Origin of the sequence: Algimonas arctica (genome assembly GCF_014652695.1) — a bacterium.
GTDB classification, from domain to species: domain Bacteria; phylum Pseudomonadota; class Alphaproteobacteria; order Caulobacterales; family Maricaulaceae; genus Litorimonas; species Litorimonas arctica.
The window spans coordinates 1-57289 of record NZ_BMZH01000003.1; the positions used below are offsets into that span (position 1 = coordinate 1).

Below are 57289 nucleotides of genomic sequence, written 5' to 3' on the forward strand. Positions count from 1 at the left end.
GTCGTTACTGCCGGAGCCGTCCAAATAGACGTTTGAGCCGAGGATGACGAGTTGTCCCTCTCCCGCAATCGCGGTCGGCGCGAGATTGTCGCTGCTGACGCTCACACTGTCCGCGTCGCTGTCTAAACCGCCTTCATCTGTCACAATAAGCGCGATGTCATAGGTGCCGGCCAGATCAGCGGTAAAGCTCGGCGTGGCGGTCATAGCGTCCGTTAGTGTTGTGGTGCTGCCTGCGGGCTGCGAAGCGAAACTCCAGCTATAGCCAAGATCTACAGACTCAGTGTTGTCATCAAAAGAGGCGCTTCCGTCGAGGCTTACTGTATCCCCCGCGCGGATGGCTTGGTCTAAGCCAGCGGCCGCAGTTGGCTTTTCATTGGAAGCGTCAGGTTTGAACGCGATGTCTCGGGGACGGGGGGCAACGGGAATAACCTCGATAACGGTGTTCGTCGCCGTATCGATTACAGAAACTGTTGCTGTAAATATGCTGCTAACATAGGCCAGACTGCCATCCGGAGTAAATTTGAGGCCAAATGGGCTATGTGTTGGTATGGTCGCCGTGATGGTGTTGGTCGCGATATCAATCACTTTGATATCAAGGGTGTTCCCCCCCATGACGTAGGCGAAAGCGCCGTCTGCGGTGATCTCGATGTCACGCGACGTGCCCCCAACCGGAATGGTCGTAACAACGACGTTGGTCGCAGTGTCGATCACTGTGACAAAGTTCGTAACAAAGTTGGTTACATAAGCGAAGTTACCATCCGGCGTGATGGTGACGTGTCTTGGCCTGCCTGCAACAGTGATTGTGTCAACAACAGTTTTCGTCGCGGTATCGATAACTGAGATACTAGAGTTCTCATTGGCGACATAAGCAAAACCTCCATCTGGCGTGAATTCGACGCCAAAGGGTTGTGATCCCACTGAAATGGTGGCCGCGACAGAGCTGGTTGCCGTCTCGATAACCGAAACTGTGCTCGAGCCGTAGTTTGTGACATAGGCAAATTCATCATCCGGTGTGAACTCAATATCAGAGGGGCGTTGGCCTACAAAAATTGAGCCACCAACGGTATCTGTCGCTCCGTCAATAATAATGACCCGATGGGAAAATTGGTCTGTGACATAGGCGAGGCTACCATCTTGGGTGAAATCGATAGAAACAAGATTGTTATTGCCCACGCCGCCTATAGTCTTAACGATTGTGTTGGTCTCAGTGTCGATGACGGTAATGCTATTGGAGGTTTCTTGAACGACATAGGCCAACGGATCAGCCTGCGCGGCCATGGGGAGCATCAATGCGGCCCCGACGGTTACGTAGAGAATTTTCTTAAAATTACGAACCCCATACGCGTTTGCTCGGCGGTGATTTACTGTCAATTTCGTCATAGAGGCCCCTAAAATTCATAAATGTGACGCATGCGGTTAGGAAACCAGCCTGCGTCAAAGGCCAGTCGCAAATAATAAGTTTGGAAAAATATAAAATGGCGTGTCCGCAGCATACGTTATCGCACGCGGAAGACATGTTTCACTTTAAACAGAAGCGTGGCCCCTAACGCCCTATTGCAGCTATGTCGTGCATTGGGTTTTTATTTTTTGATCCGCACTGCAATGAACGGCAACCCTATTTATTTTAAGTTAAATTTAAAATCTCCGATTGTCAAAATTATTAGCTATCGACGGTCGTGACTTATGTTTACTCGCTTAAGATGGGAATATTAACAGGGTTGAAAATACAAATTTTAGGTGGCAATAATTGCAGCGCAATAATGTGGCAGAGCAGAATGCCAAACGCCGCCTCCCCGAAACCTTAACGTAAGCCGCCTAACACTCACCCCGCCAAAATATCGCTGATGATGCGCTGGGCGATGGGGTGGTACCCCGGTTTGGCTTTGACGAAGACGCGATTGGCCATCTCGGCTAGGCCATTGTCGTTCAGCGCGCCGTAGAGGCGGTAGATAAATTTACCCCGCCCCACGGTCATGAGGAACTCTTCCAACGCGGGCATGGCGGGGGCGTAGCCGCCTTTGATGGCCTGCATATACCATGCGAACGCTGTCTCCGCATTCTGTGTCCCTGTCAGGCTAAACGCGTCATCGAGCGCTTTATACTGCTCTTGCGTCAAATCCGGTAGACCGTTGAGAAAATGCAGCCATTCATGCGTTGACCACTCCTGCGTCGGCAGCTCAGCCGCCGTCATGTCGCCGCCCGACCAGCGCGCAGAGGCGGCCGCGACTTTATCAAACGCATCGGACTGCGGTATGCGGATCGTAGCAGGAATACCCTGACCATAGACCCATTCTTGAATTTCGGCGTCCGTCACGGCGTCCGGGTTTTGCGCGCGTAAATTGGCGTCCATAAAGCCGAGGAAATCCTCTGTCGTGATACTGTCGAACGCATAGGCGTTGAAATAAGATTTCAGGAACGGATCAAACGCGGCGCGGCCAAAACGGTCTTCGAGGAAATTGAGGAAGAACTGCCCCTTCACATAGGTAACTTGGGAAAACGCCTCATCCGGATGGGTTAAATCATCCGTGAATTTCAACTGCGTCAGGCTCGGTCGGTCTGCGTCTGCAACATCGCGTTTTAGGTCTTCTAGGCCCAGCGCTTGTTCCATCACGGCCCGGTCCTCGCCGTATAGCGCTTCCATAACGCGGTTTTCGACATAGCTGGTGAAGCCTTCATTCAACCACGCGTCGCGCCAACTGGCGTTGGTCACAAGGTTGCCGGACCAGCTATGGGCCAGCTCATGCGCGACAACATTGGTGAGGGATTTATCGCCCGCGATGAGGGTCGGTGTCATGAAGGAGAGGCGCGGGTTTTCCATGCCGCCAAACGGGAAGCTGGGCGGCAGCACGATCAGGTCATAGCGGCCCCACCGATAAGGACCGTAAAGCGCGGTATTGGCGGCTTCCATCATCGGCGTTTCCGCAAACTCTTCGGCCGAGGCGTCCAAGATATAGTCCTCGGCATAGACGCCGATCGTGTCATTGATGGCTTTAAATTTAATGTCGCCAACCGCAATCGCGATGAGATAGCTCGGGATCGGTTGCGGCATGGAGAACGTCCAATTGCCATCCGCGTCTTGTCCGTCTTGTGACGCGCTCATCAGCGGGAGAAGGCCGTCAGGCACGCGCAAGGACGCGTCATAGGTCATGCGCACGGCGGGCGTGTCTTGGACGGGCAGCATGGTGCGGGCATTAATCGCTTGGGCTTGGGAGAAGAGATAGGGCTTTTCCTTGCCCGCCGTCTGCGCCGGGGTGAGCCATTGTAACCCTTCCGCAGTCGGGCTGGTCTCATAGGTAATGCGAAGCTGGTTCGCGTCCGTGCCGATGGCAATGTTCATGGCCGATCCTAAGACGGGATCAGCGGCCGCCAAAGTATAATCAGCCGGCACCCAACCATCATTGGTTTCAAGCGCGACGGCTTTGATCAACAGGTCTTTGGTATCGAGCGTTAGTGTCTGCGCATCCGGATTGAGGCGCTCAAAGCGCAAAGTGACATCGCCGTCGAGAACCTTGCGGTCAAAATTAACGTCCAAATTCAGCGCCGCATGTTTGACGACAACCTCTTGGTAATTGGCATAGGTGAACTGGTCAGCGGTGAAGAACCGCTCGGAGGGCACGACCGTCTGCACGGCGCTGACGTTTATTGGCGACGTCGAAGACGTGTCGGGGGAGCAGGCCGCGAGCGTGACGCTGGCCGCCGTGATAAGGGCGAAAGTGATGAGGCGCGTATTCGACATGCTGTGACTCCGTTATTCTGGCTTTACCTAATGCTTTTGCTCACCGCTTCCAAGTCTTGTTGGCCCCGTGCGGCTGAATTGAACTAATGTGACGCATGGGGCGTTATTGTGGCACATGAAGCGCAGAATAGTGCGAAAGAGAGTTTTTATGACGGATACCAAACATTATCAAAAAGTCCTCACGGACCGCCGCGCCTATCTTTTGGGGAAAACCGAAAGCATCGAAGATCAGTTTGAGCACTCTGGCGATGAGCCCTTTGATGGCGATGCCGGGGAAGTTCGCAATTTAGATGTCCTGGATGATCTGGACGAAATGGCGCAAAGCGAAATTCGCGCCATTGATGCCGCCCTCGACCGGATTAAGGCGAGCAGCTTTGGTAAGTGCGTCACCTGCGGCGATCCCATTGATGTCGACAGGCTCGAAACGCTGCCGCACACGCCCTTTTGTAAGGATCATGCGCCCTAATCCCGCATTCGCCGACCACACATCTCTGACGCGCGAGGCCCTTATGGGATGAGAGCGCTCTTGAGGGGCAGACACGGTCCGCCCCTCACCGAACGATGTGCGCCTGAACGCCTGAAAATTGATCACATATCCGCGCTACACATCCGCGCCCATCGCCCGTAAACAGCGGGCAATGAAAAACGACTCTGCACAACCGATTGATAATTTCAAACGCTCGCTCGCGTCCGCGACGAAAGCCATTGCCGCGCGGGAAGACCTAGAGGTTTCCTACGGCGGGGACGTCGCGGGGCTGGTGCGGGATCAAGTCATGCTGCCGAGCTTGCCGCCGAAACCAAAGCCTGAGCAAATCGCCAAGGTGCGCGGTGATGCTGATGCGCTCGCCTTGAAAATCGCGCTGCACGATGCCGAAATCCACAGTGCGAACCAGCCTAAATCCGGTGCGGCACGAGCCGTGTTCGAAGCGCTAGAGCAAGCGCGCGTGGAAACCTTAGGCGGGCGACATTTATCCGGTCTGGCCGATAATTTGACCGCTGCTTTGTCGGCGCGGGCTAAACGGCGCGGCTTTGATAAGCCCGATATCGCCAAGGACGACACCAGCTTTGCCGAAGCTATTGGGCTTTTTGCGCGTGAACGTCTAAGCGGACGGCCTCTGCCGGAGACAACCAACGGCATTATGAGCGCGTGGCGCGACGAGATTAATGAACGCAGCCAAGGCCGGATCAAATCCTTGCTCGACCTGATCCATGATCAGGATGCGTTTGGCCGTCACGTCAATGATTTCATCGCCGACCTGACGCTAGACCGCGACAATGCCGATCCGGAACAAGAGGACGATCAAGACGAAGAGAGCCAACAAGAGGACCAAGATCAACAAGAAGATCAATCTGCTGACTCGCCCAATGAAGACCAACAAGGCCAGACCGAAGTCTCGGACGCGGACGCGCTCGATGACGACGCCGACGACGCCCAAGACATTGTCGACGCAGAAAATATTGACGGCGAGAGCGATGATAGCGAGCAATCGCCCGATGCGCCGTCGCAACGGCCACAGCCACGCAACAGCCCGGACCCCTACCGCGTCTACACGACAAAGCATGATGAGGTGGTGAAAGCCGAAGACCTCTGCCCGCCCGAAGAACTCGAGCGACTCCGCGGTTATCTCGACCAGCATATGGCGGGCTTGTCCTCGGTCATTTCGCGGCTCGCCAACCGCTTGCAACGCCGCCTTCAAGCGCAACAACAGCGCAGTTGGACCTTCGATTTGGAAGAAGGCATGCTCGATACAGCCCGGCTGTCGCGCGTCATTATTGATCCTCTGTCGAGCCTGACTTTCAAGGAAGAGAAAGAAACCGACTTCCGCGATACAATCGTCTCAATCCTAATTGATAATAGCGGATCGATGCGCGGCCGCCCGATCATGGTCGCCGCTGTTTGCGCCGATATTATGGCGCGCACACTGGAGCGTTGCGGCGTGAAGGCTGAAATCCTCGGCTTCACGACGAAAGCGTGGAAGGGCGGAAAATCATTCCAAGACTGGATGGCGGCGGGCAAACCGTCGCAACCGGGACGGCTCAATGATCTGCGCCATATCATCTATAAATCCGCCGACATGCCGTGGCGTCGCGCTAAGCGGAACTTGGGCCTGATGATGCGCGAAGGCTTGCTCAAAGAAAATATCGATGGAGAAGCGCTCGATTGGGCTTACCGCCGCCTGATGGCGCGGCCAGAACAGCGCCGTATCCTCATGGTCATTTCCGATGGCGCCCCCGTCGATGACGCGACCCAAAGCCAGAACAAAACCGGCCTGCTCGAAACGCATTTGCGCGAAATGATCGATACACTCGAAAATCGCTCCGACGTCGAGCTTGTCGCCATCGGCATCGGCCACGACGTCACCCGCTGGTATTCCAAAGCCGTCACCATCATGGACGTCGAACAGCTCGGCGGAGCAATGACAGAGAAGCTGGCGGAGTTGTTTGATAAAGGGCGTCGTTAAAAGCGATAACGAACGTGCCGTGAAAAGTGTGAGCCGGGCGAAGCCGAGAACCCTTAATTAGTAACCTCGTATACAAACCCCGTCTTGCTGGGCCTTCTTATTTTGAGCCCGCAGAAGTTTGTGCCAAGCTTCGCGCATGAAACTGTTCCTCAAAATCGTCGGCGGGATTTTTGCCGTTCTTGCGCTCATCATCTTCGGGTTCTGGCTGTCGGCGAAGATTTCCAATCGGCCGGGACCAGACGCGGCCCCTTTGACAGAACTGTCCTCACCCGCCTTGCAAACTGCGATTGAGGGCATTGCCGCGGAGCGCAAGCTCGTCGGCATCGCGGCCAAGGTGATGATCGGTGACACCGTCGTCGCACAGGCCGAGACAGGCTACCGGACCAAAGACCAGACCGATCCGTTATTGGCGTCTGATCTGTTTCACGTCGGATCGATCGGCAAATCCATGAGCGCGACCGCCATTGCGACATTGGTCGAAGATGGGGTGATGCGCTGGGACGATACACTCGGCCAAGGGCTGCCCGATATAGCGATGGACGGGGGGTGGCGCGATGTGACGTTGCAACAATTGCTCACCCACACGGCGAGCATCCCGCGCGCGCCGATTTCGGCCATGCTTAAGTCTGTGAGCGAGACCGTCCAGTTACACGCCCTGCGGCGCGAAATAGCGGCCTTATTGCTCACCGCTCCGCCCACGACAGAACCGGGCACAGCGTTTTCTTATTCCAATGAAGGCTTCATGCTGGCCTCCGTCATGGCGGAGGACGCCACGGGCGAGCGCTGGGAAGATATTATCCGCTCCCGTGTGGCTGAGCCGCTCAGCCTCTCGACCCTCGGGTTCGGCGCGCCAAATGGCGATACGCCGCAATCTGTCCCGTGGGGACACCGGAAAATTGGCGCCTTTAAAATCGCAATGAGCCCTGCCGGGAACCCCGACAATCCGCCGTGGATGGCGGCGGCAGGCACGATGCATATGAGCTTGGATGACCTGCTAACGTATGGCCGCGCTCATTTGGCGGCGGGCCGCGGTGAGACGGCTCTGCTATCGCCAGAGACCTATGCGCGACTACACACGCCCGTCCTGAATGATTACGCTTATGGTTGGGTCGTCCAAGCGCGTGATTTTGGATCCGGCGCGGAGCCCGTGATTTGGCATAATGGCTCGAATACCATGTGGTATGCGGTGCTGGTGCTCCTCCCAGACCACGACGCGACCCTTGTCATTGCGACGAATGATGGCAGCGGATTAAGTCAGACGCAGCAAGCCTTTGACGATCTGGCCGCGCAAATTGCGAAAGCCATTGTTGCGGCGGAATAAACGGACCGTATATCTTTGCGATCACCCATAAAAAAAGCCGGCCCCTATTAAACGACAGGGGCCGGCTTTTTCGTAATCGTTAGAGGGTTGGCCTAGAAGGTCGGCATATTGCCTGTCGCCGCCCAAGGGATGAAGAACGCAATGGCGACGGACACAGCCAGTCCGAACATCAGACGACCCGCATCGCGCGTAACATCGCGCAACGCTTCCGCTCTCTCGCGCAAGCCACCAATATAGGCGATGGACAGTTCACGACCCGCGATCAGACCCAAGAAGACCCATGTCGTGCTCATTGGAATATCGTTCATTTCTTTGAAGACGAATAAGATGATCCCGAACATGATGTCGACGAGGACACCCACGCGCGGGTCTTGCGTCCCTGTCTTGGAATTGACGATTTCCTGAATACGACCGCCGCGACGGAAGAAAATATATCCAATGAGGATGACAGAAAGCGTCCCGCCGAGGATCGTGATGCCCGGTGACACCATCGTGACGCCATCAATATTGCTCCGCGGGAGGAAGACGAAAATGTTGGCCAAATCTTGCATCAACCACTGGAACCAGAGGAAGCCCGTCGTGACCCATTTGAACGCATACCAGAAGTCGGCCGGGGGTTTATCTTGCGTATTCTGAACCCAGCGAGAGAAACTTCGGGCAATCGCGGCATAGACGATAATCCCAACCCCAAAGGCGACGGCATAACCGAGCGCTGATTTAATCAACATCTTGCCGAGAACGCCTTCCGTTGCGGCCCCGCCTGTCAATGCAAACATGGTCAAAACGAGGAAGGTCGTGGAGACAGGCACGGTCATGCCCGTCAAGGCGATCAAGGCGATGGGCGGAATGATATGGTACCACTGAATCCCCCCCTCTGGGTACGGGATTGTATTCAGACGGCCAAAGGCGACATCGCCATTTTGGTTGAAATAGCCATAGGTCAGCACAACCACAAAGATGCCGGCAACATAGAGCCACAGCACCCACCACGCGCGGTGTTGATTGGACCGAAGGAAAGTTCCTAAGGTTTGGATCGCATCATTTGCGATGACAGAATAGGCCGCCAGGGCGAACCCAATGACGCCCAAGAACTCAATACCGGACATGTCTGACCTTCCAGGATATTCCGTTGCAGCTTAGTAAAGTCCGGGAATCCGAAGGTCTCTAACTGCTTTAACACGGTTCAGTTACACAATTGCGACCGCCTTCGCCAAGTGACAGTTTTGCGACGTGATCAGTTCCCCATGAGTTTGCAGCGTCTTGAAAAGCGCGGCCGTGTGGAAGAGCAACGGCCTCGTCAAAAAAATCGTTTATTTTGCCGCTGTTACCGGCTCGCTCTGCATTTGGATGTAACGCTCGATTCCGATTTGCTTGATCAGGTCGAACTGCGTTTCAAGGAAGTCGACGTGACCTTCTTCATCCACTAAAATCCGTTGCAGCAGGTCCCGCGTCCCATAATCCCGGACAGATTCGCAATAATGGATGGCGTCACGATACAGGGGAATCGCGATTTCTTCGACTTTCATGTCGCATTCAAGGATTTCTTGAACATCTTCGCCAATGTGAAGTTTGCCGAGGTCCTGCAGGTTCGGCAGCCCACCCAAAAAGAGAATACGCTCGATGATTTCATCCGCGTGGTTCATCTCTTCGATGGACTCTTCATATTCCTTCTTGGCCAAGAGCGTGACGCCCCAATCCCGAAGCATACGAGAATGCAGGAAATATTGATTAATGGCGGTCAGTTCGGCCTTAAGAGCACGGTTAAGCCAGACGATAACTTCGGGATTTTTTAACATAGACGTCACTTAGGACTGACCCTTCGGGTCTGTCAAAGGCAATCACGGCACCCGATTTTCATTCGCAGAGAAAACAGCCCGATATCGTCAACATCCTCGCAAACGAGACGCAAAGACAATAATATCAGGGAATTAGCGCTATTCTGCCGCGTCGAGCATCGGACGCGTTTGGCGCCAACTGCGCAAATGCTGCTCTATATCCGTCCGGCATTGACCACAGCGAAAACGGCTGCCGCAGGCCCGTTGAACACACGCCGCCGTTTCCGCCCCTTTGGCGGCTGCGGCTTCGACAGCCTTCGTGTTGATATTGTTGCAGATGCAATGGATCACAGGTTTTCAATACGCGATTGAGAACGAGTGTCAATCACTTTGCGAATGAATTGCAGGATTATGTGCAATCTGTAATTCATTCGCCTAAAGGACGCAAATTCGTTAGCAGCCCATATGACCCGACCCACCCTTGAATTTTGTTTCGATTTGACCTCACTCTGGAGCTATCTCGGCTTTGAAAGTCTGATGGATATGAAGTCCAGACTGGACTTTGACATCGTCTGGCATCCTGTTCTGGTCGGCGCTGTTTGGAACGCCAATAATCAAGGCGCCTATGCGCGGCGCGTTGATATCATGTCAGATCCCCGCAGAGCGCAAATGGCCCTACGAGAGGTTGGGGAATGGGCAAAATTACGGAATGCGGATATTCGCGGCATGCATCCCAATCACCCGGTGAATGCGGCGCGGCTCATGCGGACAAGTGCGACCGCCCTAGAGCAGGGAAAAATTATCCCTTTCGCGCGCGCCGCCTTCCAAGCCTATTGGCGGGACTTCGCCGATGTCTCGCAAGCCGAGATCGTTCTTAACATCGCGGCGCAGGCGGGCCTCGATATATCGGACCTATCTGACAAGATGGATAGCGACGTCCAACGCGTCCAATTAAAACAGGATACGCAGGACTTAATCGACCGTGGTGGCGTCGGAACGCCGACGTTTTTTATCGGCGATGATATGTATTTTGGACAAGACCGTTTGCCCCTCATTGAGGCGCGTTTAAAAGCGATGGGCGCTTTGCCCACCGCCGATTGATCCGTTAGCGCGGGGGCATGCGCGCACCGGCGTCCGTGCGAATATACTCACCATTGATATAGCCATGTTCGCACATGAAGCGGACCACCTCGCCGAACTCTTCGGGCTGGCCAAAGCGGTTCGGGAATTGAACATGCGCGCGCAGGTTCTCTTTCACTTCGGGATTCATCTGCTGATAAATCGGCGTTTCATAAAATCCCGGCAGAATCGTGTTCACGCGAATACCTTCGCGCGCTAAGTCCCGTGCCATCGGCAACGCCATCGACAAAATACCGCCCTTTGACGCGGCGTAAGCCACCTGCCCGATTTGACCATCTTGGGCCGCAACTGACGCCGTATTGATCACAACACCGCGTTCGCCGTCTGGCTGTGTCGGGTCGAGCGTCATCATACCGGCGGCGGATTTTGACGCGCAGAGGAAGCTGCCAATCAAATTAATATTGATGATGCGAATGAAGGCTTCAGGGTCATGCGCGGAAATTTCGCCTGTATCGCGTTTGCGCGAGGCGGTTTTGATCCCGCCGCCGATCCCGGCACAATTGACCATGATCCGCTCTTGGCCGATTTCGGCCCGGACAGCGGCAAAACCTGCATCAACGGAGGCGTTGTCGGAAACGTTCACTTTGGCAAAGACGCCGCCAATGTCTTTGGCAACCGACTGCCCGCGATCTTCATTCATATCAAAGATGCCAACCTTGACCCCGTGAGACGCCAACATGCGCGCTGTGCCTTCTCCGAGGCCCGATGCCCCGCCTGTAACAATGGCAGAGAGGGTAGAATTGAGTTTCATGGTAGGCTCCAAAAGAAAACTGAGGGCTAAGTCTATTTACGTGAGACGGCATCCGCAACACCGGACAAGGCGGCCGCGAAAACAGGGGCTGAGAAGGTTTCTAGGTCGTCGATCCCCTCGCCAATACCAATAAAATGGATCGGCAATTTATACTTGTCTGACAGCGCGACGAGCACGCCCCCTTTGGCAGTCCCGTCCAGTTTGGTCATAATCAGGCCGGACACATTCGCCGTCTGCTTAAAGGCTTCGACTTGTAATAGCGCGTTCTGACCAACCGTCGCATCCAGCACCAACACGCTATGATGCGGCGCGGAGGGGTCGGTTTTTTCGATCACGCGGATAATTTTGGCCAGTTCGTCCATCAATTCGGTCCGATTCTGCAACCGTCCCGCCGTGTCGATCATCAAGATGTCGTAATCCTCGTCCCGCGCGCGGTTCATTGCGTCATAGACGAGCGAGGCCGCGTCCGCCCCCGGCTTACCGGACATCACGGGTGCGCCTGCGCGTTCGCCCCAGACCGTAAGTTGTTCAACTGCCGCCGCGCGGAACGTGTCCGCCGCACAAATCAGGACCTTCTGACCTTGATCACCAAATCGCTTCGCAATTTTACCCAATGTCGTGGTCTTGCCAGAGCCGTTGACGCCAACAAATAAAATCACCTGCGGTCGCGCTAAGCCAAGCACAAAGGGCGTTTCCAACGGCGTCATAATGTCGGAAATTGTCTCCGCCAGCGCGACTTTAATCTCCAAATCTGTCACAGTTTTGTCGAACTTGTCCGCCGCCAAATTGGCACAAACTTTGGTCGCAACATCTGTGCCGAGGTCGGCCATAATCAGGATGTCTTCGAGGTCCTCCAGCGCAGCCGTATCGAGCGTGCGCTGATTAAAGGTCGCCGCCATCTGGTCGGACATGCGTGTCGTCGACCGGCGCAGACCTTTTGTGATGCGGTCCAAAAACCCACCATCCGCGGTGACATCAATTTCTGGTTCTGGTGTGGGTTGCTCTTTCGCTTTCTGAGCCGCGCGTTCTGCCGCGATTCGCGTGCGTTCCGCAGTTTCAGCTTGTTCCCGTGCTTTGCGGTCCGCGGCACGTGCGGCCCGACGTTCGGCTTCCTCCGCTTCGCGAGCCAGCCGTTCGGCTTGCGCCGTCAGACGCGCCTCTTCGGCCTGATTGGCCGCCTCTGCAGCGTCGGCGAGGCGTCGGTCTTCCGCCGCGCGGGCGGCCTCAGCCTGACGCGCGGCGTCAACCCGCGCCTGCTCCGCGCGTTCTTCGGCGGCGATACGGCTCAGCTCTGCGGCCTCAGCGTCCGATTCTGCTGTCGCGATTTTGGTGTCGCGTTCAGCTTTTAGTTTCTCGGCCGCGTCAGCACGGACTTTTTGTTCGGTCGCTTGGCGTTCGGCTTCCGCTAAATCTCTGGCCGCGCGCGCGTCTGCTTTTTGCGGCGCGTCTGCGATCCGCGCGGTCTCAGCCTCGCGGTCAGCCGCCGCCTCCGCCGCACGCCGCGCTTTTTCCTCAACCAGCTGTTTGGCGCGTTCAACGTCACGCGCCGCTTGGATTTCAGCCTGGCGTTTATCCTCCGCGTCCAGCGCCGCTTGTTCGTCGGCTGTGAGCGCTTTGACGCCCCCATCTTGCACCCGCGCAGACGCCAAAGCGGCGGCATTAATCGCCGCCATGCGCGCGGCCATTTGGTCGTCAATGAGTTGTTGCTGTGCAGCATGCTCAGCGGCTTCAGCCGCCAGCGTCTCATCTTTGGACCGGAATCCGAGCTTAGAGAGAAAACCGCGCTTTTTCTTCTCAGCCATGAAGGCTCCCGATCAAATGGTCGTCGCGCGCCTCTATCACAGTCACTTTTCCAAGCGAACCCGCAGGCGGTGGATTATTAACACGGATAAGGCTGAAATCAGGCAATCGACCCTGCCCGGTTTCTTCAAATAACGCCACATCCACATCGCCCACGCGAGACCGTAAATGCGCCGCTTTCGCGACGGTTCCCGCCTCGCGCAAAGTTTTGGCGCGCGCTTTGACAATATTGCCATCAACCGGCGGGATTTTCGCCGCAGGCGTGCCTGCACGCGCCGAATAAGGAAATACGTGCAGCCACGGAATACCGACGTCGGACACAATACGCAGGCTATTGTCGAACATGGCGTCATCTTCTGTCGGAAAACCCGCGATGATATCCGCGCCAAAGGTAATCTCTGGACGGCGCGTTTGCAGCGCGTGACACAGATCAATCACTTGTTGGCGCGAGTGACGGCGCTTCATCCGTTTGAGAATCATATCATCCCCGCTTTGCAACGACAGATGTAGATAGGGCGTCATGCGCGGTTCCGTGACAATCTGCTCAAACAGAATCGGGTCGACTTCCGCCGGATCAATTGAGGACAAGCGTAAACGGTCCAGTTCCGGCACGAGCTTCAACACCCGCCGGACCAAGTCACCCAGCGGTGGTGTCCCCGGTAAGTCCCCGCCCCAACTGGACAAATCAACGCCTGTCAGAACGACCTCGCGGTATCCCTGCCGCACGAGGTTGCGCACATGGCTGACGACCTCACCCGCAGGCACAGAGCGCGCATTCCCGCGCCCATAAGGAATGATGCAGAAGGTGCAGCGATGGTCACAGCCATTTTGTACTTGCAGAAACGCCCGCGTGCGCGATTGCGCTTTGTCCGGAGAATTCTCAGAGCCCATAAATTGCGGTGCATTTTCACGGACCGTCATAATATCGTTGACGCGAATGCGCTCACTCTGATCCAGAAACGCGCCCGGCAGCATTTTATCATGATTTCCCAGAACTTGATCAACTTCGTCCATGGCCGCAAAAGCCGTCGGATCAATCTGCGCCGCACAGCCTGTCACAATAATGGTCGCGTCGGGGCGGTCGCGGCGGGCTTTGCGAACCCGGCGGCGGCTCTCTGCAACCGCGTCATTCGTCACCGCACAGGTGTTGATAATCACCGCATTGGTCAGCCCGTCATCACGCGCAAGCGCAACCATCGCATCGCTTTCGGACGCATTCAGGCGACAGCCTAGTGTTATGACATCGACATCTTGGGTCACGACGGGTCATGTGGTGCGGCGCGGCGTTTTTCGCAAGCGATCCCGACAGGTGCCCCGACAAGGACGAAGAGGTAAGGCAAAATAGTTTTCGTCCCGCTGCATCCAATAACGTCCCTCGTGACGTCTGCTTGAGTATAACCGTCTGAAAAAGGAGACACACATGGAAGAAGTCCTCGTCCCGATTGCCTTATTCGCGATCATCCCCGTCATCGTTTGGGCCGTTGCAGCCTATCGCTTTAAATCCCACGCGGCCACGATCGGCTTGTTAGAGACCGTCGCTAGCAAGGGCGAACCGATCACCGTCGAATTGGTCAAAACGCTCGGCGTGCGGCGCAAACCGAAACATGCCGATTTGCGCTTAGGGCTCATCCTGATTGCCATTGCCGTCGCAACGGCGATTTTCGGTACAGTCGTACCGGAAGAAGAAGCAACGCGCATTTTCTTCGGCTTTGCCTCCTTCCCCTTCCTGGTAGGATCTGTCTTCCTCGTGCTGTGGTTCACAGTCTCGCGTCAGTCCGAAGACTAGACCTGTCACAGGTCGACACATTTGACCCGATTGTCCGCGCCCATCAGGGCGCGGTCAGAACTTTCCTGCGCCGACTGTGTCGGAATAGTGCCCTCGCTGACGAGCTGGCGCAGGAGACTTTTCTCAAAGCATTTCGGGTGGCCCATAAGCTCCCTGATGTTGACAATATTCGCGGGTGGTTGTTGCGCATCGCCTATCGCCGCTTTCTCGATCATCACCGCCGCGAAACACGCCGGCGGGACCTCGGCGACACGCACGCCCTGCCCCCTGACGCACCGACGTCGCACCACGGCACGCGCCTCGACATTGAGCGCGCGATGAACACACTCCCGCCAGAGCGCCGCGCCTGCGCCATGCTCTGCTTGGCGCTCGGCCACAGCCATGCGGACGCCGCCCATATTACCGGTCTGCCGCTCGGTACCGTTAAGTCGCATGTATCGCGCGCCAAAACTGCGCTACAAGACGCTCTCCGCGCCTATGAAGGATCAACCCCATGACAGATAAAGACCTGACATCCTTACTCGCCGACTATGCGGCACCAACAGACGATCAAGGGTTTTCAGACGTCCTACTGGCGCGCTTAAAGACGGAAGAAAACGCCGCCCTGTTCGACCTCGATAGTTTGGCCAAGCAACCTTTGCCGCTGTGGCGTGGATGGTTGATGGCAGGCCTGATCGGCTTGCTCTGTGGTCTGATCTGGACCCGTCTCGGCGTGAGCTTGCCAGACATGACGGTAGAAACGTCTCTGCTCACGGCGCTGACGTCAGGATGGGCGGCTTACGGGTTGGCCGGTCTATGCATCGCGGTCTGTTTACTGCTCATCGAAACGGAAGCCTTCTAGGCGAGTAATCGACACAAACATGTAGCGTCCCCGTCACACGCCGGACACCAAACCACACTAGCGGCGCCTTATATGCCGCATTACCGTTCCATTTTTATTTCCGACCTCCATCTGGGTTCCAAGGGCTGTCAGGCGGAGGCGCTTTGTGTGTTCATGAAAGACCACACATCAGAGCAGCTCTATCTGGTCGGGGACATTATTGATGGCTGGCGGTTGCGCAAAAAATGGTTCTGGCCGCAATCCCACACCAATGTCGTGCGCCGTATTCTCACGGCCGCCAAGCGCGGCACGGACGTGACCTATATCATCGGCAATCATGATGAGTTCCTGCGCGGCTTTATGAAGTTCCGGCTGATGTTTGGGGATATTACCGTCAAGAACCGCGCCGTTCATGCAGGCCGCGATGGGAAACGCTATCTTGTTGTCCACGGCGACATGTTTGACGGGCTGATGCGCGCGGACCGCAAATGGATCATGCACCTCGGCGATAGTGCTTACAATGGCCTGCTATGGGTGAATACGAAGCTGAACGGGGCAAGACGTCGCCTAGGTCTGGATTATTGGTCGCTCTCCAAAGCGCTGAAATCGCGAACGAAACGCGCCATGAACTTCATTCACAGCTTTGAGGGCCATGTCGCCAACTACTGCGCCCGCAAAGGTTTTGACGGCGCGATTTGCGGCCATATCCACGTCGCAGAACAGCGGGACATTGACGGCATCGCCTATAAAAACACCGGCGATTGGGTCGAGAGCTGCACCGCGTTGATTGAGCATTTCGATGGTCGCTGGGAAATTCTCCACTTCGCGCCGCACGCGGCGGTGATCGCGGATCGTCTATTACATGGGGACGTGAACGAACCCAACACATTGGAACTAATTCCGGCCGGGTAGGGCTTCACTCTTTTTGTTTCTCTGCTAATCAGGGCCCATGAGCTTTGGCACCCACTCCTACGTTTCTGATCCGCGCAATACGGATGTTCTCTTTAATGTGAACGGCGCGCTTGTTCCGCGTGAGAAAGCGGTTGTGAACATTTTCGATAGCGGTTTTATGCTGGGCGACGGTGTGTGGGAAGGTCTGCGCGTACATAATGGCAAGGTGGCATTCCTCGATGACCACATGGATCGTCTTGCCGAAGGATTAGCCGCTTTGAAAATCGACCTTGGCATCAGCCGAGACGCGCTCGTCGCGCGAATTGATGACACGCTTAAAACTAATGACATGACGGACCATGTCCATATTCGCTTGATGGTCACGCGCGGTTTGCGCTCAACACCTTATCAGGACCCACGCGTCATCATTTCGCCCGCCACCATCGTCATTGCTGCGGAATATAAGCAACCCGATCCAGCGACGGCGGAACGCCCGCTGAACCTACAAAGTGTCGCGACGCGCCGGGGTCGACCCGATGTGCAAGATCCGGGACTTAACAGTCATTCCAAGATCAATTGCATTACCGCCTGCATTCAGGGAATCGAAGCTGGGGCCGACGAAGCTATCATGCTCGATCCGCAAGGGTTCGTCGCAACCTGTAATTCGACCCATTTCTTTATCGTGCGCAAAGGCGAAGTTTGGACCTCGACGGGCGACTACTGTCTCGACGGAATCACGCGTGCCCGCGTGGTCGACCTGTGTCGGGCCAATGATATTCCGGTCTTCCAGCGCAACTTCACGCTGCGCCATTGCTATGCGGCGGACGAGGCCTTCACCACGGGGACGTTTGCCGGATTAGCCCCTGTCGGAACGATTGACGGACGACAAATCGGCGACGGCACACGCGGGCCGATGGTGGCGCGCTTGCAACAGCTCTATCTCGCCTTGATCGATACAGACACGAAGTGACGGGTAAGCTCACAACGCTATCCTTGCCTGCGCTTCTCACTTTACATGTCAAAATCATGGAAGAGCTTCGCGAGCGCGCCGTCATCCGCTCTGCTAATAATCCGACGGGTGATTTGGCTGAATTTTTATTCTGCAAAGCTTTCAATTGGGTCCAAGCGCCCAATTCGATGAAAAGCTACGATGCCACGGATACAAAGGGATATCGCTACCAGATCAAAGGAAGACGAGTTCATAGAAGAAACGCTTCACGCCAATTATCAGCCATCCGAGATTTTGATGGGGAGGGTTTCGACTGGTTAACGGTGGTACTATTCGATGACGATTACAATATATTGCGAGCAGCCCTCGTCCCTAGAAATGTCGTGGCGGTCCGTGGAGTACACGTCAAACATACGAACAGCCTAAAATTCATGATGACGGATTCCGTCTGGGCTAACCCCGGGGTCCAAGATGTCACAATCAACCTAAAAAAAGCGCTTGCCTAATGTCTAAGATACTCTGCCTGTGGTCCGGGCCGCGCAATATTTCGACGGCGATGATGCGGAGTTTTGGGTCGCAGTCGGATATCACCTGCTGGGATGAGCCGTTTTTCGCGGCTTATTTAGATCAAACGGGGCTCGCGCATCCGGGACGCGCCGAGACGCTCGCGGCCTGTGAAACCGATCCGGAGCGCATTGTTGAGCGTATCCTCGCGCCTGTCGGGACGCGCTACCATTTTCAAAAACATATGGCGCATCATATGATTGCCGGAATGCCAATGGCGTGGACGGCGCAGGCGCGCCACGTTTTATTGCTGCGTCACCCGGCGCGCGTAATTGCGTCCTATGCCAGAGGGCGTCCTGAATTCACCGCTAATGATCTCGGCTATGCGCGACTTCGGACACTGCATACGGAGCTGTCCGACATCACAGGTCGGGCCCCGCTGGTTATGGATAGCGACGATATTCTCGCCCGCCCCCGTGTGGCCCTACGGACCATCTGTGAGGATGGATATAATATTCCGTTCAGCCGGACGATGCTCAAATGGCACGACGGCCCCCGCCCTGAAGACGGCCCGTGGGGACCCTATTGGTACGATAGCGTATATAAGTCATTTGGCTTCGCCGATGCGCCCGGGGCCTTGCCGGATGTTGCGCCGGAACATGCGGAAACCTTCGCGGCGTGCTTAGAGGATTATCAAGTCTTAAGACGTCTCTAAGTCTTGCCCGCATGGGCCGGCACCCGCGCGCGCAGAGAGTCAACACGGGCCTTATCCCGATCCAATTGACGCATTGCAGTTCGAAGCATTTTGGCGAGTTTAGGCTTTAAATGATCGCGGGCGGCCTCTTCCGGAACACCCTTTACGCGCATAAACAAAGCGAGAGCGAAAATCATATCCGCTTCGGGCAAATACCCGGCCCCACCGACCTGCCAGCCCTGAACACCCGTCCCACTAAAGCCCGCAAAACTGAAACGCGTATTGGCAAGGAAAATTCCGTAGCCAAGATAAATCGCCGTCAAATCAGTGAAAAGTTCATGAAGCGCCATATCGCCCGGCCAAGGCGCATAGGCCCGATAGAAAACTGAATGCGACAGCTCATGCGCAAATGTCGCGACAAAATCCAGCGGCGTTTGGGTCGCGTCATAGTGAATGACTTCGCGGAAATCGGCGTCACCGTCCGCTTCAACTTGGTAGGTTGCCGCAGGCGCCGCCACTGTGGGGTGCGTCAGAGCAAGGCCGCCCAAGCTTTGACTTTTGATCGGGTCTGCCGCGACTAAATCAAAGGTCGCCGGATCAAGCCCGCATTGGCGACAAACGATTTCGAAGAGATGAACGCCTAAATCACCTTGCGCTTTGGGGAAGTGCTCAGGAATAGGTTGCCATAACGCCCCGTCTGGCAAACCCGGACCGGACGAGAAATTATCGATTAGCCATTCAAATTGTTCAAACTGCCAGTCGGCAATATCGGTATCGACCAACTTACGGCCAAACATCGTTATTTCTTTTTGCGACCGTAAAGTTCGAGCCGATGGTCGACGAGTTCATAGCCGAGCTTCTCAGCGATTCGGTGCTGAAGCGCTTCGATTTCGTCATCGACAAATTCGATCACTTCGCCCGAATGCACATCAATTAAGTGGTCATGATGCTCCGCATCCGCTGTCTCGTAGCGCGCGCGACCGTCCCGAAAATCATGCATTTCGATGATGCCGGAGTCCGCAAAGAGGCGCACAGTCCGGTAAACAGTGGCTAAACTGATCTTTGGGTCAATCCGAGACGCGCGCGCGTAAAGCTCTTCGGCGTCGGGGTGGTCTTCCGCGTTTGACAAGACTTTCGCGATCACGCGCCGTTGTTCTGTCAGGCGCAACCCGCGCTCGACACATTTCTTTTCAACCCAGGTTTCAGTATTTGGCATGGACTCACTCTAGCCGCGTTAAAGCGTGGCGTCCAGCGGCGGCGGGCGCTCAGTTTTTAAATTTAGTGAGTAGGTAATCGTCGAAGCAGAGACGCAAAACCTTGAAAATATCACTAAGAGGGATTTGCGGTGTCGGCTTCGAATGCAAATAAATCACGCCTATCCTGATCTGATGCCGATAGCTTCGCATAACTCAAGGCGAGGCTTATGTCGCACCACTGAATATCTGATAAAGTCTCCGAAAAATTGGGTGATTGCATGTCGACCTCTGCCGTGTCAGCCCATGCAACAAATACGTCCCCAGCAATTCCTTTGCCGCGAACCACATCACCGCTGGCCCCAACGACAGACGGCGTTTCAATGACGCGCACCATCATCGCCCCTTCTGTCTCGGCATAACTCTGTGGCAGATAAGGGCTCAGATCACCAATGGGCTCCCCCATTGCCATTTTCCGACATAAATTAGGTTTCGTCCGTTTAAAATGTTCGAACATCTCGATCGCAATATCAGCATATTCACGCTGAAGGCTCGCAGGCGCAACAATCGTTTTGTTGGTTAAAATGACGCCTAGGCGGTTTCGCGTCCGATCTGTGATTTCATTGATCGTGAAATTTCCACTTTGAAAATCGTCTTTCAAACCCGTTTCCAATATCAGGGCGGACGCCGGGTCTCTGTCGATCAAAACACGGTAAAAAGGCACTTCGTCAGCCAAGTCAGACAATGAAAACGCGTCTATATTCATTTTTACCGGAAGACGGTCATTGATTTGCGACGCCACACCGATGCCAATGACGGTTGCGACTGCCACTATGGCGGACCGGAACTGAGGCCGCCCAAGCCAATTCGCCAGCAGAACACCGCTACCCGCAAAAGCTCCGCCACAAACGGCTGCAATTAAAATAGCAGTCCAATTCATAAAGTTTATGTGGCAATTAAAAGTAGCAAAGACAATATATTTATAACTCTAACGAGTAAGTAATCGCCGCGATCCGACCCTGCGGCCGCGCATAGTAACCGGGGCGGCGGCCGATGGGGACAAACCCCAAGCGTTTGTAAAGCGTGCGCGCAGACACATTATCTTCCGCCACCTCGAGGAAGATGTTGCGCAATCCGGCGACACGGAATTGCGCCTCCGCGGTGCGCAACACTCGCCCGGCCAAACCCTGTCCGCGTTTACGAGGATCGGTGGCAACTGTGAGGATTTCCGCGTCAATGTCCGAACGGCGCAGGATCGCAAAGCTCATTAATGGCGCGCCAATCCCTAAGCAGAGATCACGGGCAACATGCACAGTCATGTCGAGCGCGGGCCACGGTTTATCAAAACAGGCGGCGTGAATGACGGCCATCACCTCAGCATCGTCTGGCGTGAGGAGACGGGGTGTCACGCGGGTTGCGCGGGCGGCGTGATACCGCCGGGGAGCTTCGCGTCGGGCGCGCGGGCGTAGAGGGGATTGGCGGGATAGCTTGTCAAATGATCAGCAGGCATCGTTGCAACAGCTTTTGCAATCACACGGACATCAACAGACAAAGCCTCCAGAACATCAAACTGATACGGTTCGGCGTCTTTTCTCATGTCCTCACGCGTTCCCGTTTTAGGCTCGCCCTTAATAAGTGGGCCCGCGCCAGAATAAGTACCGAACATGATCTGACCTCGCTTCACATCGGTCCAAACCATCGCATGTGCAGGAGAAAGATCGCTGGACAGATAAGTCGCGGCAAGCGCGTCGATACCGACTACGGGCGTTCGGCGCGGCAGCGCAAATCCTTTGGCAAAAGAGAGCGCGACCCGCAGTCCGGTAAAGCTGCCCGGACCCGTACACACGGCAATCCGGTCAATATCCTCCGGCGTTACACCGGCCTCGCGCAGCACCTCCACAACCATCGGCGCCAGCCGTTCGGCATGACCGCGCCCAATTGGCTCTGAGAGGTAGGCCAACACGGTCTCGTCGCGCACGACGCAAGCGGAGCAATCCGCACCGGTCGTATCAAGGCCGAGGACGACCATAGGTTTTTAGGCGACCGCCTGTTCGACGCTGTTCACTTCGGGCACATAATGTTTGAGCAGGTTTTCGATCCCGTGCTTGAGGGTCATGGTCGAGGACGGGCAACCCGCACAGGCCCCGCGCATTTCTAAAAATACGGTGCCGTCCTTATCATCAAAATGACGGAAGACGATGTCGCCGCCATCTTGCGCCACGGCCGGACGAACCCGCAGTTCAATCAATTCTTTGATCTGCTCGACGATTTCCGCCGTCTCGCCTTCATAGACTCGCTCATCAACCTCGCCCGCTTGCAACTGTTCGAGCAGCGGTGTGCCGCCAGCGACAAAGAAATCCATGATCGCGCCGAGCACGGCGGGTCGCAGGTGCTTCCACTGCGCGTCATCCGATTTGGTCACGGAAATAAAATCGCTACCAAACATCAAGCGCGTCAAATCCGGGATCATGAACAACATCTCGGCCAAGGGCGCACCTGACACGTCTGCCCCGCGTGTAAACTCAACGGGCGTTGCCCCCGGCCCAGCGACATCGCGGCCCGGAAGGAATTTCAAGGTCGCCGGATTTGGCGTATCTTCGGTTTGAATAAACATGATCTCTATGTGGCGGTCTAAAGCCCAAGTCGCAAGTGGCTGACGGAGAGTTGATAGGAGCCAAATACAGGCGGCGCATTGACCGTGCCGCCGCATTCGGCATGGTGAACAGATGAGCTTCCCCCGTCTCATCACCTTCGCACTCCTCACGTCGAGCCTTCTGGTCGGCTGCGCCAGCACGGCTACGCGCCTGCCCAATATTAGCGAACGTGCTCTGCGCGCCGAATCGATTGTGCAAGAGAACACAGCGCTTGCCACGCAAACCGACTATTCGGCGCGATTACTCAGGGTTGGGCGGCAAATCTTGCACGCCAATGCAGGGCTCTGCCCCAAGACCCGCCGCGACATCGGGGTGGTAATTCACACGGAAGAAAATTATCCGCGTGAATTGCGCATCGCCGCCCGCAGGGAACTCGGAGCAACGGATACGCCAAGTGTCTTTCTTGTGGCCCCGAATAGTCCGGCCGCCCGCGCTGGGATTAAATCGGGCGATGTTTTTCTCATCGACGGTAACCCTGTCGGACCCGACAGTTTGCAAGAGGCTCTTGAGGCCCCAACAGTCCCGCTGACGATCCAACGCGCCGCGCGCGAAATGACGCTGAGCGTCACGCCGAACACAATCTGTCGATCGCGCCTACGCTTACGTCCAAGCTCCGCCATCAATGCCTTTGCCAATGGCCGCAATATCACGGTCACGACGGGCATGATGGACTTTACGGAGAGTGATGACGAACTCGCCCTAATTTTGGGGCATGAACTGGCCCATAATACAATGGGTCATATACGGAAAGTTGTTGGCAATCTGATCCTATCAGGATTTGCAACGCGCTACACCCGACCGTTTGAATTAGAATCCGATTATGTCGGGCTTTATTACATGGTGCGCGCCGGGTTTAATCCGGACGATGTGGAAGCGTTCTGGCGTCGCCTCGCCGACGTCGATCCGCGGTCAGTCAATCGCGCAAAAACCCATCCGACATTCCCAGCCCGCTATCTTCGTATCGCCGCAGCCCGTGAGGAAGTTCTCGCCAAGCAAGCCGCGGGCGAACCGCTCGTCCCAAATTATAAAGATGATGCGGATGAGTAGGCGCTGGCCTTGTTTTGTGGGACTTTGCGCCCTTATCCTCGCCGCCTGCTCGGACGCGGCGGCCGATCCAGATATGGCGGTCTCAATCCCAGAGACGACGCCGGCAATGGATCGCTACGCAGAATTCGCCGTTGTCGTTGCCCGACATCAAGCCATGTCAGAGCGGGTCGCCCGGATCAGCCGCCGATTACGTGTCGCCAATTCGCCGCTCTGCGATGTGACGCGCCATGATGTCGGCCTCTTGACCCATCAGCTCGATGATTATCCCCCCAGCCTGCGCGCACTCGCATTGCATTTCATGGCGCTCGACGAAGACGGTCGTTTCATCCGCTCCGTCGTGCCGGGCTCCCCGGCTGACCGAGCCAGACTGCGCGCCGGAGAAGAAATCGTCTCCGGCTGGCCCTTTCAAGCCGATCAACCCTTGATGGTCGATAACGGAGACGGCGCGGTTCCCATTCGCTTACAATCCGACCTCGCCTGTGTTGCACCAGCCTTTGTGATCAACTCAGATCGCCTCAACGCCTCAACCGATGGGCGCGAGATTGAACTCTCCTCGGCGCTGGTTGAGCAGGTCGGCGATGATGCGGCGCTCGCCCTCATCATCGCGCATGAAATGGCACATGTTCTGCGTGGCCATCATCAGTATGGCTTACATTGGAATGCTGAGCTGCAAGCAGATGCGGATGCGCTGACCCTAATGCGCAATGCGGACTATGACATCGATGGTACAGTCGCTGCCTGGGAAATGGGCGTCGACGCCCATCGCGATAGCCAAGCTATGAGCGCAACCCATCCGCCGCTCGAAATTCGTCTGAGAAATCTGGAAGGGGCGTTAGCGACGCTCAATAATGGCCCCGCGGGATTCAGACCACTGTCCGACGCTTCGCGCGAGCGGGACGCCTCCGGCGATTAGCCGCGTTCGCGGATCGGCAGTGTGACGGTAATTTCTTCGCCTGTGCTCAGCATGATTGTCACAGGAGTCTCGGTTTGACCTTCAGCGCGGGCAAAGCCGAACATCATCAAATGATAGCTACCCGGCTCAAAAGCGACAGAGCTTTCTTCGGGCAAGTCGACCGTATCTACTTTGCGCATTTTCATCACGCCATCGGCCATGCTGTGTGTGTGCATTTCGACCGTTGCCGCGACAGGGGTTGAGGCGGACACGAGACTGATCGCTGCGCCCTGATTTTCAGCCATGAAATAGCCTGCCGCAACATCGCGGCCTTTGAGCGGCGCGATGATATATCCGTCTGAAATCAGCACAGACGGCGTTGCCGCGTCTGAAACAGAATTATCTGTCTCTGAGACTGTCGAGACATCAGAACAAGCCGCCAGAAAAAGCGCGGCCGTCGTTGCGATCAGCAAATGTTTCATGCCGCACTTCCGTGAATGCCGATAATACGTCGGACATCCACCATAACAGGTTCTGAAATTGCGCGTGCAGCATCCGCGGATCGCGACATAATCCGGTCCAGCTCATCCGGGTCCGCCAAGTAACGCCGCATCAGGTCGGACACCGGCCGCATCGCTTCGACAGTGACATCGGCGAGTGCATTTTTGAACGGACCAAATTGCGATCCCGCATGCTGCGCCAGAACTTCTGCGTCCGTGGTATCGGACAGCGCAGAATAAATCCCGACGAGATTAGCGATCTCAGGCCGACCCGCCAGTTCTTCGACCGATCCGGGCACAGAACCCGTATCGGTTTTGGCCTTACGAATTTTTTTGGCGATTGTGTCTGGATCATCCGTCAGATTGATGCGCGACGCATCAGACGGATCGGACTTAGACATTTTTTTGGTCCCGTCTCGCAAACTCATCACCCGCGCGCCTGGCCCATCAATCAGCGGTTCAGGCAGCGGGAAAAAGTTCGGTTCGCCCGCAGGTTCACCGAAATCGTGATTAAATTTCGCGGCAATATCACGCGCCAGTTCCAAATGTTGTTTCTGATCGTCACCGACAGGTACGTGGGTTGCTTTATAGGCTAAAATGTCGGCCGCCATCAGCGCCGGATATGTAAACAATCCAACGCTGGCCGCCTCGGCGTTTTTGCCGGACTTATCCTTGAACTGCGTCATACGCTGCACCCACCCCATCCGGGCGACACAGTTAAAATACCAGGCCAGTTCTGTATGGGCCGGAATCGCGGATTGCGCATAAACGAGCGCTTTGTCCGGCTGTACCCCGGCGGCTAAAAACGCCGCCGCAATATGCCGGGTTTGACCGGCCAGTTTGCCGTGTTCTTGCGGCATGGTGAGGGCATGCAGATCGACAATACAGAACAAACACTCATGCTCATGCTGCAATGCGGCGAATTTCTTGAGCGCGCCGAGATAATTGCCGAGATGCAGCGAACCCGTCGGCTGCACACCGGAAAAGACCCGATCTGGACCTTGGTAATTTTTAGTAGAATTATCGTTTGTGCTCATGAGCGATTAAAGGCCTCTTTTACGTCGGCGATGCCATAGGCGCGTAAGCTCGCGGCGGCAAGGCCGAACACTGCTCCGCCCGCGCCTGTAAGCGCCGTAAGAGCAAACGCATCGACCATAAACCCGGTTTCGCCAAGATTGGGGACATACCCCCGCACCGCATAGAGTGCCGCCCCCATAATCGCGGCCGCAAGGGCAATGCGGGGCAAACGTTTGCGGAGCCGCATATCTGTGACGAGGTGACGGCTGCGGGTCAGCAGGAGACTCAAGCCGACAACATTGGTCCACGCCGCGACCGACGTCGCCAGAGCCAGCCCTTCAAAGCCAATCGTGCGAAACAAAGTATATCCGAGTGAGATATTGATGAACGCCGAGACGCCGGCCCAGACCATCGGCGTACGCGTATCTTCCCGGGCGAAAAAGGCGGGGGTCAAAACTTTGATGAGCACAAACGCCGGAAGACCCAGCGCAAAGAATTTAAGCGCCTTGGCCACTTGCTCTGTCGTCTGCGCAGTAAACTCACCGCGTTCAAATAATCCGGCAATCAAAATATCCGGGACAATAAATAAGGCCACCGCAGCCGGCAGCGTGAATAACATAGACAGCTCAATGGCGCGGTTCATCGTGCTCATGGCAGAGACACCGTCACCCGCCCGCAAAGAGCGCGATAAAGCGGGCAGTAAGGCGACACCCATGGCGATTCCGATCATGCCGAGCGGCAACTGATACAGACGATCCGCATAGGTGAGCCAACTTGCGGCGCTATCTTGAAACGTCGCGATCATATGGCTGACGAGCAAATTAATTTGCGTAATGCCGGCGCTAATAATGCCGGGGACTCCCAAGATCACCAACCGTTTGACGCCCGGTGTCAAGCGGGGCCGCTTGAAATGCAGCGTCATTCCGGCCCGGCGCGCGCCCCAGACAACCGCGGCGGCTTGGGCGATGCCGGACAGCGTAATCGCGACTGTCAGCGCCAAACCGATCTCCCGCTGCCCGAAGCCATAGCGCGGCGTGATGAAAAGTGCGGTGATCATAAAGAGGTTGAGCAGGATCGGCACGCCTGCCGCGAGCGCGAATTTATTGCGCGTGTTCAATACACCGGAGAACAAAGCCGTCACCGACATAAAGAGTAAATAGGGCATCGTCACGAGCGCATAAAGAACGGCCAAATAATAGGCCGAAATGCCATTTTCATTAACCGCACGCTCGAGGCCAAAGCCGATAATATTAAGCGAGATCGGCATCGTCAGCTCAAACAGGATGACAATCAGCGCGACCGTGGAGATCAAAGCGGCGGCAGCTTCGCTGGCAAACCCGTCCGCCGCGTCATCACCGTCCTGTTCGATGCGCTTGGCGTATAGCGGCACAAAGGCCGCATTAAACGCGCCCTCGGCAAACATCCGTCGAAACACATTGGGCAGTTTAAACGCCGTGAAAAATGCGTCTGAGACCACGCCCGCGCCGAGATAGCGGGCAATCATCACGTCGCGGATCAAACCCAGCACCCGACTGACGAGCGTCAGTCCGGCAATCGTTGCGGTGGAGCGCAGTAAGCGCACCCTTAGGTCTCCATCTCTTCGGCGTCATCCAAGACGGCGCGCAAGTCTGCCCGGACACGTTTACGCAATCGCTCAGGGATCACCCCTGTGCCGCCCTGCCTGCGAACATAAAAGGCATCGATGGCCTTTTCACCTACGCCCTCGATATGGGCGGAGAGAACCTCTAAATCATGATCGCGCAAAACGGCGGCGATGGCCGATAAAAGCCCCGGACGATCCCGGCCTTCGACCTCGATAATTGTCGTATTACCCGAGGCCGCATCGGAGAAACGGACGACGGGTTTTACCGGAATCGCCTCGGCACGGCGCGAGCCGAGCCCGGTTGGGATGGCGGGGATCGGCGTATCACCGCTCAAGACCGCTTCAGCGCGCTTCGCGAGCATCGTGCGGGCTGTCTCATTGCGTGATCCGAATGCCTTATAGTCGGCGTTCTGCAGATAAAAGACATTAAGCACTTGTGCCTTACCGTCTGTGCCAATGGGGCCCGTATGCAATCGCGCGCCCGTAACGGACGCCCCGCAAGAGGCGATGACGCGGGCTATATCGGCAAACAGCCCCTTGCGGTCCTCGCACATAACCCAAAGCTCGGTCGCATCATGAGGTCTGTTCACGCGGGTATGGACCGCGTCCACAATATTGTCCGATCCGTCCGAGACCTTACAGATAAAGCGCGCGTGCCGCGCAAAATCCGCCATCTCAAACGAAATCCAATAGCTGGTTCCAAGACGATCCAAAAAGGGGGCAATGGTATCGGCCTTGTCGACGGGCAAACGTTCCAACAATTGTTCGCGCAAAGACATCGCGCGTGACGGCAAATCCAAATCATCGCGCCCATCAAGATAGTCGCCGGTTGTCATGAACAGGGATTTTAACAAAGTCCCTTTCCAATCATTCCAAACCCCCGGCCCGACAGAGCGGATATCACAGACGGTCAGGACATAAAGCAAACGCAAACGCGAATGACTGCCCACCAGAGCAGCAAAATCAGCAATTGTTTCCGGGTCAGAAATATCCCGCCGCTGCGCGGTTTCACTCATTTGAAGGTGGGACCGGACGAGCCATGAGGCCGTATCCGTCACTTCGCGCGGTTGGCCTAAGCGACGACAAGCCCGGCGCGTCAGCTGCGCCCCTTCAATACATTGATCGCCGTGCCCTTTGCCCGTGTCGTGCAAAAGACATGTCAGCATCAAAATACGGCGTTCCTGTCTGTTCAGGGCCATCGCCACATCGCTGGGTGTCGGCATATCGTCCGTGTGGCGGCCTTTAATCAGATTATCGGCCTCATCCACCAATCGCAACGTATGCTCATCAACCGTATAGGCATGATGCATGTTGAATTGGGTGCGCGCGACGATACCGCCAAATTCCGGCATATAACGGCCCAGAACGCCCGCTTCGTTCATGATGCGCAAGGTCGCCGCCGGGGCCTTCGCTGTATCGAGCACGCGCAAAAACAAAGCGGCATTGCCCGGGTCACGCCGAAAATCAGAGTCGATTAAATTTCGCCGAAAGTCGATGGCTGACAGCGCGTCTGGATGAACATCCAAATTGCGTCGCCCTGCCGTCTCAAATAATTGCAAAATAACGCTGGGGTCATTTTTTATTTCCAGCGGATCTCTGAAATTTAATCGTCCGGTGGTGAGCGTCAGGTTCGGGTTTTTCAGATCACGCCGTGACCCAGGCAATAATCGATATAGATTGGGTATTTTGATCGCGCGGCGTTCTTCTAATTTCGCACAAGCAATTCGGGTCAATGCGCCGACTTCTTTCGCATTGGTAAAATATTCGCGCATGAAGCGTTCAACCGCGACTTCGACAGGGCCGGATGCGTGGCCCATCAGGCGACACAGCTCGACTTGTTTATCAAATGAAAGCGATTCAACCGGACGGCCACTCATCCAGTGAAGATTGTGGCGGGCGCGCCACAGGAAATCTGCGGCGCGACGAAAGCGAGTTGCCGCCTGCTGGTCAAACAACCCCATGCCGACATAGTCATCGGCCTGTTGTGGGTCGACCAGCTGCCCTTCCCGATCAAGGAACCGCGCAATCCAATAAAGCACGTGCAGATCACGCAAGCCGCCTTTGCCTTCTTTAATATTCGGCTCAATGACGTAGCGTGTATTCCCTTCGCGTTCATGGCGATCGTCCCGTTCCGCGAGCTTTCCGGCAATATAAGCCCGGCCGGAGCCCTTGGTGATCTCCCGTCGAAACCGCGTGTAAAGCTCAGATGCGAGCACCTCATCGCCACGCACAAACCGCAGGTCGAGCAGCGCCGTCAAAATAGTCTGGTCTTCTTTGGCCAGCTTGATTGATTGATCAACCGTGCGAACAGAATGACCCACCTTCAGGCCCAAGTCCCACAGCATATAGAGCACAAATTCCGTTAGCCGTTCAACATAGGCGGACATTTTCTTATCATTAGTTAGAAAGAGTAGATCGAGATCAGAGAAAGGCGCCATTTCCGCCCGCCCATATCCGCCAACCGCGCAGAGCGCGATGCGTTCGGACTCAGTCGGGTTCGCGGCTTGCACCTCATGTTCGGTCGCATAATCCCAAATCGCCATGACGATTTCATCATGGATCGCGGCAATAACGCGCGCCGTTTCCAACCCGTCGAGACGACCATGATCAAACCGTTTGCGAACAAGGCCCATGGCCTCTGCCAAGGCCTCTGAGAGAATTTTTAGCGCGTCCGTCCGGCCATTTCCTTGTTTTGCCGCTGCGCTCAGTCGGGCCCGTAACGCATGACTATCAATGTCCGTCGCCGGCGCGTCGCTCCGCTCAGGAATTGTCAGAAGTTTGCGAGCCATCTAAATTTTATCTTTCAATGCATAGATCAAGTCGAGCGCATCACGCGGGCTTAAGGCATCGGGGTTAACCGCTTTTAGCGCCTCTTCAACGGCACTGGGTTGCGGTTTTTGTACGGGCGGTGTGGTCGAAAATAAAGGGAGGTCGGCAATGCCGAGATCCGTGCCTTCTGCTTCTAAGCGCTCTAGAACAGCCGTCGCGCGTGCAACGGCGACCGGCGGGAGTCCAGCTAGTTTGGCGACTTGAATCCCATAGGATCGGTCCGCAGCCCCGTCTTTGACGTCATGTAAGAAGATCAACTCCCCCTCATATTCCCGCGCCCGTAATGACAGGTTTTTCGCGCCATCCAGTGACGATACGAGCTCGGTTAATTCATGATAGTGCGTCGCGAATAAGGCGCGACTTTTATTTATCGCATGCAAATGTTCGACCGCTGCCCACGCAATCGACAATCCATCAAAAGTCGCCGTGCCGCGACCGATTTCGTCCAAGATAACAAAACTGCGGTCTGTCGATTGGTTCAAAATTGCCGCCGTTTCAATCATTTCAACCATAAAGGTTGACCGTCCCCGCGAGAGATCATCAGACGCCCCGACGCGGCTAAACAAACGGTCTACCAACCCGATACGCGCACGCCGAGCCGGCACGAATGACCCAGCCTGCGCCAACAGAACTATAAGGGCCGTTTGGCGTAAATAAGTCGATTTCCCGGCCATATTCGGGCCTGTGATCAAGGCCAGTCGCGGGCAATCAATACCCGCGCCGTCAAGCCGTGTATCATTGGGCGTGAACCGGGTTGCAGACCCGCGCGCCAAGGCCGCTTCGACCACGGGGTGACGTCCCGCATCAATCTCTAAGGCAACACTGTCATCAATCACAGGCTTGGTCGCGCCGCTTTCCAACGCCCATAGCGCTAAACCCGCGTAAACATCCAACGCGGCCAACGCATTGGCAATATGGCGGATCGGAGCGGCAAGCGCGGACACGGTTTCGCGGAACTGTTCAAATTCGGCCAGCTCTAACCCTTGTACTTTATCGGCCGCGCCCGAGATTTCGCGGTCCAACGCGGACAATTCTGTCGTCGTAAATCGGACGCCAGACACCAACGTCTGACGATGAATAAAATCGTCGCGTCCCAACATCGTATCGGCGTGTTTGGGGCTAACCTCGATAAAGTAACCCAGCACATTATTATGTTTGATCTTGATCGCGGTCACGCCTGTGGCGACAGCATATTTCCCCTGCAACGCCGCGACTGAGCGGCGGGTTTCATCTCGCAGTGATCGCAGTCGATCAATTTCCGGCGACCAACCGGTCGCGATCAACCCTCCATCGCGCGCCTGCATCGGGGGATCTTCAACCAGCGCCTTGGTCAAGTTGCGCGCGAGTTGCGCGAGTTCGGATTTATCCACCAAGGATAAGGCCCGGAGGTGCGCGTCTAATTCGGCTTCGGGTTTGATATTGGGTCGTTGCGCCAGATCGGCATTGATCGCCTCTCCCGCCGCAATTGCAGCCCGGATCGTGATCAAATCGCGCGGTCCGCCGCGTCCCAGCTGTAACCGGGACAGTCCGCGCGCCGCGTCACCTGTGGCTTTCAACTGACTTAATAACGCCCCGCGCCAGTCCGCTTCATCATGTAACTGCGAGACGGCGTCCAAGCGGGCGCGGATGGCCGTCACATCCATTAAAGGACGCGACAAGCGAGACCCCAAGAGCCGCGCACCCGGCCCCGTGACCGTGCGGTCGATGACGGACAGTAAGCTGCCTTTGCGTTTGCCCTGCAGTGTACGATCAATTTCGAGGCTCGCGCGGGTGGCACTATCAATCGACAACCAGCCCGAGCGCATCGTACGTCGTGGCGGCGCCAAGGCCACCCGGTCGCCCGCTTGGGTCAGCTCGACATAATCAATCAAAGCCCCAGCTGCGCGGATTTCTTCGGGCGAAAAATCACCAAATCCGTCGAGCGAGGCGACATCAAAACGATCGCCCAGTAAACGCTCTGCGGCCCGCCGATCAAATTTTGTTGGCGCAAGCGGCGTCAGCGTCAGGCCTTGATCGGCCCAATCCGCATAGAGCGTTTCAGGGATCAACAGCTCTGAAGGGCGCAAGGCCATGACTTCGGCCAACAAGTCATCCGGCGCGAGCGCGCAAGTCTGAAAACTCCCGTCCGATACATCCGCCCACGCCAGCGCCGCATCGCCGCTCAAACCTGTCACAACAGCCGCGAGAATATTGGCATCACGTGCATCAAGCAGGGTGTCTTCGGACAATGTCCCCGGCGTAACCAATCGCACCACTTCGCGCCGGACGACGGATTTTGCCCCGCGTTTCTTGGCCTCAGCGGGGTTTTCCGTCTGCTCGCACACAGCCACACGAAAGCCCAATTTAATCAATCGCGCGAGATAGGCCTCGCTCGCATGGGCCGGGACCCCACACATAGGGATCGGCTCGCCCGCATGGGTCCCGCGTTTCGTCAACGCAATGTCGAGCGCCGCCGCCGCTTTCACGGCATCGTCAAAAAACAGCTCATAAAAATCACCCATGCGGTAAAATAGGAGCGCATCAGATCCGACCCCGTCTTTGATGGCCAAATATTGCACCATCATGGGTGTGGGTTTGGAGGGGGTGGTGCTCACAATTGTCTTTATGACCCATCAACTGATGGCAATAAAGACGGGCGCATCGGAGTATCCACAAACGGCCCTGCTTTAGGCGTCGAACTTTCATCGATCCCGTCAATAAACCCACTCAACCAAATCCAGATCGACAAGATCAACGCCGGTATTCCGAACACAGCCGTAATAACGAAGAAGCTCTGATAGCCCACAGAATCTGCTAACACGCCGGAGAAACCCGCCAAGGATTTCCCGAAGAATGCGAATAGGGAACTATAAAGCGCATATTGCGTCGCGCTCATGGCTTTATTCGCCAAGATACTCATGAACGCGATGAAAATTGACCCGGCAAATCCTGCGGCAATATTATCCGCCCCGATCGTCACGAACAAATAAGCAGCGAGAGGGGTTTCAACCTGAGCCAGCCAAGCAAAGGCCAGATTGGTCAAAATTGTCAGTACCGCCCCAATCACCATGGATCGACCCATACCATACCGCACAGCAGAGAGACCGCCCAAAAAAGCGCCAAAGATAAGAACCGATATCCCAAATGCGCCTTTGACAGTTCCGATAACGGACTTGTCATAACCAAGATCAATATAGAGCGGCCCGGCCATCACCCCCATCGTTGTGTCAGAAATTCGATAGGTCACAATAATCGCGAGAACGACCAGAGCCCAAGCACCCGTTCGCCGAACCAGATCTGCAAAATCGCCCAAAATGGGGACAGCATAAACCGTGCCTGTCTGAAGCTGCGCGCGACCCCGACGGCTCACAAACCAAAGAGCGATCAGAAAGGGTGAGGCAAGAACAAGGATGAACAGTCCGCCAGCCAGGCGTTTAGGCAACATGCTGAGCGCGCCGCCAATCCAGCCAATGACCGTCCGCAACCATCCGCCGTCCATCAAACCTAACCACAGCAAAACGGCAATGACCGCGAGCGTTCCGAGCCCTAATATCAAAGCGACCACAGGATTGACATCTTGCTCGCGCGTGATCGATAAATCTGGTGCCCAAAGCGGTGTTGATCCGCCCAGCACAGCCAATCCGCCTAAGACGAGATAGGTCATTTGAAACCCGCCGAGGTCAGCAATAAAAAGCCCTCCCGTCACGGCCGCAATCATCCCAAATCGATAGCCAAGCTGATAGATCGCACTGACCATCGCCTGATCCGCATTTGAGGCATTATCAACGCGCCACGCATCGACACAGATATCAAGTGTGGCAGAGGCAAATGCGATTAAAACGGCGCAGACGGCAATCGTTGACAAATCAACGGCCGGATCTTGAAAGCTCATCCCCCACATGGCCATGGCAGTTCCGAGGATCGCAAACAGGGTCCAGCCGCGACGATTTCCAAGCCAATGAGAAAATCCGGGGATACGGACCCGATCGACAAGGGGCGCCCACAGAAATTTAAGACTATAGGCAAAACCGACCCAGACGAAAAACCCGATAGTCGAGCGGGAGACATCCGCTTCGCGCATCCAGATCGACAAGACCTGATAGACCAGCATGATCGGCAAGCCCGCACTCGCCCCTAAGAATAGCATGGCCAGGTTTCGCGGTGATCGCGCGATTTGCGACATCGTCGCGGACAGACCAAGCTTTGCCGGCTTGGTTGGAGTTTGGGGGGCGCTCATTTATGCGGCTTGCCCCGTCCAAGCGGTGCGGACAAGCGAAGATGCGGTCAGCAAATTAGTTTTTGTTAGCCCGCGAGCCGCTGTTCGCGTTCTGTCGTCCAGCGGACGACCATTTCAGATAGCTCTTCGGCGCTCACAGGCTTGGTCATGAAATCATTCATGCCGGAGTCAAAACACGCATTGCGGTCATCATCAAACGCATTGGCGGTCAATGCGACAATTGGCAGATCCTTGGACACATTGGATAGCGCTCGAATTTTTCGGGTTGCTTCGAGCCCATCCATATTCGGCATGCGCATATCCATGAAGATCATATCATAATCTTGGGTCTTCATCGCTTCAACGGCCAGCACACCATCTTCGACTGTGTCGACCGAATGACCGTCGGCTTCGAGCAAGGTGCGAGTCAGCAGCGCGTTAATGGCATTATCTTCGGCCAACAGAATACGGATCGCCCCATCGGTCGTGGCGGTGCCTTGGTCAGCTGACGCATAATCGCTCTCGTCGCTGCCGCCGCCGATCGCCTTCGCGATCACGGCGTCGCGCCAATTATTGCCCAAGACAGCATCTTCATTTTCAAGCGGCAGAGCCCGGCGTTCAAAATCTCGTTCAGGGGCGGATTGCGCGTATGTGTCATGGGGGTTGACCTCAAGAAGGGTCGCCGAGGGTTGTGCCGCTGGGGCCGATAGGGGTGGTGCAGCGACAATTTCAACTTCAGGAGCGACTGCCAAAGGGGCCGCTGCAAAAGGAGCCGCAGGAGGCGCGGCGACAATGGGTTCCGGGGCCGGGGCCACTTCAGGCGCAGCACTGGCCGCCGCGACGTAACTAGACAGATCAATATCCGGGACAGGTTGAGGCGACGGGGCCGGAGCGGCGGATTGCGGCGTTTCAACCTGCGGCGCTTCAGCGGCATAGGATTGAGGAGGTTGGGATTGAGCGGGCGCAGGGGCGGCAACCTGTGCCTCCACAATAGCGGTCACATTGCGCGCGAGCGCAAAACCATTGCCGTCAGCCCCACAGGACTCAAGCCAATCATAAACTTGCTCAGGATATCCTTCCGCTGAAGGAGTTCGAATTTCAAAGCGGTAAGGTTGCGGGCCGGGTTGGGGGGCTGACCACCCTTGAATGACTTGACCTTGCCAAGCCTCAACGCTGCCACCAAACATTTGAAGGAAGGCTGCGTTGACAAAAATTACACGACCGTGCGGATCACGCTTTAGCGCGGGATCAGGCCAAGCCCAGAATTGAGCGGCAAAAATGTCATCCGGCGATCGGGTCATTACACTCCTCGGCAGTCCATATTCATAAGAATAGACATGAACTGTTCGTTCTAAGTGACAAAACAACCTTAATTTCATCTTACCGCGACAAATAAACTGCGGTTCATGCAAAGAGAAAGTTTCGCTGTTTTTACGCCGTTATAGGCCGATCCACCCCTCAGCCATTCAACGGTAAAACGGATTGCGAGCGGTCCGTTGACCCGAGACGCCTATTCCTGTTGCCCCAGCTCCTTTTGCCCCGTGGCAAACGCGACGATGGGACAGAGCTTCCGCAATATGCAGGCGATGCACCCGATCAGAGCCCGTCAGGTCCGCGAGCGTTCGCGCGACCCGCAAGGTGCGGTGATAACCCCGCGCCGTTAAGCCTAGTGTTTCCGCGGCCTGAATGAGCAGCCGACGTCCGTCCGCATCCGGTTCAGCCACATGATCAAGCCGATCTTGCGGTAACTCCGCATTGGTCATGCCGGCGTTACGGTCCATCTGAATGTCGCGCGCCCTCGCAACCCGTGCCGCGACCTCTGTCGTGCCTTCCGTGGACGGGGGCAAAGCCAGATCGGCCGGCGTGACGGCCGGCACATCAATTTGAATATCAATACGGTCCATGAATGGACCCGACACACGCGCCTGATAATCGGCGGCACAGCGAACACCCCGGCGGCAGGCAATCCCGTCCGCGCCCGCCGTACCGCACCGACACGGGTTCATCGCCGCGACCAATTGAAAAGGTATTTATCCCCTAGACGTACGTAGTTGACTCACAAACCCTTAAGCGGCAATGGGAATTAGTGGCAAAGGGGTTGAAATTGGAAGAATTACAAGCGCTAGAAAGCAACACGTTAAGTCTTTATTTTAGCCTCCATGAAGGCCGCAATGCAGATTTAGAGGTCATATCTCATGCTGCTATTGAGTGGGTAAGATCGCTTAGACACGCGGCTAAAATGATCGAGCCGACCGCTGAGATAAAAGTAAAACTTATTGACGCTGATGAGTCGAGTTTGAAGCTTAATTCTCTTTTGCACTGGGGTGAAAAACAAACTGAAGTCTCGTGAAGAGGAGGAATTTTTTAGGCTAAAAAGATTAGCTTTGGGAATCGCTATATTTCTCATCACAACCGCAGGGCCAACTTATAGGTTTTGGTTTCCGTCCGATCCGAAAGTAGAGCTAAGTGACGAGGATCGCCTTAAACTCGATGAAATTCTAGAGATAATATCTGAATCAGAAGAGTTGAAGGCTTCAAACAAACGGTTCTTCAAGGCCATAAGTAACGATCCCGCTGTAAGCGGCGTTGGAATTTGTAAATCACCCGATGAAATGCCGTTTGTTTTGGTCCCAAGCTCTGAGTTTGCAGAGAGAAGTGGGCTATGGGAGCCTGAAGATGACGCTTTGGAGAGAACTAGCGAGCGTCTGGCTGATGTCGTGCTAGAGAGTCCGAATCTTAGCTCTGAGGATAGAAAGTGGCGCTTCCTTGATGTGAACACTGGAAAATCATTCTATGCTAAGATGCGCGATGACGATTTTGTGAAATCCTTGACTGAAGGTAGGGTGAATGAAAATTTGCGCACCAACATTAAGATGAAGGTCAATGTCAGCTATAAGGAGCGCCGTGAAAATGGTGAGTGGGTGATTGTTTCAGCGACCACTGAAGTTACGAAAGTAACGCTTGAGGGACCTGCTTCGGAATAACGACGACACTATAAGAAACCCACATATCGAAACAAATGCGATAGGGGTTAAAAAATATGTTGTGTTCGGGGCTAATGTCTTCGCGATGGTAAGCAAAATGACGATACTCGAAATACTTAGCGTAAAGCTGACTAACCTCTTATATTTGCCTTTGTACAAAATCACGATTGATCTCCAATGTGTCGTCTTAGCTGAACAGATGGAATCGGTCAAAACGGGTAAAACAGTCTACGACAGGATAGATATATGCCGAACGCCAAGACCACTCTTAAGCAAGCCCTGAATGACGGGACCCTTGAGGCCTTCATAAGCGAGCATGAGCCGCTAGAGGCCGACAAGGAAGCCGTGCGGCGCTATATAGACGCGTCCGCTATCCCTTTGGGTAACCGTAAAGAAGATCAGTCAGAATGGTTTCAGGGGCGTTCCGGCGATTGTAAATAAACTCGGCTTCGCCCGTGTATTTGTGAAGGTGCTTTTTGCTGACCCAAATGTGCGTCCCTTTGATGGTCCGCTTAAGGTGCATAAAGAAGCCTTCGATTGAATTGGTCGTTTGGCCTGACGTTCCCACGTACTCATCTTTGCGGTGATTGACAGTTTTATGCGTGTAAGCTGGCTCATCACCAAGCGATGAGTAACCGCCATGCTCGTCAGTGTGAATTTCAGTGCCGATTGCGACGTTAGCCGCGATATGGGGAAACATGGTGAACTCTTTGCGGTCAGGGATGACCCTAGTCATTACATCGCCGCCGTTCTCCATCATGCCCAGAACGATAGCCTTGCCCTTGCCTCCGTAAGCGCCTTTTTCATATCCGCCGATAAACGTCTCATCGACCTGAACGGTCTTACCAGCGCCGCCTAGAGGGTCATCACCGTCAACGCGGGCCATATGCTCGCGGATTTTGTGACCGATGCGCCAAGCCGTCTTGTAAGTCACACCAAGCTGGCGCTGTAATTCCCTACCAGACACGCCGTTGCGCGACTTAGTAAACAGAAACATTGCATAGAACCAAAGCTGCAAAGGTGTTGATGAACCCTCATAGATGGTTCCGGCCATTGGGTGGATATGGTGGCCACAAGACTGGCAAGAAAACGCCTTCACATTCGTCAGGCGATACCAACCTTTAGACGTCTCGCATTTTGGGCAAACATGGTCTTGGCCATAACGGACAGCGAACAGGTGAGCCAAGCAAGCGTCATCATCTGGGAATTGCTTAAAAAAATCTCTGACGGTCTGTTTCATGCCCAGTATATGGCATACTTATTCACGTACGTCTAGGGGATAAATACCAACCAGAACACAAAGAACAAATCAAGAACTTTATGTATATTTCGCCAAACGCTTCCACATCTCTGATGACAAGGCGCAGGGGCTTGCCGAAGCCCAATCAGGGCCGCACACACTCTTAATAGGGGAGAACATCATGCATCCAAGACAGTTCGCGAGAGAGACACCGGACGCCCTTGCCTTGTCTATGTTGAACGCGAACGGGGAGGTTACAGCGAGTCTGACCTACGCCGAACTGGACGCGCTATCTAACCGCTACGCCCATGCGCTGCGCGCGCTCGGCCTAAACCGGGGCGACCGTTTCGCCGTCTGGAAAAAGAACAGCCTGTCTTTCATGCCGATTTATTGGGCAGCACAACGAGCGGGTTTGTTGATCTGTCCCGTCGCGACCCATTTATCCTATGATGAAACCGATTATATCATCCGCGATTCAGGCTCCAAGCTGCTAATTACGGACGGAGCTGTCGGACAATCCCGCGACGTGGTTTCAGCCCTACAGCGGGACGGACAATTGGACGGCATGATCTTTTGGTCCGACTATGAGGTGGAAGGGCTACCCGACTTTGATGCCTTCGCGGCGGACTTCCCCGAAACCCCGATCCCGGATGAAAGCGCGGGCTTTCATATGCTGTACAGTTCTGGGACAACCGGACGGCCCAAAGGCGTGAAGGTCTCATTGCCCGACGATGCGGTCGAAGCCCCGAGCGCCGTCATCCCGCTGTTCGCCGCCCTGTTCGGATTTTCCGGAACGACACGATACCTCTCCCCGGCGCCGCTCTATCATGCTGCTCCGCTGGTTTATTGCTTAGGCGTGCATCGGCTCGGTGGACATGTGTTTGTGATGGACAAGTTTCGCGAAGAGACGTTCTTAAAAGCCATCGAAGCCCACGCCATCACCCATACCCAAGTCGTGCCAACCATGTTTGTGCGCTTGCTCAAACAGCCCCTGGATTTGCGAACGCGCTATGATTCAACCTCCCTCACCATGGTCATCCACGCCGCCGCGCCCTGCCCGGTGCATGTGAAACTCGCCATGATCGATTGGCTTGGGCCGATTATTTCGGAATATTATGGCGGATCAGAAGGCAACGGTTTGACCCATCTGACAGCGAGCGAATGGCTCGCCAATCCCGGATCGGTCGGGCGCGCCGTCTATGGCACGGTGAGAATTTGCGATGCTGAGACTGGCGAAATTTTGGGCCCGCTTGAGACCGGAACCGTCTATTTTGAAGGCGAGAGTAAATTTGAATATCACGGCGATGCCGCAAAAACCAAAGGCGCCTACCATCCGACGCGTGAGGGGTGGTCCACCCTCGGCGATATTGGTCATATGAACGCCGAAGGCTATTTATTTCTGACAGACCGCAAAGCAAATATGATTATTTCTGGCGGGGTGAATATCTATCCGCAAGAGACGGAGAATATCCTGCTCGAACACCCGTCTGTGCTGGATGCAGCCGTGCTCGGTGTGCCCTGCGACCTGATGGGAGAACGGGTCAAAGCCTTCATTCAAACCATCGACGGGGTCGAAACAGCCGGGTTGGACGCAGAGCTTATGGCGTTTGCCCGCGCCCGGATCAGCCCTGTAAAAGCGCCGCGCGAGATTGAATTTGTGACCTCGCTACCCCGGACGGAGAGCGGAAAGCTGCTCAAGCGGGTTTTGCTCGACTAAGTCTTACCCGCGACCAATGCAGCGCAGAGATTTAAAAGCAGAGCTGTCGCGCGGGAAGATCAAAGGCTGGTTCGATACGCGCAACGGGTCGCGCATATGATAGCCATTTTCGGATCGACCCAAAATCATCGCCCAATGTGAGCGACCATTGGGCAGATAGAACCGAACCAGCGGGTAATCGCCTTTAACGAGGCAAGACTGGATCAACGGCTCACTGACTGTCTCATAAAAGGTCGCTTTGACCGCGCCGCCGGACACATCCGCAATCCCCTTCCATTTGAGCAGACCTGACGTCGTGAGATTGTCTGAGCGCGTCAGTCGGCGATTGAGCTCTCCCGGATCAATATCATACCCCAAGTTGGTCATCGCCATGGCGGCAGATGTCAAAACACAGCCTTCGCGCGCGAGACTGCCGCCCTGACGGCCCAACGTATCCTGACCCCAACGCGGGTCTTTCTGCGAATAGGTCACGCGATCCGTCAATATGGGCGATTGATTCAAATTCTGTCGCCGGTCGGGAATCGGCGTTATGAAGGATGGCATTCGGGCCGGCGCGCCAGATCGGGACGCCGTCATCGACGATTGAGGGGGGTGCGACGGGTACTGCCCATACTCAGGCATGCTGCCGCACCCTGCCAGCAAAGTGATAGTCGCAAATATAAAGCCCGGTTTCATCATGATCACAGGCTAACCTATGCAGGTTAAATGCCAGTTAGCATGTTCTGAGCGGACTGCGTTTTTGTTTGGATCGGTTGTCCAACCGGATCGCCCTGTATAAACGCTCCGGCCAGCTCAATTCCGGCCCGCGCATAGAAACGCGCGCCCGCCTTGGACTCGGCCATAATAATAACCCCGGTCGGCTCACCCCGGCGATATTCGACCGTATAGGCAATGATCAATCCGGAAGGGTCAGCGGTCGTCTCAACGATTTTCGCGGGTTTTGGATCCGGACTCTTGCGTATGCTCACCGTGTCGGGAGCAACACCCGAATAGCGTCCGACCGCATGTTTCGAGGCCAATCCGCCATTCGCATAGACGACGGCCGTTTTATCCGTTCCGCGCACACGGGCATGGGCTTCAGCGATCGCGTGCAGGGAGTAATTATTTCCCGGGCCGCCAAAGAAGGGCAACCCCCCTGTCAAAGTCAGAGGCGTCTTTCCGCCCAATTCGAGAATGCGTTTGGCTTCCATCGGCACAATCGGGAAGCAGGAATAAAGGTCATACATATCCGCGTCACGGCCAGTACTCTCTAACACGCGCCGTTGCGCCTCGGCTCGGTCAAGACGGGCCCGTTCCAGCGGTGACGGTTCCGTGCAACTATCATGACCGTGCAAAAACGTCACGTCGCTCACGCCCAGTTGTTTGGCTTTCGCGTAAGTCGTTACAATGATGGCCGCGCCTTGATTGACGCCATCACGGGCCACCATCGCCTTGGTATAGGGACTCGCGATCATCGGGTTGCCGGGACCGGGTGTGACAATCTCTGCCCCGGATAAGGCCGTCCGAACGGCGGCATAAGGATTACTGGCCGCCAATTGGGCGAATTCACCCCAAATCAACGCCATGCGATCGCGATAGGCTGCTTTTGTCTCGCCCATTGCGGCCCGACGCGCAGATTCCATTAATCCGTAATAATAGATCGGCGCCGCAATGCGGTGAGAAATCGCCTGCATATGCACCATGAAGCCACCGGGGCCATAGGCGCCGCGATCATTGAGCGGCTCATCGCGAACCTCATTCCAATCAGGTTTAGCCCCCGCACGGCCCGCCGCTTTGATATTGGCGATGGCCTCGGCCCCGACAATCGCGACGGTTTCAGCGGTGCCGTCCAATAGCAATTGCGCCGCTTCCGCGACCAGCGTTTGTGGTGTCTGACCGCCAACGTGATCATAAGTATAGCGCGCTGCGCTCGATCCGGCCCGCGCACACACACTCGCCGGAAAATTATTCGGTCCGCCAAACGGGTTGGGAAACGTCGGGCCGCTATCGCCGAAGAGGCGAACGCCGAAACAGACGTCGAGCGTTTGCGGCGCGATCCCAGCATCTTCAAACGCACGGCTCAGCGCGGCTCCGGCCAGATCAGCGGGACCAAAGGCGGTGTCAAGATTATCCGGGACGGGACGGCTATCTTGTCCGGCACCAATAATAACGGGGAGATGATCAAGAGCGTTCATGCGCGCGACGTTAAGTCGTACGGCGCGACGGGTAAAGCCTTCGCGCCGCTTAGCAGAAGCGAGATAAGAACAGCCTTACTCCGCCGCCTTCGATGCTGCGCCGCCATCATCAAAGATCGCCTCGATCGGTTCTCCGAAAAGCCGCGCGATTTTGAACGCGAGCGGAAGCGATGGATCATACCGACCGGTCTCAATCGCGTTCACGCTCTGCCGCGAAATATCCAACTGTTCGCCCAGCACAGCTTGTGACCAGCCGTGATGGGCGCGGAGTTCCTTAAGCCGATTATGCACAGCCCATCCCTCGCGCAGGACCAAAGGCCGTAAACACGCCAAACATGCCCATTACGATGGGGAAGACAAAAAATACGGGCAGTTTCGGCAAGTTATCGAGGAATAATTCCGCCAAGCCCCACACACCAGAGAGCGCCAACGTCACGAACAGGGCGCTCATCATGGCCTTGACGAGAAAATGCCGCGCGGCTTCGTCAACATCGCGAATATACACCCACATGGCGTAGACCATTCCCACAATAAACAGACCGGGCAAGAGCGCTAAGCCCACGTTCAACACCGTCACAGGGGAGTCGCCGTCCAGTTGCGTCGATACGCCAAAAACTGCGCCTATATAGCCCGCGCCAGCGCCCATTACGTTGCGTCTGTAGCGTTTTTGAATTTTAGCTTGGGACATAATAATTTCCTCACTTTTCGATTAAGTTAGTAATATAATTATTGGGGGAGCGCAGCCGACATCGCGGCGACAAAGGCGTCAGGTTGATCGTCCATGACGAAGTGGAAGCTATTGTCGATGCGCGTCAATGATAAGTCCGGCGTTCCGACATAGGCGTTGGCATAAAGGGCATCCATGGCCGCAGGGGACACACCCATCCTCTCATCATGCGCGTAAATCACCGTGACGGGCACGTCGATTGACGCAAGATCGGGGCGAATATCCGTCGTCATCAGCGCCAGCATAGACTCCAACACCGTGTCGCGGTCCGACGCTTGTCCCCACCCCGTAATTCGGGCCTGATCGTCTTCGGATTTGGCAAAGATGGCGGCGTTTCGCGCCAGCGCGTCGTCATAAGAGGGTTGCGGCATGGCCCGCATCTGCCCGACCATAGCCTCTCCCATGACGCGAGAGGTCTCAACGGACGCATTTGGATCAAAAATCAGCGGATAGAATGGCAGGCTATCGACACTGATAACGCCAGAGACTTGGTCGCCATGGTCACGCCCAATATGCAGGGATGTAAATCCGCCCATTGAATGACCCACGACCGTTGGCGCGTCCAGCGACTGCGCCGTGATGTAGGTCGATACGTCTTGGCTCAGTCCGTCTATGATAAGATCACGATGGTCCCCCACCGGTTGCCCCGCGAAACCCGCGACATTGGCGATATGGAATCGGTAGCGATCCATGAGAGCATCGACCGTGCCGTCCCAGACGTCTCCGCTGCTGGCCAAGCCCGGCAAAAGAATGACGTCTGGTCCCGTTCCCACCGCTGTAAAAGTCAACCACCCGGACTGCTGCTCGGCACTCGCGCTCGACGTCTCTGTAGCGGTGGTCGCGTCGACAGGGGCCGAACACCCGCTCAGCATTAAGGCACTACACAGTGTTGTAAGGCTGAGTGCGGTCATGGAAAGACGTCGATTGATCATGGGTTCACCCTAATAGAGTTGTCAAGTTAACTTGACTTAGACAAGCACACTTTACATGTCAAGCACCCTTTCCAATACGCGCAGTCACTTGCAGTTCAGCGACCATCCCCTATCATCGGCCTATGGTTGAACAGACGCAGATGAGCCGAGACCAAATTGACGCCGCAGAAGCGGCGGGCATCCTGTCGCCCAAACAAGCCAAAGCAATGCGCAACGACGTGGCGGGGAGAGACCCGGACGAACGCCTTAAACCCTCCCGTGCCGCAAAAGCCGCGGGACCGGACCAAGACGCCGTGATTGGCAATGAAGATCACCTTCGGTTTCTGCGTAGTTTTGGCGATGTCTTTATCGGCATCGGGCTGGTTTTGCTCGCGCTCGGCGTCAGCGCCATCGTGGCTATTTTCGGGGGCGGACCTGTTTTCTTAGTCGCAGCGGTGGGCGCCTATGGCTTAGCGGAATATTTCGGACGGTATAAGCGGTCGCATTTTCCGACGCTGATTACGGCGCTGGCGTTTTTGCTCTTTGTTCAAACGGGCCTCAGCGGACTGGCCTCGGTTAATGGCATCCTCGCGGCGCTCATCACCGTCGCAGCGATGGCGATATTTTACGCGCGTATCCGCTTGCCTTTTTGCATCGCCCTCATCGCGATTGCCCTGCTCTATTTACTCTTTGCGTTTCTAGGCCAAGTTGCCCCCGATCTGTTGCGCCAACAGTTTGGCTGGATATTAGTCAGCGCAGGCCTCGCCATTTTCGCGGTCGCCCTTCTCTATGACACCCAAGACCTGCACCGCCGGACGCGGTTTGCCGATAATGCGTTCTGGCTGCACATCTTGGCCGCGCCGATGATTATTCATGGGTTGGTCGGATATGCGGTGATGGAAAAGGCTGAGTTTGTATTCGACGTTCTGCCCGTTTTGAGCTTCACGCCAGCCGACGCCACGATCATCCTTGCTGCAACAGCTGTCATCACCGTCATAGGCTTGGCGATTAATCGCCGCGCACTGATTGTCTCGTCGCTCGGATATGCCGGGCTCGCCATCGCGTTTCTGGTGAAGCAGACAGAGCTCAATCTCGGCTCGACACTGTCGATTACCCTGATCCTTTTGGGCGCGGCCATCGTTTTGCTCGGCGTCGCGTGGCATCCGGTTCGAAACCAGCTGATCCGCGTGCTGCCGCAATGGCGCGTCTTTCCGCCGCCCTATGTTCCGCTGGAAACAAATCCCTTGGACACACAGGCTTCGACTTAAGAAACCACATCTTCGACTTGATCAAAAGTCAGTCGCCCCCACATTCCGTCTATGACTGAACCCACCTCTGCCTTTACCCCCCGCGAGATCGTCTCTGAGCTCGACCGCCATATTGTTGCGCAAGGCGATGCCAAGCGCGCCGTCGCCATTGCCCTTCGTAATCGCTGGCGACGGAAACAGTTGGACGCGAGCCTGCGCGCCGAAGTCACGCCCAAAAATATCCTGATGATCGGACCGACGGGTGTCGGCAAAACGGAAATCAGCCGCCGCCTCGCCAAACTGGCGCGCGCGCCGTTCCTCAAGGTCGAAGCAACGAAATTCACCGAAGTCGGCTATGTCGGCCGCGACGTGGAACAAATTATCCGCGATCTGGTCGAAGCTGCGCTCACTCTGCTGCGCGATGAAAAACGCGGGCTGGTCACAGCACAAGCCGAAGCCGCCGCCGAAAACCGCATCATTGACGCGCTGGCCGGTGACAATGCGCGCGATGGCACGCGCGAAAGCTTCCGCCGCAAACTCCGCTCCGGCGAGCTGGACGACACCGAAGTCGATCTGGAACTCGCAGATAGCGCGTCGCCGTTCCAATCCATGGAAATCCCCGGCCAACCGGGCGGCGGCGGGATGGGTATGATCGACCTGTCCTCCATGTTCGGCAAAATGGGCAAAACCAAAACCGTCACGCTCAAAGTCCGCGATGCTTATGCGCCGTTGCTGTCTGAGGAAGCGGACAAGCTCGTCGATGAAGATGCGATTAAACGCGAAGCGGTCGAAATGACGCAAGAAGACGGGATCGTCTTCCTCGACGAAATTGATAAAATCACCACGCGGTCTGACGCGCGCGGCGGCGATGTGTCCCGCGAAGGGGTGCAGCGCGACCTGCTGCCCCTGATCGAAGGGACGACCGTCTCCACTAAATATGGCCCGGTCAAAACCGACCATATCCTGTTCATCAGCTCCGGCGCGTTTCACGTCGCCAAACCGTCCGACCTACTCCCCGAGCTACAAGGCCGCCTGCCGATCCGAGTTGAGCTCCGCGCGCTGACGGAAGCCGATTTTGTCCGCATCCTGACAGAGCCCGAGGCCTCCCTCATCAAACAATATACCGCCTTGATGGCGACCGAAGGCGTGACGCTCAATTTCACCAAAGACGCCATTGCCGAGATCGCCAAAATCAGCGCGCAAGTGAATGACAGCGTCGAGAATATCGGCGCACGACGTTTGCATACCGTGATGGAACGGCTGCTCGATGACATCAGCTTCACGGCGACGGACCGGGACGGCGAAACGATCGAGATCGACGCGGATTATGTGAAGAGCACTGTGGGCGAGCTGGCCAAGGATCAGGATTTGTCGAAGTTTATTTTGTGATCTTATTTGATATTCGTTTGTTTATTTACTAGCATACGTGCCAACTCAAGGAGTGCCTGACCAATGATCCTGTAACGAAAAGCTTTCTCACGAGGTCCCGCATGGCGCGTCGACCTTATGCTTTTCACGCATTATTCTCACGCATGTGGGGACAGGTTCATTTATGCGACCCCCTTATCAATCCGGCCTTATTTACGATGTGTCCGTTTCTATCGACGGGTATATCTCCGGGCCTAACGACGACATTTCTCATTTCCCGCATTCTGGTCCCATTGTGGATGATTACCTTGCCCGACGGAACAGATATCGCACCAGCATAATGGGCCGCGCGACCTATGAATTCGGGTATTCGTTTGGGATGACGCCCGGGAATAATCCCTATCCCCATATGCGGACCTTGGTCCTGTCAAAGACGCTCTCTTTGCCGCTCAATTCTGAGGTTGAACAAATCGCTACGGATGCGGTTGAATATGTCCGCGAATTAAAAAACGAAATCGATACCGCAATATATCTGTGCGGCGGAGGCGCTTTGGCGGGGAGTCTCGCGCGCGCCGGTCTGATCGACATTCTTATTTTAAAACGCATCCCGATTATACTTGGCGGCGGGACTCGCCTGTTTGGCGACGCGGGCGTCAGCCTGCCCCACACACAAACGGATTTTGTCGATTATGGCGAAGGGATGTTTTTGCAGACATTTCATTGCGGCGACCCACGCGAATGATCAACGCCCCGGCTCCAAAGCCGCTCGCACCGCCTCCACCCCATACGCATCGCGCAGATATCTCGGCTCGACCCGCGCCATCGTCGCTTGCTCGAGCGCATAGCCGTAGCTCATCACGGCTTTGTCTTGCCCCGCGCCTGCCATGATCGAAAAGCCCAGCGGAACCGCGTGTACCGCGCCCATTGGCACAGTAATATGCGGATAGCCCGCGACGGCGGCGAGGTAGCCTGCGCCGGCCCAATCGGGCCAGGTATCGCCATTGATCGGATCGACGCGGGAGGATAGCGGACCTGACGGGCTGACCAGCATATCGACAGCATTGTCAGCCATGAGCGCATCAATCCCGCGGTCGCCTGTCGCGCGCTGGATATTCGCTTTGGCGGCGATATAGTCCGGATCGTCAAGACCAGAGCGCGCGTTAGAGCTATCGAAAATACTTTGATCGAACAGCGCCATTTCGCGGGGGTCATTGATATTGAAAGTGATCAGCTCTTCCAGCGAACGCACCGGAATGTCGGCTGGACTATTCGCTAAATACTCATTGAGCGTGGCTTTGAATTCCCATTGCAGCACACCGAAAGAATCGCGCCCATAAGTCTCGCCTTCGCGATCAAACGCATCAATTTCGACCAGCTCCGCGCCGACCGCTTCCATCGCGGCGAGCCCGATGTTGAAGCGCGAGGCCACTTTGTCGCTGCCCTCTGCGAAACGGAGCACGCCAACGCGCTTGCCATGCAAGCTGTTCGCGTCGAGCGCAGCGGCGTAACCGGCACTGCCATCTGTGGTCATCGCGTCCATCATCAAGGCCGCACCGCGCACGGTTTTGGTCATCGGCCCGGCTGTGTCCTGCGTCGAACTGATTGGCACGATGTAATCCTGACTAATCAGCCCGACGGTTGGTTTAAACCCGACGACGCCGTTCACATTGGACGGGCAAATGATGGAGCCATTAGTTTCTGTGCCGACGGCGCCCGCGGTTAGGCCCGCCGCAACGGCAACACCGGACCCAGACGACGAGCCGCAAGGACTTCGGTCGAGCATATGCGGGTTACGCACTTGCCCGCCCAAAGCGGACCAGCCTGAAATCGAGTCATTGGAGCGGAAATTCGCCCATTGCGACAGATTGGTTTTGCCCAGAATGACCGCCCCTTGCGCGCGAAGACCGGCGACCAGCGGGCTATCGCGGCCCGTCACATTGTCCTTGAGCGCGAACGCCCCCGCCGTCGTCGCGACCGGATCGAGCGTTTCGATATTATCTTTGAGCAAGATCGGCAGCCCGTCCAGGGGCCCGAGCGTGTTGCCCGCCGCCCGGCGGGCGTCCGACGCTTCGGCTTGGGTCATGGCGTCGGGATTAAGTGCCAGCACAGATTGGAGACGCGGGCCCTTGCGGTCGATGGCGTCGATGCGCTCAAGATAGGCTTGGGTCAGTTCAACCGCCGTTAGCTCGCCCGCGTCGAGTTGCGCCACCAAATCAGGCAGCGTCTGTGCGGTTAAGCCTGTTGCCGCATAGGACACGGTTTTGACCGCCGGCGTGAGCGTTTCTTGTAAATCGTTAGACGGCGCACAGGCTGTGAGAGCGAGAATTGCGACCGACAGGAGAATATGAGTTTTCATGTGTCTTTCCTGTCGCGGAAAGGTCGGCGTATCAAGTGTTCCGTTCAAACACGTAAGAAAACATACCACGCGCCAGCGCCGCCATGTTTGGCATGCGCTTGCGCATAGGTGGCGATGAGCGGGCGGAGCGTAGGTCCAGCCAACCAGCCGGGCAATTGGGTGCGCAACACGCCGTCGAGCCGGGGGCCCTTGCCCGTAATCACCAGCAGGCAACGCTCGCCGCGTTTGGCCGCCCGCATCAGGGTCGTCGAAAGCGCCTTTTTCGCCTGCGCTTGCGTCATCCCATGCAGATCGATCCGCGTGTCGATCTCGACCCGGCCTTTGCGCACCCCTTTATTGACAGAATGCGGTACTGGCCCCGTTGGCAAGGCGACCCGTGTAATTTTTAGCGGCGGCAATCGCATCATTGCGGCGAAATCCTCGCGACTGGCAGACGGACCGGGTTTAGCGGCGCCTTTGCCGTGCGGGCGACGGCGCGGTGACACGGTTCGGGCCACGCGGTTCCAAACCAGCCGTTCCGACGGATCCAAAGGCCGAGAGGAATGGCCGCGTGTCATGCGGCGGGCTTTAGCGGTTCAGGCGGCGCTGGGAGTATCGAGGATAGGTCCAGCCGTTCCGCCAAAGTTCGTGGCACGAGGGCGGTCCACCGCACGGGGTGTTTCATTACCCCGGCGAGCGCCCCGGCGCTTGGCCCGGCGCCAAAGAATAAATCACCGCGACTCGGTCCTTTAATGGCGCTGCCTGTGTCCTGCGTCACGACCAGCAAGCCGGACGACGCCCCTTGGTAATCTCGGGCTTGTTGCGGCAACCGGGTCTCAAGCCAGACAGGAATACCATACGGATTATGTTTCGGATCAACCGCAATCGACCCCATCGCCGTTAACGGGATTTGCATGGCGCCTTTTGGCCCCTCCCCGTCGGCAATCTCTTGCTCTGAGAAGAAAATATAGCGCGGGTTTTCATTCATCAAAACGCGTGATTTTTCGGGCCCGACAGCGTCCATCCACGCTTCGATATTGCGTTTTGCGGACTGATCTCGGGTCAACTCACCGCGCTCAATCAAGACGCGACCGATGGAACGGTAACCTTTGCCATTATTCCCCGCATAGCCCGCGCGGACGATCCGACCATCGTCAAAATGGAGTCGTCCAGACCCCTGCACATGTAGAAAAAACACATCGATTGGACGGCCATATGCAATGACGTCTGCGCTCTGCGCGTTCAATTTGGCCCGCGGCAAAGTCCGGATCGCATCAGAGGCCGGGACGGTTAAAATCGGTTCCGAATAGAGGGCGTCCGGTGTGGCACGCACCTCGACCTCCGGTTCGTAATATCCCGTCAGCAACCCGGTTTCCTGGGACAAGGTGACAGGGACAAACAAGCTCTCGAAAAACGGCTTGGCATTGGTCGCATGTTTAGCGGCGCGGCAAACAGCGGCCCAATCGCCATGATTTCCCAAACCAGACCGCTGGCTATGCAGGGCTTTCTTCGCGGGGCGGTCCAACAAGGTTCCGCAACTGCGTTGAAACGCAGCAAGCGCGGGGGCGTGATCTGCATCCGACCAACCTGAGAGGCGGGCGAACGGGGCGGGTTGCTCCAGCAGAGGTTCCGGCGCGACAGGTTCAACCGCTGCGCCAAGAGTTGCATCCGGCACATCAATCACAGTCGGGGGCAACGGATCTGTTGGCGGCGTGCGATGGGGTATTACGAGCGTGTCTGAGTCTGAGTCTGAGTCTGAGTCTGTGTCCGGGTCATCAGTCGGCGGCGCGCTGGGCTCAGTGCCGGATGGAGGACCGGACGGCTCAGGCGCGGATTCGTAAACGTCAGTGTCGGGATCAATCGTCTGCGGTGACTGGGTCGTCGTGCAGGCGCTCAGCGCGGCAAACGCGAACAATCCGACAACGGATCGTCCCATCAACGTCGTGACGCCTCCAACGCGCCGCACGGGACTAATCTTCTTTGTCGGAGATGTTGCCATCGTCTGACGCTGGCTTTGTCATATCCGGGGCCGTATCAGGCGTCGGGTCAGCCGGAAGCGCGTCCCCTTCAGAAGGCTCTACTTCTGACAAACGCCACGCCGGGTCCTTCGAGCCCACTTTACGCTCAAATGTCCAATATTCAGAAATAGACGCGAGCAAGTCCGGATCGCCTTCGACCAGTTCACCTTCCGCATCGCGCAAGGCGGACGCAATCTCGGCTTCATAAAGCACCCGGATATAGGCCACGCCGTCTTCGACCCGCGCATTGCTAATCTGGCTGGTGCGTAATCGCCCAAGATCCGTCACTTGAGTCAATGATTGAGCTTCGCGGTCGACAATGGCCGCCTCATAAACCGAATACACATCGTCGGTCAGCAAATCACCGAGCGTGTCACGGTCCCCGGAGGCGAACGCTTCCAAAATCATAGAGTAAGCGGTCTTCGCCCCATCAATAAAGCGCGCCGGATTAAAGTCGGGTTCTGCCCGAGAAAATGCGCGCAGGCCGATTGCGTCATCCATATCGTCACCTTCAACGAGCGCCATGTCAGAGCTTGACAGTCGAGACGTATCGGGTCCCCCGAAAATTTCATCGGGATTAAACTCATCTTCCGGGCCACGCCCTACAGATTTCCCGAGAACGGAATAAAACGCCACGCAGATAATGGCGGCAATGGCTGCATAGAGGACAACTTCAAACATAGGTCGCTATATAGGGCTCACACGCCCTAATGAAAGCTGACAATTCGGTCAGTTTTCCTAGAAGTGGCCCGTTTAGACCGTAACGCGCCGTTGCGCCGCACTTAACCGCCGTGATAGCGGGCGGGCGACCTTTAAAACTCACCTTATACAAGAGGCCATCATGGCGAAGACGCCCAAAAAAGACGCAAAGACGAAATCAGACGCAAAACCCGTCGACGAAAACGACCTGAACATTTCGCTCGATGACGGCGCGCCTGCGCCAGAAGCGGCTGCGCAGCCCGAAGCCACGCCGGAAGTAAGCGGCGAGCCCATGCTCAATGTGCTTGCACAATATACGCGTGATATGAGCTTTGAAAATCCAAACGCCCCTGACTCGCTTAAATCGGGTCAAGCCCAGCCGGAAGTGTCCATCGATTTGCGCATTGGTCGTCAGATCAGTGAGAACAACACAATCGAGATCAGCATTCTTGTCAAAGCGCACGCAACACGCGGTGATCAGACCGTGTTTATCGCTGAGCTGGATTATGCCGGATTGTTCGCGATCCAAAATGTGAATTTGGAACAAATGCAGCCCCTCATGATGATCGAATGCCCGCGCATTCTCTTCCCTTATGCCCGCAAAATTCTCGCTGACATGACACAAGACGGCGGACATTTGCCGATCATGCTCGACATGCCGGACTTCGCGTCCATGTATCGCGAAGAAATGATGCGCCGGGGCCAAGAGCAAGGTCTGAACTAGCACACACAGACCTCACAAATAAAAGCCCCCGTCGAGATGATCGACGGGGGCTTTTTTGTGGAATGTTGTGACTTATTTAGCCGACCGTTTCGTGTTCTTAAAGCTGTCCACAGCGGCGATTCCGGCCATCGCGCTATCATCGCCCTCGATCTCGGCCAGTTTTTGCGCCCACAGGCGTTTCTGATACCGGTTCGAAATAATGTCAGTCACGACCAAAACGCCGATGACGAGATAGAAACTCGATTTACTCATCGCGTCGAGCTTGAAGCCAAAGAGTTTCATATGCGCGAGATGCGCACCCTCTGTGACCAGCAACACACCCACGAGGAATAGGATGAAAAGACCCAAGACCTGATACATACGGTTTTTCTTCAGGAAGTTCGTCACCCGGTCCGCCAGCAGGATCATGCCAATACCCGACGCGACAATCGCGATGACCATCAACGGCACTTGATAGGTCTTAACAGGCTGACATTCGACCGCGCCCGCAATCGGATTTGAGATGAGATATTCCGAACAGACCGCGACGTCACCCTCAACAAACGTGCGCAAGATCACGCCAGCGCTATCAACGATATTCGCCGACTGAACATTGGCAATCGCCATGGCTGACAAAATCGAGTCAAACGAGAACACGAGGTTCATCGCGACGATCAGTACAATCGCTTTGACCACAGACCGTGCGCCAGAACCCTCGGAAAGTTCAATATGATCGACTTGCAGCAGGTGATGAATTTCTTTCATCGCCGTATACATAATGAACGCGCCGCCCAAGATCGTCACCAAAGCTTGTAAGGTAAACGCCCCTTCGATCACGGCCGTCGTGAACGAAAAGAGCGGTTCCGCCAGAAGGCCGAAGAGAGACACGATGACAAACAGCAGCACAATGCGCAACGCGACCGCAAGACCGATCCCCCAATTGCGAACTTTCTTAGCCGCGACAGGATCACCGACCTTGTTGGATTCAATCGCAATATAGAGCAGGTTATCGAAACCGAGGACGGCTTGCAGTAAGATCAGAGCCCCGAGGGTGAAGAGTGAACTCACAGTAAAGAGATCAGTGAACATGTCGGCCATTATCGTCGATTCCAATGTGTCAGAATAAAAAAGAGCGTCTAAATGATGTGAACGTAACGCTAAGCCTCTAGCCCAGTTCCGACAATGGTCCAAAAGCCCTCAACAATAAAATTCTTCGCCAAATGCGAGAAAGCACACATGGCGCGTAAGTTTCCTTGCGAACAGTCGCCCCTTCATGCGACATTCAGACTCTACACGGTAGGAACGGACAATGAAGACAGCTTATATCGGACTGATTCTGGCAGGCGCGTGTTTACTGACCGCGTGCAAGCACCAAATCGAAGTCGTGGCACCGAAAGATCCAATTCGGATCGAACTCGCGATCCGAATCGATCAAGAAGTGCGCGTAAAGCTCGAAAAAGATGTCGAATCTCTGATCGCTAACAATCCGGACCTATTTTAGGTCCATCTGCTAAGGAGGCAGGGATGAAAAAATTATTCACAGCCGGCCTAATGGCCGCAGCTTTACTGGCAGGCGGCGCAATGTCTTTGCACCTGTCCGGTTACAATATCGCAGAAGCGCAGCAAGCTCAGCAAAGCTCTAAAACCATTGTTGACGCCGCAAAAGACCGCGGTGAAATTGGTGAGAAATTTAACGGTCAACTTGAAGCCGTGACACCGCTCTCGGCCAATGTTGAGGCCGCAATGGATGACATCAATATCCGCCGCAAAACACTCTATGTGAAGCTGGCGAAAGAAAAAAATGAGAGTTTGCTGGATGTCGGCAAAGTCGCCGCCGTCAATCAGTTCCGGGATGCTAAGCCGGGCCATTACCTCCTAGGCGAAGACGGCGTCTGGAAACAGAAATAGCCTGATTAAGCCATCTGCTTTAAATCAAGCCGCCCACCTGGGCGGCTTTTTCTTTGCGGGGTCGGCGACGGGGATGCCCGCGCACCAAAGGCATCGGCGGCTTTGGCCCGTATGCGCCTATTGCCATGCGCGACGGGAAAGCTATGTGTCAGATTATGAGCACCGCCCCGAAATTGACCCCCTCCAGCCTTGCCGCCCTTCTGTGTGCGCGCATTTGTCATGACCTTGTCAGCCCTGTTGGAGCGCTTGGAACGGCGATTGAAATCCTGGATGATGACAGCAATGCCGACATGCATGATGATGCATTGGCGCTCATCAAAAGCAGTTCGCGGCGCGCCGCCTCCAAGTTAAAGTTTTTGCGTCTGGCCTTCGGCGCAGGGGGATCGGCCCCCGGCGTGGTCGGCGCCGCCGAGATCACATCCTTAGTGTCCGACATGTTTGAGGATGCCAAAGCGGAGGTTGTGTTCAATTTCCATGCAGACGGTATCGATAAATCGCGCGCGCGAATTTTGCTCAACCTCACCATGTTAGGCATTCAAGCAGTCCCACGCGGCGGTGAAGTCCGAATCGTCACGACGGAGCAATCTGTCTCAATCATCGCCAAAGGGCCGCGCGCCAAACTCGACGAAACCGTGGAACGCGCGTTGCTGGGGCGCGCTCCCGATCATGGCTTTGATGGGCGGTCGATCCAACCTTTTTACGCCAGCATGATGGCGCGTGAAGCCGGTGGGCAAATTACCGCCACTGCGGGCGAAGAAATTGTAACCTTTCAGGCTGACTTTCCCGCTTAAGGTGACCCGCACGACAGCGCGAATTCCGTCATTACCTTATCAAACTCTGAAGAATTAGAGGGAAATTCCTTCCATTCTTCCCACTCTGTTTAGCGCGGAGTTAACTCTTTTGCGTAAAGAAGGGGGCATATCAGAGGACGCCCCTCGCTGACGGATTCCGCGACGCCCATGCGACTGAGACAGAAACAGACCGAAAAGGCTGCACGCGCAGCGCACCATACCCATGGGACAGGTCTGTCTGGCTCCCCCATAACTGAAGGTGACGACCTCAATCGATCCCGTTATTTCAGCCTGAAAGCAGGCACGGAGATGACAGCCATCATCGACGCCGACCGGACACACACCAACACAGGCCTGCTCAGCAAGGGCCGGGACCCAGCTTGGCTCTGCGAACGGTTGGGAATTATTCAACGCGAAGCGAAGCGCGCGCGCGCGCGCGCCGTTTACCGGAGCGCTCAAGACGCGCTTGGGCTGATCCAACGCTGCAACGTGCATATGCCGATCGATTGGACCCGTGTTGATGGGCGACTATTCGTGCTCAACAAATTGTTGGGTCAATATGAAGCCGGCTTGTTGGACGTCGAAACTGAAATCAGGCTAGTTGATCCAACGGCCTTGGCTGACGAAGTGCCCTCTGACGCGCTGACGCATAAATGTGCTAAACAGACGCTCAGCAGCCTATTGCCACATGCCTCTGACCAAGAACGGGCCGCTCTGTCACGACTTATGGACATAGACCAAACTCCCGTGCGGGAGCCAATCACCGACCTCGCGCCAGATTTAGCGACGGAAACGGATAGTCTCGCCAATCCCGCTCAAACCGTCTCCGTTGACCGGATCGAATGGATCATGCCGGGTCTCGTACAAAAACTGCTCGAATTTGGTCGTCAGTATGAAAAGATATTCTCCGTCTCGCACTCGCTTGATGACGTGCTGATTGACGCTGGATCTGCCGACACCGTACAAGCCCGATTGTTCGAACGATTGAGCGACCTCATCGCCAGCAACCTCCCCCTTCAAGGCGTTGGGCGTTTGGATATTTGTGCTTCAGAGAATGAGCTATTGATTTCTGGGTCGGGTTTTGACTCCTTCGCCATTCCATTGAGCGAACGTGTTGAAGAGACATTGGAAACCCTCGCCAGCAATATTGATCCAGACCCTGTCACACCCGCACGGCGGCCGATGATCACGGATGATACAGAAGGCGAGCTACGGGCTCAGCTGGCGGCTTTGATGGATGGTGGCTTGGCCAATTTTAACGGAGCGGACCAATGAGCCGTCGCTGTTTGATCGTCGATCAATCGGCCATGGTTCGCCGTGTCGCCGCCCGGATTATTCGTGAACTTGGCTTCGAAGTCATCGAAGCCCGCACGGGTCAAGACGCACTGGACACCTGCGCTGGCTTAACGCCCGAAGCGATCATGCTAGACTGGAAAACGCCGGACATGGGCGGAGCCGAATTCATCGCCAAGCTCCGCGTTATGATGCAACAAAACGGCACCCCCATGCCAACCATTCTGTTTTGCACTGGTGAACGCAGTGTGGAACAGATCGTCCTCGCCTTGAAAGCGGGCGCAGACGAATATATTATGAAGCCTTTCGATTCCGATATTATCGGTTCGAAATTCGCCTTGGCGGGGCTCTTGGATGGGGAGAATCTAGCGTGCGCGGTGCTCTGAGCTTAAGGCCCACCTATTACGAAGCATTGCGTCGGCTAACCCTGCAGCTCGCCGGGGTGCAGATGGGTTCGGACCATGCGTTTTTGGTCGAAACGCGCCTGTCTAGCCTCGCCCGCAAGGAGGGTTTCGACACGCTCGACTCTATGGTGCAAGAGCTGTTTTCCGTTGGGAAATCACGCCTCGCCATTCAGGTTGTTTCAGCGCTGGTCGAACGCGACACCCATTTCAA

At 55.8% G+C, this 57289-nt stretch carries 58 protein-coding genes and 1 pseudogene (1 of these 59 cut by a window edge); 26 read left to right on the top strand and 33 right to left on the bottom strand.

The window, feature by feature from the left end; all coding sequences use genetic code 11:
• Positions 1-1380, bottom strand: a 1380-nt coding sequence (locus IE105_RS04165) for a YVTN family beta-propeller repeat protein (RefSeq protein ID WP_233353987.1), incomplete at its 3' end; no start/stop codon positions are given.
• A gap of 442 nt (positions 1381-1822) precedes the next feature.
• Positions 1823-3736 (bottom strand): M1 family metallopeptidase, encoded by a 1914-nt coding sequence (locus IE105_RS04170; protein WP_189495765.1) that lies wholly within the window; start codon positions 3734-3736, stop codon positions 1823-1825.
• A 148-nt stretch (positions 3737-3884) separates the two neighbouring features.
• Here IE105_RS04170 and IE105_RS04175 point away from each other — a divergent pair, with 148 nt between their 5' ends.
• The 3 genes from IE105_RS04175 to IE105_RS04185 all read left to right on the top strand — a co-directional run bounded on the left by IE105_RS04175 (position 3885) and on the right by IE105_RS04185 (position 7519).
• Positions 3885-4202: a TraR/DksA family transcriptional regulator gene (locus tag IE105_RS04175; protein WP_189495767.1), complete on the top strand. Its 318-nt coding sequence runs from the start codon at positions 3885-3887 to the stop codon at positions 4200-4202.
• A 172-nt stretch (positions 4203-4374) separates the two neighbouring features.
• Positions 4375-6198, top strand: coding sequence for a cobaltochelatase subunit CobT (cobT, locus tag IE105_RS04180; protein ID WP_189495769.1), 1824 nt, complete (start codon positions 4375-4377; stop codon positions 6196-6198).
• Positions 6199-6334: 136 nt separating this feature from the next.
• The gene (locus IE105_RS04185; protein WP_189495771.1) at positions 6335-7519 is read left to right on the top strand and encodes a serine hydrolase domain-containing protein; all 1185 of its coding nucleotides are present in this window, start codon (positions 6335-6337) and stop codon (positions 7517-7519) included.
• A gap of 92 nt (positions 7520-7611) precedes the next feature.
• On the opposite strand, the gene IE105_RS04190 is transcribed toward IE105_RS04185, so the two are convergent.
• The 3 genes from IE105_RS04190 to IE105_RS04200 form a co-directional block, all read right to left on the bottom strand.
• Entirely contained in the window at positions 7612-8625 is a 1014-nt protein-coding gene (locus IE105_RS04190; protein ID WP_189495773.1) for a hypothetical protein, read from the bottom strand.
• 204 nt (positions 8626-8829) lie between these two features.
• On the bottom strand, positions 8830-9315 hold the full coding sequence (gene bfr / locus IE105_RS04195) for a bacterioferritin (protein WP_189495775.1): 486 nt from the start codon (positions 9313-9315) through the stop codon (positions 8830-8832).
• Between the two features lie 138 nt (positions 9316-9453).
• A complete protein-coding gene (locus tag IE105_RS04200; RefSeq protein WP_189495777.1) occupies positions 9454-9645 on the bottom strand; it encodes a (2Fe-2S)-binding protein in 192 nt (63 codons plus the stop codon).
• A gap of 114 nt (positions 9646-9759) precedes the next feature.
• Between IE105_RS04200 and IE105_RS04205 the strand changes: the two genes are divergently transcribed.
• A complete protein-coding gene (locus IE105_RS04205) occupies positions 9760-10395 on the top strand; it encodes a 2-hydroxychromene-2-carboxylate isomerase (protein ID WP_189495779.1) in 636 nt (211 codons plus the stop codon).
• 4 nt (positions 10396-10399) lie between these two features.
• Here IE105_RS04205 and IE105_RS04210 read toward each other — a convergent pair whose 3' ends face one another.
• The 3 genes from IE105_RS04210 to mtaB are packed head-to-tail and all read right to left on the bottom strand — an operon-like array spanning position 10400 to position 14245.
• On the bottom strand, positions 10400-11185 hold the full coding sequence (locus IE105_RS04210; protein WP_189495781.1) for an SDR family NAD(P)-dependent oxidoreductase: 786 nt from the start codon (positions 11183-11185) through the stop codon (positions 10400-10402).
• A 32-nt stretch (positions 11186-11217) separates the two neighbouring features.
• Positions 11218-12987 (bottom strand): signal recognition particle-docking protein FtsY, encoded by a 1770-nt coding sequence (ftsY, locus tag IE105_RS04215; protein WP_189495783.1) that lies wholly within the window; start codon positions 12985-12987, stop codon positions 11218-11220.
• Entirely contained in the window at positions 12980-14245 is a 1266-nt protein-coding gene (gene mtaB, locus IE105_RS04220; protein ID WP_189495785.1) for a tRNA (N(6)-L-threonylcarbamoyladenosine(37)-C(2))-methylthiotransferase MtaB, read from the bottom strand. The genes ftsY and mtaB overlap by 8 nt, the downstream gene beginning before the upstream one ends.
• Before the next feature lie 160 nt (positions 14246-14405).
• Here mtaB and IE105_RS04225 point away from each other — a divergent pair, with 160 nt between their 5' ends.
• The 7 genes from IE105_RS04225 to IE105_RS04255 all read left to right on the top strand — a co-directional run bounded on the left by IE105_RS04225 (position 14406) and on the right by IE105_RS04255 (position 18650).
• Positions 14406-14771: a DUF6249 domain-containing protein gene (locus tag IE105_RS04225; RefSeq protein ID WP_189495787.1), complete on the top strand. Its 366-nt coding sequence runs from the start codon at positions 14406-14408 to the stop codon at positions 14769-14771.
• A complete protein-coding gene (locus tag IE105_RS04230; RefSeq protein WP_189495788.1) occupies positions 14738-15268 on the top strand; it encodes an RNA polymerase sigma factor in 531 nt (176 codons plus the stop codon). The genes IE105_RS04225 and IE105_RS04230 overlap by 34 nt, the downstream gene beginning before the upstream one ends.
• The gene (locus IE105_RS04235; protein WP_189495790.1) at positions 15265-15612 is read left to right on the top strand and encodes a hypothetical protein; all 348 of its coding nucleotides are present in this window, start codon (positions 15265-15267) and stop codon (positions 15610-15612) included. Before IE105_RS04230 ends, IE105_RS04235 begins: the two co-directional genes overlap by 4 nt.
• A gap of 72 nt (positions 15613-15684) precedes the next feature.
• Positions 15685-16503, top strand: coding sequence for a UDP-2,3-diacylglucosamine diphosphatase (locus IE105_RS04240; protein ID WP_189495792.1), 819 nt, complete (start codon positions 15685-15687; stop codon positions 16501-16503).
• Between the two features lie 37 nt (positions 16504-16540).
• Positions 16541-17452: an aminotransferase class IV gene (locus IE105_RS04245; RefSeq protein ID WP_189495795.1), complete on the top strand. Its 912-nt coding sequence runs from the start codon at positions 16541-16543 to the stop codon at positions 17450-17452.
• A gap of 56 nt (positions 17453-17508) precedes the next feature.
• Entirely contained in the window at positions 17509-17937 is a 429-nt protein-coding gene (locus IE105_RS04250) for a hypothetical protein (RefSeq protein ID WP_189495797.1), read from the top strand.
• Entirely contained in the window at positions 17937-18650 is a 714-nt protein-coding gene (locus IE105_RS04255; protein ID WP_189495798.1) for a sulfotransferase-like domain-containing protein, read from the top strand. The genes IE105_RS04250 and IE105_RS04255 overlap by 1 nt, the downstream gene beginning before the upstream one ends.
• Here IE105_RS04255 and IE105_RS04260 read toward each other — a convergent pair.
• From IE105_RS04260 to IE105_RS15630, 6 genes are all read right to left on the bottom strand, one after another.
• On the bottom strand, positions 18647-19426 hold the full coding sequence (locus IE105_RS04260; protein WP_189495800.1) for a hypothetical protein: 780 nt from the start codon (positions 19424-19426) through the stop codon (positions 18647-18649). The genes IE105_RS04255 and IE105_RS04260 overlap by 4 nt on opposite strands.
• Before the next feature lie 2 nt (positions 19427-19428).
• The gene (locus IE105_RS04265; protein ID WP_189495802.1) at positions 19429-19845 is read right to left on the bottom strand and encodes a Fur family transcriptional regulator; all 417 of its coding nucleotides are present in this window, start codon (positions 19843-19845) and stop codon (positions 19429-19431) included.
• 113 nt (positions 19846-19958) lie between these two features.
• Positions 19959-20762: a hypothetical protein gene (locus IE105_RS04270; RefSeq protein WP_189495804.1), complete on the bottom strand. Its 804-nt coding sequence runs from the start codon at positions 20760-20762 to the stop codon at positions 19959-19961.
• A gap of 40 nt (positions 20763-20802) precedes the next feature.
• Entirely contained in the window at positions 20803-21231 is a 429-nt protein-coding gene (locus IE105_RS04275; RefSeq protein WP_189495806.1) for a GNAT family N-acetyltransferase, read from the bottom strand.
• Positions 21228-21851 (bottom strand): tRNA (adenosine(37)-N6)-threonylcarbamoyltransferase complex dimerization subunit type 1 TsaB, encoded by a 624-nt coding sequence (tsaB, locus tag IE105_RS04280; RefSeq protein ID WP_189495808.1) that lies wholly within the window; start codon positions 21849-21851, stop codon positions 21228-21230. Before tsaB ends, IE105_RS04275 begins: the two co-directional genes overlap by 4 nt.
• A gap of 6 nt (positions 21852-21857) precedes the next feature.
• Positions 21858-22436 (bottom strand): NifU family protein, encoded by a 579-nt coding sequence (locus tag IE105_RS15630; protein WP_189495810.1) that lies wholly within the window; start codon positions 22434-22436, stop codon positions 21858-21860.
• 112 nt (positions 22437-22548) lie between these two features.
• Here IE105_RS15630 and IE105_RS04290 point away from each other — a divergent pair, with 112 nt between their 5' ends.
• The gene (locus IE105_RS04290) at positions 22549-23523 is read left to right on the top strand and encodes a M48 family metallopeptidase (protein ID WP_189495812.1); all 975 of its coding nucleotides are present in this window, start codon (positions 22549-22551) and stop codon (positions 23521-23523) included.
• Positions 23516-24436, top strand: coding sequence for a M48 family metalloprotease (locus IE105_RS04295; RefSeq protein WP_189495814.1), 921 nt, complete (start codon positions 23516-23518; stop codon positions 24434-24436). The genes IE105_RS04290 and IE105_RS04295 overlap by 8 nt, the downstream gene beginning before the upstream one ends.
• Here the strand turns inward: IE105_RS04295 and IE105_RS04300 are convergent.
• The 8 genes and pseudogenes from IE105_RS04300 to IE105_RS04335 all read right to left on the bottom strand — a co-directional run.
• Positions 24433-24897, bottom strand: coding sequence for a copper chaperone PCu(A)C (locus tag IE105_RS04300; RefSeq protein WP_189495816.1), 465 nt, complete (start codon positions 24895-24897; stop codon positions 24433-24435). The two genes, IE105_RS04295 and IE105_RS04300, sit on opposite strands and share 4 nt — an antisense overlap.
• On the bottom strand, positions 24894-25952 hold the full coding sequence (trpS, locus tag IE105_RS04305) for a tryptophan--tRNA ligase (protein WP_189495818.1): 1059 nt from the start codon (positions 25950-25952) through the stop codon (positions 24894-24896). Before trpS ends, IE105_RS04300 begins: the two co-directional genes overlap by 4 nt.
• Positions 25949-27514, bottom strand: coding sequence for a murein biosynthesis integral membrane protein MurJ (gene murJ / locus IE105_RS04310; RefSeq protein WP_189495820.1), 1566 nt, complete (start codon positions 27512-27514; stop codon positions 25949-25951). Before murJ ends, trpS begins: the two co-directional genes overlap by 4 nt.
• Positions 27515-27516: 2 nt before the next feature.
• Positions 27517-30324: a [protein-PII] uridylyltransferase gene (gene glnD, locus IE105_RS04315; protein WP_189495822.1), complete on the bottom strand. Its 2808-nt coding sequence runs from the start codon at positions 30322-30324 to the stop codon at positions 27517-27519.
• Positions 30325-32928, bottom strand: coding sequence for a DNA mismatch repair protein MutS (gene mutS, locus IE105_RS04320; RefSeq protein ID WP_189496364.1), 2604 nt, complete (start codon positions 32926-32928; stop codon positions 30325-30327). It lies immediately after the preceding gene.
• Positions 32929-32966: 38 nt separating this feature from the next.
• On the bottom strand, positions 32967-34580 hold the full coding sequence (locus IE105_RS04325) for an AmpG family muropeptide MFS transporter (RefSeq protein WP_189495824.1): 1614 nt from the start codon (positions 34578-34580) through the stop codon (positions 32967-32969).
• 65 nt (positions 34581-34645) lie between these two features.
• The gene (locus tag IE105_RS04330) at positions 34646-35860 is read right to left on the bottom strand and encodes a response regulator (RefSeq protein WP_189495825.1); all 1215 of its coding nucleotides are present in this window, start codon (positions 35858-35860) and stop codon (positions 34646-34648) included.
• A 165-nt stretch (positions 35861-36025) separates the two neighbouring features.
• Positions 36026-36583: pseudogene (locus tag IE105_RS04335) on the bottom strand (magnesium chelatase subunit ChlI family protein); the annotation flags it as partial.
• An 80-nt stretch (positions 36584-36663) separates the two neighbouring features.
• Here IE105_RS04335 and IE105_RS04340 point away from each other — a divergent pair.
• Together IE105_RS04340 and IE105_RS04345 are read left to right on the top strand one after the other, a co-directional pair.
• The gene (locus IE105_RS04340) at positions 36664-36909 is read left to right on the top strand and encodes a hypothetical protein (protein ID WP_189495829.1); all 246 of its coding nucleotides are present in this window, start codon (positions 36664-36666) and stop codon (positions 36907-36909) included.
• Entirely contained in the window at positions 36884-37543 is a 660-nt protein-coding gene (locus IE105_RS04345; protein WP_189495831.1) for a hypothetical protein, read from the top strand. The genes IE105_RS04340 and IE105_RS04345 overlap by 26 nt, the downstream gene beginning before the upstream one ends.
• Before the next feature lie 370 nt (positions 37544-37913).
• Here the strand turns inward: IE105_RS04345 and IE105_RS04350 are convergent, their stop codons facing one another.
• On the bottom strand, positions 37914-38783 hold the full coding sequence (locus IE105_RS04350; protein ID WP_189495833.1) for an IS1595 family transposase: 870 nt from the start codon (positions 38781-38783) through the stop codon (positions 37914-37916).
• 181 nt (positions 38784-38964) lie between these two features.
• Between IE105_RS04350 and IE105_RS04355 the strand changes: the two genes are divergently transcribed.
• Positions 38965-40500, top strand: coding sequence for an AMP-binding protein (locus tag IE105_RS04355; protein ID WP_189495835.1), 1536 nt, complete (start codon positions 38965-38967; stop codon positions 40498-40500).
• 3 nt (positions 40501-40503) lie between these two features.
• Here the strand turns inward: IE105_RS04355 and IE105_RS04360 are convergent, their stop codons facing one another.
• From IE105_RS04360 to IE105_RS04380, 5 genes are all read right to left on the bottom strand, one after another.
• The gene (locus IE105_RS04360) at positions 40504-40971 is read right to left on the bottom strand and encodes a cysteine peptidase family C39 domain-containing protein (RefSeq protein WP_189495837.1); all 468 of its coding nucleotides are present in this window, start codon (positions 40969-40971) and stop codon (positions 40504-40506) included.
• Between the two features lie 230 nt (positions 40972-41201).
• Positions 41202-42674 (bottom strand): hypothetical protein, encoded by a 1473-nt coding sequence (locus IE105_RS04365; RefSeq protein WP_189495839.1) that lies wholly within the window; start codon positions 42672-42674, stop codon positions 41202-41204.
• 75 nt (positions 42675-42749) lie between these two features.
• Entirely contained in the window at positions 42750-42965 is a 216-nt protein-coding gene (locus tag IE105_RS04370; protein WP_189495841.1) for a helix-turn-helix transcriptional regulator, read from the bottom strand.
• On the bottom strand, positions 42958-43362 hold the full coding sequence (locus IE105_RS04375; protein WP_189495843.1) for a hypothetical protein: 405 nt from the start codon (positions 43360-43362) through the stop codon (positions 42958-42960). The genes IE105_RS04370 and IE105_RS04375 overlap by 8 nt, the downstream gene beginning before the upstream one ends.
• A gap of 38 nt (positions 43363-43400) precedes the next feature.
• Positions 43401-44333, bottom strand: coding sequence for an alpha/beta fold hydrolase (locus IE105_RS04380; RefSeq protein WP_189495845.1), 933 nt, complete (start codon positions 44331-44333; stop codon positions 43401-43403).
• A 140-nt stretch (positions 44334-44473) separates the two neighbouring features.
• Here IE105_RS04380 and IE105_RS04385 point away from each other — a divergent pair, with 140 nt between their 5' ends.
• The 3 genes from IE105_RS04385 to IE105_RS04395 all read left to right on the top strand — a co-directional run bounded on the left by IE105_RS04385 (position 44474) and on the right by IE105_RS04395 (position 47669).
• Positions 44474-45580, top strand: coding sequence for a V-type ATP synthase subunit I domain-containing protein (locus tag IE105_RS04385; protein WP_189495847.1), 1107 nt, complete (start codon positions 44474-44476; stop codon positions 45578-45580).
• 51 nt (positions 45581-45631) lie between these two features.
• A complete protein-coding gene (hslU, locus tag IE105_RS04390) occupies positions 45632-46948 on the top strand; it encodes an ATP-dependent protease ATPase subunit HslU (protein ID WP_189495849.1) in 1317 nt (438 codons plus the stop codon).
• A 163-nt stretch (positions 46949-47111) separates the two neighbouring features.
• Positions 47112-47669, top strand: a complete 558-nt coding sequence (locus IE105_RS04395) for a dihydrofolate reductase family protein (RefSeq protein WP_189495850.1) — start codon at positions 47112-47114, stop codon at positions 47667-47669.
• On the opposite strand, the gene IE105_RS04400 is transcribed toward IE105_RS04395, so the two are convergent.
• From IE105_RS04400 to IE105_RS04415, 4 genes are read right to left on the bottom strand one after another with little or no spacing between them, the layout of a single operon-like run.
• Complete coding sequence (locus tag IE105_RS04400) at positions 47670-49283, bottom strand: amidase (RefSeq protein ID WP_189495852.1); 1614 nt, start codon at positions 49281-49283, stop codon at positions 47670-47672.
• 44 nt (positions 49284-49327) lie between these two features.
• Positions 49328-49840, bottom strand: a complete 513-nt coding sequence (locus IE105_RS04405) for a Smr/MutS family protein (protein ID WP_189495854.1) — start codon at positions 49838-49840, stop codon at positions 49328-49330.
• On the bottom strand, positions 49837-51228 hold the full coding sequence (gene mltA, locus IE105_RS04410) for a murein transglycosylase A (protein WP_189495856.1): 1392 nt from the start codon (positions 51226-51228) through the stop codon (positions 49837-49839). Before mltA ends, IE105_RS04405 begins: the two co-directional genes overlap by 4 nt.
• Before the next feature lie 4 nt (positions 51229-51232).
• The gene (locus IE105_RS04415; protein WP_189495858.1) at positions 51233-51961 is read right to left on the bottom strand and encodes a Tim44/TimA family putative adaptor protein; all 729 of its coding nucleotides are present in this window, start codon (positions 51959-51961) and stop codon (positions 51233-51235) included.
• Positions 51962-52121: 160 nt separating this feature from the next.
• On the opposite strand from IE105_RS04415, the gene secB reads away from it, so the two are divergent.
• Complete coding sequence (gene secB / locus IE105_RS04420; RefSeq protein ID WP_189495862.1) at positions 52122-52703, top strand: protein-export chaperone SecB; 582 nt, start codon at positions 52122-52124, stop codon at positions 52701-52703.
• 72 nt (positions 52704-52775) lie between these two features.
• On the opposite strand, the gene IE105_RS04425 is transcribed toward secB, so the two are convergent.
• On the bottom strand, positions 52776-53780 hold the full coding sequence (locus IE105_RS04425) for a TerC family protein (RefSeq protein WP_189495864.1): 1005 nt from the start codon (positions 53778-53780) through the stop codon (positions 52776-52778).
• A gap of 211 nt (positions 53781-53991) precedes the next feature.
• Here IE105_RS04425 and IE105_RS04430 point away from each other — a divergent pair, with 211 nt between their 5' ends.
• The 6 genes from IE105_RS04430 to IE105_RS04455 form a co-directional block, all read left to right on the top strand.
• On the top strand, positions 53992-54183 hold the full coding sequence (locus tag IE105_RS04430; protein ID WP_189495866.1) for a YnbE family lipoprotein: 192 nt from the start codon (positions 53992-53994) through the stop codon (positions 54181-54183).
• Between the two features lie 23 nt (positions 54184-54206).
• Complete coding sequence (locus IE105_RS04435; protein ID WP_189495870.1) at positions 54207-54590, top strand: YdbL family probable chaperone protein; 384 nt, start codon at positions 54207-54209, stop codon at positions 54588-54590.
• A gap of 155 nt (positions 54591-54745) precedes the next feature.
• The gene (locus IE105_RS04440; RefSeq protein WP_233353989.1) at positions 54746-55381 is read left to right on the top strand and encodes a histidine phosphotransferase family protein; all 636 of its coding nucleotides are present in this window, start codon (positions 54746-54748) and stop codon (positions 55379-55381) included.
• Between the two features lie 168 nt (positions 55382-55549).
• Positions 55550-56656, top strand: coding sequence for a hypothetical protein (locus IE105_RS04445; RefSeq protein ID WP_189495872.1), 1107 nt, complete (start codon positions 55550-55552; stop codon positions 56654-56656).
• On the top strand, positions 56653-57060 hold the full coding sequence (locus IE105_RS04450) for a response regulator (RefSeq protein ID WP_189495874.1): 408 nt from the start codon (positions 56653-56655) through the stop codon (positions 57058-57060). The genes IE105_RS04445 and IE105_RS04450 overlap by 4 nt, the downstream gene beginning before the upstream one ends.
• Positions 57045-57289, top strand: partial view of a CheR family methyltransferase gene (locus tag IE105_RS04455; protein ID WP_189495876.1) — the beginning only. Its footprint extends 685 nt past the window's final position; the window shows 245 of its 930 coding nt (coding positions 1-245); it begins with the start codon at positions 57045-57047; its stop codon lies off the right edge, out of view. The genes IE105_RS04450 and IE105_RS04455 overlap by 16 nt, the downstream gene beginning before the upstream one ends.

Excerpts from the sequence above, each read along its gene's own strand:
- cobT (WP_189495769.1), top strand. The coding sequence starts at position 4,375 with ATGAAAAACGACTCTGCACAACCGATTGATAATTTCAAACGCTCGCTC.
- IE105_RS04450 (WP_189495874.1), top strand. The coding sequence starts at position 56,653 with ATGAGCCGTCGCTGTTTGATCGTCGATCAATCGGCCATGGTTCGCCGT.
- IE105_RS04350 (WP_189495833.1), bottom strand. The coding sequence starts at position 38,783 with ATGAAACAGACCGTCAGAGATTTTTTTAAGCAATTCCCAGATGATGAC.
- IE105_RS04400 (WP_189495852.1), bottom strand. The coding sequence starts at position 49,283 with ATGAAAACTCATATTCTCCTGTCGGTCGCAATTCTCGCTCTCACAGCC.
- IE105_RS04170 (WP_189495765.1), bottom strand. The coding sequence starts at position 3,736 with ATGTCGAATACGCGCCTCATCACTTTCGCCCTTATCACGGCGGCCAGC.
- IE105_RS04270 (WP_189495804.1), bottom strand. The coding sequence starts at position 20,762 with ATGAATTGGACTGCTATTTTAATTGCAGCCGTTTGTGGCGGAGCTTTT.
- IE105_RS04365 (WP_189495839.1), bottom strand. The coding sequence starts at position 42,674 with ATGAACGCTCTTGATCATCTCCCCGTTATTATTGGTGCCGGACAAGAT.
- IE105_RS04300 (WP_189495816.1), bottom strand. The coding sequence starts at position 24,897 with ATGAAACATTTGCTGATCGCAACGACGGCCGCGCTTTTTCTGGCGGCT.
- ftsY (WP_189495783.1), bottom strand. The coding sequence starts at position 12,987 with ATGGCTGAGAAGAAAAAGCGCGGTTTTCTCTCTAAGCTCGGATTCCGG.
- IE105_RS04330 (WP_189495825.1), bottom strand. The coding sequence starts at position 35,860 with ATGACCCGATCGCCGGATGACATTTTTGCCGCTCAATTCTGGGCTTGG.
- IE105_RS04375 (WP_189495843.1), bottom strand. The coding sequence starts at position 43,362 with ATGTCCCAAGCTAAAATTCAAAAACGCTACAGACGCAACGTAATGGGC.
- IE105_RS04415 (WP_189495858.1), bottom strand. The coding sequence starts at position 51,961 with ATGTTTGAAGTTGTCCTCTATGCAGCCATTGCCGCCATTATCTGCGTG.
- trpS (WP_189495818.1), bottom strand. The coding sequence starts at position 25,952 with ATGAGCACAAACGATAATTCTACTAAAAATTACCAAGGTCCAGATCGG.
- mutS (WP_189496364.1), bottom strand. The coding sequence starts at position 32,928 with ATGATGGTGCAATATTTGGCCATCAAAGACGGGGTCGGATCTGATGCG.
- IE105_RS04435 (WP_189495870.1), top strand. The coding sequence starts at position 54,207 with ATGAAAAAATTATTCACAGCCGGCCTAATGGCCGCAGCTTTACTGGCA.
- IE105_RS04240 (WP_189495792.1), top strand. The coding sequence starts at position 15,685 with ATGCCGCATTACCGTTCCATTTTTATTTCCGACCTCCATCTGGGTTCC.
- IE105_RS04235 (WP_189495790.1), top strand. The coding sequence starts at position 15,265 with ATGACAGATAAAGACCTGACATCCTTACTCGCCGACTATGCGGCACCA.
- IE105_RS04425 (WP_189495864.1), bottom strand. The coding sequence starts at position 53,780 with ATGGCCGACATGTTCACTGATCTCTTTACTGTGAGTTCACTCTTCACC.
- hslU (WP_189495849.1), top strand. The coding sequence starts at position 45,632 with ATGACTGAACCCACCTCTGCCTTTACCCCCCGCGAGATCGTCTCTGAG.
- IE105_RS15630 (WP_189495810.1), bottom strand. The coding sequence starts at position 22,436 with ATGTTTATTCAAACCGAAGATACGCCAAATCCGGCGACCTTGAAATTC.
- IE105_RS04175 (WP_189495767.1), top strand. The coding sequence starts at position 3,885 with ATGACGGATACCAAACATTATCAAAAAGTCCTCACGGACCGCCGCGCC.
- bfr (WP_189495775.1), bottom strand. The coding sequence starts at position 9,315 with ATGTTAAAAAATCCCGAAGTTATCGTCTGGCTTAACCGTGCTCTTAAG.
- IE105_RS04385 (WP_189495847.1), top strand. The coding sequence starts at position 44,474 with ATGAGCCGAGACCAAATTGACGCCGCAGAAGCGGCGGGCATCCTGTCG.
- IE105_RS04250 (WP_189495797.1), top strand. The coding sequence starts at position 17,509 with ATGGAAGAGCTTCGCGAGCGCGCCGTCATCCGCTCTGCTAATAATCCG.
- IE105_RS04225 (WP_189495787.1), top strand. The coding sequence starts at position 14,406 with ATGGAAGAAGTCCTCGTCCCGATTGCCTTATTCGCGATCATCCCCGTC.
- IE105_RS04290 (WP_189495812.1), top strand. The coding sequence starts at position 22,549 with ATGAGCTTCCCCCGTCTCATCACCTTCGCACTCCTCACGTCGAGCCTT.
- IE105_RS04255 (WP_189495798.1), top strand. The coding sequence starts at position 17,937 with ATGTCTAAGATACTCTGCCTGTGGTCCGGGCCGCGCAATATTTCGACG.
- IE105_RS04190 (WP_189495773.1), bottom strand. The coding sequence starts at position 8,625 with ATGTCCGGTATTGAGTTCTTGGGCGTCATTGGGTTCGCCCTGGCGGCC.
- IE105_RS04395 (WP_189495850.1), top strand. The coding sequence starts at position 47,112 with ATGCGACCCCCTTATCAATCCGGCCTTATTTACGATGTGTCCGTTTCT.
- IE105_RS04405 (WP_189495854.1), bottom strand. The coding sequence starts at position 49,840 with ATGACACGCGGCCATTCCTCTCGGCCTTTGGATCCGTCGGAACGGCTG.
- IE105_RS04245 (WP_189495795.1), top strand. The coding sequence starts at position 16,541 with ATGAGCTTTGGCACCCACTCCTACGTTTCTGATCCGCGCAATACGGAT.
- IE105_RS04205 (WP_189495779.1), top strand. The coding sequence starts at position 9,760 with ATGACCCGACCCACCCTTGAATTTTGTTTCGATTTGACCTCACTCTGG.
- IE105_RS04325 (WP_189495824.1), bottom strand. The coding sequence starts at position 34,580 with ATGAGCGCCCCCCAAACTCCAACCAAGCCGGCAAAGCTTGGTCTGTCC.
- tsaB (WP_189495808.1), bottom strand. The coding sequence starts at position 21,851 with ATGGTCGTCCTCGGCCTTGATACGACCGGTGCGGATTGCTCCGCTTGC.
- IE105_RS04185 (WP_189495771.1), top strand. The coding sequence starts at position 6,335 with ATGAAACTGTTCCTCAAAATCGTCGGCGGGATTTTTGCCGTTCTTGCG.
- IE105_RS04265 (WP_189495802.1), bottom strand. The coding sequence starts at position 19,845 with ATGCCAAATACTGAAACCTGGGTTGAAAAGAAATGTGTCGAGCGCGGG.
- glnD (WP_189495822.1), bottom strand. The coding sequence starts at position 30,324 with ATGGCTCGCAAACTTCTGACAATTCCTGAGCGGAGCGACGCGCCGGCG.
- secB (WP_189495862.1), top strand. The coding sequence starts at position 52,122 with ATGGCGAAGACGCCCAAAAAAGACGCAAAGACGAAATCAGACGCAAAA.
- IE105_RS04445 (WP_189495872.1), top strand. The coding sequence starts at position 55,550 with ATGCGACTGAGACAGAAACAGACCGAAAAGGCTGCACGCGCAGCGCAC.
- IE105_RS04295 (WP_189495814.1), top strand. The coding sequence starts at position 23,516 with ATGAGTAGGCGCTGGCCTTGTTTTGTGGGACTTTGCGCCCTTATCCTC.
- IE105_RS04355 (WP_189495835.1), top strand. The coding sequence starts at position 38,965 with ATGCATCCAAGACAGTTCGCGAGAGAGACACCGGACGCCCTTGCCTTG.
- IE105_RS04210 (WP_189495781.1), bottom strand. The coding sequence starts at position 11,185 with ATGAAACTCAATTCTACCCTCTCTGCCATTGTTACAGGCGGGGCATCG.
- IE105_RS04260 (WP_189495800.1), bottom strand. The coding sequence starts at position 19,426 with ATGTTTGGCCGTAAGTTGGTCGATACCGATATTGCCGACTGGCAGTTT.
- IE105_RS04430 (WP_189495866.1), top strand. The coding sequence starts at position 53,992 with ATGAAGACAGCTTATATCGGACTGATTCTGGCAGGCGCGTGTTTACTG.
- IE105_RS04380 (WP_189495845.1), bottom strand. The coding sequence starts at position 44,333 with ATGATCAATCGACGTCTTTCCATGACCGCACTCAGCCTTACAACACTG.
- IE105_RS04440 (WP_233353989.1), top strand. The coding sequence starts at position 54,746 with ATGAGCACCGCCCCGAAATTGACCCCCTCCAGCCTTGCCGCCCTTCTG.